Source organism: Microbacterium sp. NPDC091662 (genome assembly GCF_044756705.1).
Lineage (GTDB): Bacteria > Actinomycetota > Actinomycetes > Actinomycetales > Microbacteriaceae > Microbacterium.
The window spans coordinates 2,611,470-2,668,041 of record NZ_JBIVTM010000001.1 but is presented as its reverse complement, the minus strand read 5'-3'; the positions used below and the strand labels follow the sequence as shown (position 1 = coordinate 2,668,041).

Here is a 56,572-nt window from a genome sequence, read left to right as displayed (position 1 = left end):
GTGTGTGGGGGCGCCCCCCCGGGCGCCCCGGGGGGGGGGTTTCGGGGGGGTTTGGGGGGGGGGGGCGGGGGGGGGCCCGGGGGGGGGGGTGGGGGGGGGGGGGGGGGGGGGGGGCCCCCCCCCCCCCCCCCGCCCCCGGGGTGTTACTTCTTGACCAGTGGCGCCGCAGCCGTCGCGGCATCCTTCAGTGCGTCCTCCGGCGACTTGTCGCCGAGGAGCGCTGCCTGGATCTCCGGCGCGAGCACGCCCATCAGCGCACGGGACGAGGCGTTGAGCTCGCCGACCGTGGTGTCGGGAACGTACTTCTCGACCTCGCCGAGCAGCGGGTCGTCCGCGTACAGCGGCCCGGTGGTGCTGAGGGCCGAGAAGTAGCCGGCGGCCTTGAGGTAGGGCTCGACGACGTCGGCGCCGGTGGCGTACTCGACGAACTTCGCCGCTGCGTCCTGCGCCTTGGAACCCTTGAGCACCGAGAGCGAGCCGACCGTGCCGTAGGCCACCGACTCCTTCTCGGTCAGCGGCGCCATGACCTTGACGTTCTCCTCGCCCCAGAAGGGCGCGACCTCGTTGACCGCGTTGTTCCACGTGCACGCGACCTTGCCCTGCGCGACGGCGGTCTGCTCGAGCGGCACGTTGGTGGTGAGCGCCTCGGGGTCGAGGGCACCCGCCTCGGCCAGGTCGGTGAGGAAGGTGAGCGCCTGCACGCCTTCCTTGCTGTCGAAGCCGACGTCGCCGTCCTTCGTGTAGACCTCGCCGCCGGCCTGCCACAGCAGTGGGTAGTAGGTGAGGTTGAGGGTGTTCTCGGCGGATGCCGGGTAGTTCAGGGCGTACATGCCCTTCTCCGTGAACTTGGGCGCCATCGCGGTGATGTCATCCCAGGTCTCGGGATACTCGGTGACACCTGCAGCCTCGAACGCGGCGGCGTTGCAGATGAGCGGCTGGGCGCTGGTGAGGATCGGCGCTCCGAGGATGTCGCCGTCGAGCGTGACCGACTTCTTCACGTTCGGCAGCAGGTCGTCCTGGCGCTCGGTGCTCAGCAGGTCGTTGAGCGGGGCGATCGACTTCTGGTACGCCGCGAGCTGGTCGGGGATCAGGTAGACGACGTCGGGCCCCTTGCCGGCCGCGATCGCGGTCTGGAGAGCCTCGTCGCGGTTCGCCCACGGGAAGATCTCGTACTTCACGTTGATGTTCTCGTTCTGCTTCTCGAAGTCGGCGATCGTCGAGTCCCAGAAGTCCTTGTGCACCGCCTCGTCGGCGATGACCGGGTAGAGCCAGACAGTGATGTCCTGCTCACCCTCTGCGGTGTTGCCTCCGCCGGCCGAACATCCGGCCAACAGGGTGGCGGCCGCGATTCCCGCGACGACGCCGGTGATCTTGCTGACGCGCATGGTGCTCCTTTGCTTATACCGTGCTGAGTACGGTTCATTATGACACTGCAATGGGATAATTCGTCAAGTACAAGTTCGCAGAGCCGTGTTTCAGCCGTGTTTCCCGTTCGAGAACATCAAAGCTTGATCTGAGAATTGGGTGTGCTAATTTGATCGCACCCGACGACGGAGATGAGGAAGGGACCGCACATGGCCGTGAACAGCCCGCTCTCGATCGTCGCGCGATCCGCTCTGCAGCTGCGCGACTCGGGGCCCGCGACCGTGAACGATCTGTCCCGCTCGCTCGAGATCTCGCGCACGTCGGTCGAGAACGCGGTGACCGTGCTGGCCGACTCTGGCCTGATCGTCGACGCCCCCGCCCACAACGGCGGCGGTGCCGGTCGCCCCGCCCGCCGCTATTCGTTCCACGGCGCCGTCGGGACCGTCGTGGGCGTCGACATCGGCGTCGCGAGCGTGCGCGTCGTGCTCGCCGATCTGTCAGGGATCGTGATCGCGCAGCGCAGCTACTCCGGCGTGGCCGAGCAGCTCGACGGCGCAGCCAAGCTCGCCGCCGTGATCGACGACGTGCGCCGCACCCTCTCCGTCGTGTCGATCCCCGCCTCGAAGGTGCGAGCGGTCGGCGTCTCGCTGCCCGGTATCGTCGACGATGCGGGACGCGTGATCACCTCGGTCGTCATCCCCGAATGGTCGGGCATCGACATCGGCTCGCAGCTGCGCCAGGCGTTCGGCTGCCCCGTCGCGGTCGACAACGGGGTGCGCCTGGCCGCCGTCGCCGAGCACCACCTCGGTGTCGCGCAGCTCGTCGACGACGTGATCTACCTGTCCGTCGGCAACCGCATCGCGATGGGCCTCATCCTCGGCGGACGACCGCGGCGCGGCATCCACAACGCCGCCGGCGATATCGGGCGCCTCGCCTTCCGCGGGCTGAACACCGAGACGGGTCAGATCTCCTGGCGCACCGCCCCGACCGCCGCCGAGGTGTTCGCTCTGGCCCGTGGCGGAGACCCCGCCGCGCGCGCGGAGCTCGACGCGTTCATCGACGAGCTCGCGCACGGGATCGCCACTCTCACCATGACGGTCGACCCGGCCATGATCGTGATCGGCGGCGGGCTCTCCGCCGCGCACGAGCAGCTGCTCGATCCGCTCCGGGCGGCCTTGCCCGGCCACCTGGGCCTGCCGTTCCAGGTGCCGATCGCCGAGGCCCGGCTGGGTGCCGAAGCCGCCGCACACGGAGCCGTCGTGCACGCGTTCCAACGGCACGCCGCCGAGATCTACGGCATCGAGGACATGCCGGCGCCCCCGATCACCCCGCTGCCGCTCGAGCCGGTGGGGGCGGAAGACACCGTCATCGACAGCACCGAGGAGAAGCAGTGAGCACGTTGAAGGTCGGACTCATCGGCGCCGGTGGCATCTCCCGCGTACACGCCGACGCGTGGCGGGCGCTCGGAGCGGAGGGGTACGTCACCTCTCTCGTCGGAGCGGAGGAGATCGCCGAGGAGTACGGGTTCGAACTCGTGCCCGACGTCGACACCCTCATCGGGCTGGTCGACATCGTCGACATCGTGACCCCCAGCAGCACCCACGCCGACTTCGCGCAGCGCGCCATCGCCCGGGGACTCGACGTGATCTGCGAGAAGCCGCTCGCGGCGACCGCCGAAGCCGCGGCGACCGCCGCCCGATCCGCCGAAGAGGCGGGAGTACGGCTCTTCCCGGCCCACGTCGTGCGGTATATGGGCGAGTACGCCCAGATCAAGGCCGGCATCGAGGCCGGCCGTATCGGCACGCTCGCAGTGCAGCGGTTCAGCCGCGCCGGCTCCGCCCCGCAGACGCCGTGGTTCTTCTCCGAGAGCGCGGGCGGTGGCATCATCCGCGACCTGATGATCCACGACATCGACCAGGCGGTGTGGTTCGCCGGCCCCGTCGCAAGCGTCTACGCGGTGCAGAACCCGCCGACGATCGACGACCGCGTTCCGGCGCCGGTCACCTCGCACGTCGTGCTCACGCACCGCAACGGCGTCATTAGTCACATCCACGGCAGTTGGGTCGCTCCGGGCATGCCGTTCCGCACGAGCGTCGAGGTGTCGGGCTCCGAGGGACGCCTCCGCTACGACAGCGCCGAGGATCACGCGCTGCGCACCGACGCCGTGCTTCCCGAGGGCGACACCGACTATCTGCCCCCGATGTCGGTGCAGGAGAGTCCGTACTACGCCGAGATCGCCGACTTCGTCGCCGCGCTGCGCGAGGGCCGCGAGGCGAGGGTCAGCCCGGCGGACGGCATCGAGGCCGTCTCCGTGGCCGAGGCCGCATACGCCTCGATCGCCTCCGGCACCGCGATCGCACTCCCCGACGCCCCGGTCGAACGCTCCGCTCTCGAGGCCGAGGAGGCCGCCCGATGACTGCCCCCTCCCCGCTGCGGATCGCTGTCCTGTCGTTCGCCCACACGCATGCCCTGAGCTACGTGCACGCGCTGAAGACGATGCCGGGTGTCGAGCTGATCGCGGCCGACCCCGACGGCGATTCGGCTCCCGACGATGCCCCTCGCGGCGCAGACCTCGCGGCAGAGCTGGGCGTCGCCTACGTCGAGACCTACGACGAGGCCTTCGCCTGGAAGCCGGACGCTGTCGTGATCGCCGCCGAGAACTCCCGGCATCGTGCCCTCGTCGAGCGCGCGGCAGCCGCCGGAGTGCACGTGCTCTGCGAGAAGCCGCTGGCCACGACGGTCGACGACGCGATCGCGATGCGCGAGGCCTGTGCGCGCGCCGGGGTGATCCTGATGGTCGCCTACCCGGTGCGCTTCGCGCCGAGCGTGCGCGATGCGATCGCCGAGTTGCGCGGCGGCCGTCTCGGGAAGGTCCTCGGCGTCACCGGGATCAACAACGGCAAACTGCCGCAGGACCGGGCCTGGTTCACCGATCCGGAGCTGGCCGGAGGCGGCGCACTGGTAGACCACGTCGTGCACTGCGCCGACCTGCTCGACGAACTGCTCGGCGAGCGCGCCCAGTCGGTCCGCGCGGTATCCAACAGCATCCTGCACGCACAGCGCGAGCTCGACGTCGAGACCGGTGGCCTCGTGACCATCCGGTACCCGAGCGGGGTCATCGCCACGATCGACTGCTCCTGGAGCTGGCCGATGAGCTCGCCGACCTGGGGCGGGCTCACCCTGCAGGTGGTCGCCGAACGCGGAACCGTCACCGTCAGCCCCTTCGCCAAGGGCGTCGCCGGGCACGATGCGCACGGCGAGACATGGAGCCCGGTCGGCGCCGACCTCGATGCGCTGCTGCTCGACGAGTTCGTCCGTGCGGTGCGCGAAGGACGACAGCCGCAGCCCGACGCCGGCGTGGGCATCCGCACGGTCGAGATCGCCAAGGCCGCTCAGGCCTCTGCGGCTCGCGGTGGCGAGGTCATCACGCTCTGACGCTCCTCCGGCCTCGACCACCGAGGGCACGGCCGGTCGACGCATCGCCGACCGGCCGTGCCCTCAGCCTTCTCGCCTCAGTTCACGTCGACGCGGCCGCGGCGGCGGAACACGAGCCCTGCGCCGACGGCGATGACCAACAGGGCGCCGACGATCCCGCTCAGCAGGACCCCGCCTCCCGTGGTCGCGAGGCCAGCGGCGGGCGGCGGGACCCGGTCGTGCGTGGTCGTGCAGGCGGTGCTGCACCCCGGGCCCGTGACCGTGTTGACGAGGTCGCCGTCGCCGCGAGTGCCGACGGTCACCGAGTACGTGATCGTGACCACGTCGCCCGCCGCCAGGTCACCTCCCCACGAGAGCGTCCCCGTGGTCTCGTCGAAAGATACGGTGCCGGCAGACGCGGATGCATCGCCGTTGTAGGCGGCATCGTCGAGCACCGCGGTGAGATCGTCCTCGAGCACCGCACCCGGAACGGCGGCCAGCCCGCGCTGGGTCACCGTGAGCGTGTACGTGATGACCGAGCCGGCCGCCACCGAACTGCCCGAGGCAGGATCCGACTTCTTGATCACGGTGTAACTCCCGACCGGCGTCTCCGTCGTGTCGGGAGGAGTGATCACCGGAGGCTTGCCCGGGGGCGTGCCGGTACCCGTCGCCGTGTTGACCACCGCACCGGCGTCGAGGTCTGCCGCCGTGATCGTGTAGGGCCGGTCTGCCGTGCACACCACGGACTCCGCCGGTGCGAGCGCGTCCGGATCACAGGTGACGCCGATCCCCGCCGCAGCGAGCCGATCATCGTCGATCGTGAGCCCCGTGAGTTCCGTCTCGCCGGTGTTGGTGAGCTCGAACTCCCAGATGATCTGGTCGCCCACATCGTGATAGCCGTTCCCGTTCGCGTCGATGACATCGGTGACCCTCTTGTCGAGGGTCATCCCCGGCACCAGCGGGTCGTTGAACACGGTGCAGACGACGGCGATTCCGGCAGCCTGCGGGATCGTGATGCTCCCCGACGGCCCAGTGCCCGTGCTGATCGTGGACCCCGCGTCTCCCTGCGCATCGACGCATTCCCACCGGGAGGCGTAGTCCGCGAGATTCGCGGTTCCGGCACCCGCTTCGGCGAAGTCGTAAGCGGTGTTCGGCTGCACGATCACCGAGCCGGCGGTCTCGCTCGGCGACTGCGTCTGCAGACCGATCTCCGTGCCCTCGGTGACTCCACTGCTCCCGGGGCCTGGCACGATACCGCCGCCGGTGATCGACAGGGCGAACTGATCGGTGGGCTGCACCCTCCCGGCGACGTGCTTCTGCACCGTCAGGGTCGGGGGTGCTCCGCAGCTGGCGAAGTCGGTCATGAGCGCACCTGCGGCGCCCGTGACCGGCGCGCTGCCGATGAGAGCCCCGGTGGTGGCGTTCACGCGGAGGACCGGTCCCGCTCCTCCGCCGATGTACACCTCACCCGCCCCGCCGAAGGCGATGGCGGCATAGGACACGCCGGCAACGGGTTCGATCGCGGTGAGCAGCGACGAGGTGAGCGTGGGATTCGACCCCGTCGATGGGATCGAACCGTCGACCCGGATGAGCGCGCCCCCGGTCGGCGTACTGCCGAGGATGTACATCTGACCGAGCGTGTCGAAGGCGAAATCGCTGTTGCCGAGCGTGATGCCGTCGGGCAGACGGATCGTCGCCGCGATTCCCTGATTCGTATTCGTCGCAGAGTCGTAGACGGCGATCCGGTACTCCGTACCGCCGACCCCGAGGCCACCGTAGTAGTAGAGCCCGGTCGTCGGACTGACCGCACCGCCGACGGCGCTGTAGCCGGTGAGCGGCTGGGCCGGAGTCGAGACGAAGGAGTCGGTCGCGAGCGTGTAGTCGTACACGACTCCGGCCTTGGTGAAGAAGAAGTTCCCACCACCGGGCGCGATCCCCAGCTGATTGACGACGTCGCCCCCTGGCAGATCGATCTGCGCGGTCGCCGCCCCCGTCACCCCGTCGATCATCCAGAGATCGCCGTCGCCCGCGCTCTGGTTGGTCGCGTACACGGTCGAACCGGTGCACTGCAGAACGGGTGCCGCGTGAGCGGCGGGCGCTGTCGCGACGGAGGTCGCCACGAGCCCGGCCGACACCATCAGCGCAGCAGCGATCCCACCCCACAGGCCGCGGGAGCGCAGACGACTGAGGGCAGCGGACATGGAGTCTCCTTCGTGCGGCCGCACCACTCGATCACCGGGCAGACGCCGAAGCCGTGCCCCCAGCGGACGGATCGATGCGGAAAGGGTCGACGCCGGACTGTCCGGCATCGCTTCCGAGGATCGATGCTACTAGCAGGTAACGTGCTACATCTATCTCCTGCCGTGCAGAATACTGCGCGACCGGTGCGGCCGTCCCGGCGGTCACTCTCCTCCCAGCAGACAGGAGTAAGCTGACCCCTTGGGTCGTCCGACCCCGAAGAGTCCCGAAAGGCGGTGATGGCGATGTCCGGTGATAGTTGCGACGCCGCCTTCGCTGCGTCGAGACTCCCTGCGCTCACGCGTTGACCTTCCGGTCCGCTTTCGCACGTCCTTCCTCGCAGCCGTCGGCGGCGTCATCCGCCCCTGACGAATCCGCGCACGGTGCTCCCTGCCGCCGTGCCTCTGCGAGAACGGAGCCGCATCATGGCGCTCATCGACAACGGCGTGTACGTCCACGGACGTCGCGTGGAGACCCCCAAGAACCTGGACGAGACCTACCGGATGCTGGACGCCGCCGGAGGCATCGCCTGGATCGGCCTGTACCGCCCCAGCCCGGAGGAAGTGGCGTCCGTCGCGCGCGAGTTCGACCTGCACCCCCTCGCCGTCGAGGATGCGCTCTCGGGCCACCAGCGCTCGAAGGTGGAGCGCTACGGCGACACCCTGTTCGCCGTGCTGCGCCCCGCGCGCTACCGCGACAAGGAGGAGTCGATCGAGTTCGGTGAGCTGCACCTGTTCGTCGGCCCCGACTTCGTGGTGACGATCCGGCACGCCGAATCGCCGAACCTCGCCGCCGTGCGCGCCCGCATGGAGGCGAACCCCGAACTTCTGGCGATGGGACCCGAGGCCGTGCTCTACGCGATCCTCGATGAGGTCGTCGATGGCTACGAGCCGATCGTGGCAGGTCTGCTGAACGACATCGACGAGATCGAGGACCAGCTCTTCGGCGACGGCGACGACGACAGCGCCCTCTCCCGCCGCATCTACGAGCTGTCCCGAGAGGTCATCAACTTCCAGCGCGCCGTGCACCCGCTGAACGGGATGCTGGAGTGGCTGCGTCGGGGATCGGCGAAGTACCGCATCGACGAGGAGCTGCAGCGCTCCCTGCGCGATGTGCTCGACCACACGATCCGCGTCAACGAGAAGATCGACTCGTTCCGGGCGATCCTCGAGAACGCGCTCACCGTGCACTCCGCACTGGTCGCCCGGCGCCAGACCGAGGCCGGGCTCGCGCAGAACGACGAGATCAAGAAGATCTCCTCGTGGGCGGCGATCATCTTCGCCCCGACCCTGGTCGGCACCGTGTACGGGATGAACTTCGACGTGATGCCCGAACTGCACTGGGCCTTCGGCTACCCGATGGCCATCGGCGCGATGCTCGCGTTCGCCCTCGGCCTGTTCGGGGTGTTCAAGTACAAGAAGTGGTTGTGATCGGGTGGATGCCGCGGCGCTGAGCCGCGGCATCCGACGGCCTCATCCGAGCGGTTCACCCGTGCTGGCGAACCGGGGGTCGTTCCGCCGGGCGTAGCTCCGCGCGCTCTGTGCCGACAGCGCGAGCAGCACGAGGATGTCGAGCGCCACGCTCGCCAGCGAGGTGCGGAACGTGACGGGGATTCCCGCGTTCCACCAGTCGAGGAAGACGACGATGATGCTGAGCGATGCGAAGCTCATCGCCACGATGCGCGCCCAGTTCGACCCGGAGAACACGAGGCCGGCGAGCACGGCGTAGAACAGGTACCAGAGCCCGAGCGCGCTGAAGCCGACGATGAGGAACACGTCGGCGACATCCATCGGGACCATCGGAGTGCCGTCGGCCGAGGTGAAGATCTCCTCCCTGATCGCCGCCCAGTTGAGCAGGTAGATCAGGATCGAGACGAATCCCCAGATCACCCGGAGCGACATCAGCACGGCGCCGAGCCCCGTGGCCAGCGGACGCTTCACGACAGCCCCCGCACTTCCGTGACCGGCGCCTGATCGACCGGCGGATCCGCGACGTGACGAAGGTCGATGACGGGTAGGTCGCCGTCGGTGTGGATGCTGTCGCCCCCGCCATTCCGGGAGTGGTACCCCGTGGAGAAGTCGCGGATGATGACGATGCGCACCCCACTGTGCGCTCGACGGAGGGTGCGGACGATGTGATCGCGTTCGATGTCGATGTCCGCGTCGATCTTGTGGGTGATCTGCAGGGTGAACAGCGAGAAGCCGACCGCTCGATCGAACGTTCCTGCAGCCACCCAGTCGACTCGATGCCCACCGGGCAGCATCCATCCCTCGGGACAGCGCCAGAATCTGACGTGATGCCGCTTGGCGGGGTTTCCCTCGACCTCCTGCTGATAGGCGAGATCCTGCCGACGGCCGAACAGGAAGAGCGGACTGACGGGAGCCTCGTCATAGCTGCGTCGCAGCACGGTCGACAGCACGATGCGCCACGTCGATGCCGCGGTGATGTCATCGGCGCGCGTCCACCCGGCCTCGGTCATGCACCGGGTGAGCTGCTCCTCCGTGCCGAGGACGGCGAGGTTCACCGGGTCGCCGAGCAGGCCGTCACTCGTCCGCGCCCGCCCGATGAAGTAGCTCGGCACGTAGATGCGGGTGAGGATCGAGTGCAGTCTCGGCAGCACGAGATAGGCGAGGAGCAGCCAGAACGCGACCGCGAACCCGATGGCCCACCAGCCCCACGAGAACGCCTCCGTGATGATGAGGCACGCGAGCCAGATCGCGGCGAGGCCGGCGAAGACGAAGAAGGCGTCGTCGAGGGCCGCGTTGACGGAGAACCGTCGGCGCTGGACCAGAGGATCCCGCCTCTTGACCGGTTCCACCATGTCCACATCCTAGGAACTGCGCGCACCCGTGAGAAGGCGCTGATCACGCGCCGGTCGCTCCTCAGCGGGGCCGGGTCTCCGTCCGCGCCAGGGCGTCGGCGGCCCGCACGAGCGCGAGGTGCGAGAACGCCTGCGGTGTGTTGCCGAGCTGCCGTCCCCCCACCGGGTCGTACTCCTCCGACAGCATCCCCACGTCGTTCGCAAGGCCGCACAGCCTCTCCATCAACGCATGCGCCTGCTCGCGCCGCCCGGTCAGGGCGTACTGCTCGACCAGCCAGAACGAGCACGCGAGGAACGCTCCCTCGGAGCCGGACAGCCCGTCGACCCCGGTACCGGTGCGATACCGGCGCACCAGCCCGTCCGTTATCAGCGTCTGCTCGATGCGTTCGACCGTCGCGAGCATCCGGGGGTCGTCCGGCCGGCAGTACCCGACCTGCGGGAGGAGGAGCAGCGAGGCATCGACCTCGGTCGTCTCGTAGTGCTGCACGAAGTGGCCGTCGACGACGCCGTTGCGATCGATCTCCTCGCGCATCCGATCGCGCAGCCCGCGCCAGCGCTCGACGGGACCGTCGAGCCCGTAGCGCTCGACCGCGAGCACCGCGCGATCGAACGCGGCCCACATCATCACCCGGGAGTGCGTGAAGTGGCGGGGTTCGCCGCGGATCTCCCACAGCCCCTGATCGGGGCGCTCGATCTGCTCGGAGGCGAACCGCAGCAGCTCCCGCTCCAGCGGCCAGGAGAACCCCGACTCGTTGAGCCCCGCCGCCCGCGCGGCGGACAGTGTCACCAGCACCTCGCCGACGACATCCGCCTGATACTGATCCGCTGCGCCGTTGCCGATGCGCACCGGTGTCGATCCCTCGTATCCGGGGAGGTTCGGCAGCACCCGCTCCGGAAGATCTCGCTCTCCCGCAGGGCCGTACATGATCTGAAGGTCGGCCGGGTCTCCGGCGACGGCACGCAGCAGCCATTCCCGCCACTGCCCGGCCACACCGACGAATCCATGGGCGAGCAGCGCCTCGAGGGTGAGGGCGGCATCGCGCAGCCACACGTAGCGGTAGTCCCAGTTGCGCACGCCGCCGATCTCCTCCGGCAGCGCCATGGTGGCCGCCGCGGCGATACCGCCCGTCTCGTGGTTGGTCAGTGCACGCAGGATCAGCAGCGACCGGACCACCTCGTCCCGGTGCGGGCCGTCGTGCGCGATCCGGTCGGCCCAGTCCTGCCACCAGGCCTTTGTGGCTTCGAGCTCCTTGTCCACGTCGAGTGTCTGCGGGAGGTCGAGGTGCGAGGGGAACCATGTCAGCTGCAGGTCCCGCACCTCGCCGGCGGTCACCGTCAGCTCACCCCGGTGCTGATGATCGATCGCCGTCAGAGGCGCGCCCCGCAGCGCCACCGCATCCGGTCCGCCCATCGCGACCAGGCACGGATCCCCCGCCGATCCGAGCTGACGCACCCACGGCATCACCCTGGCGTAGTCGAAGCGGATGCTCAGCAGCTGTTCGAAGCTCATCGAGCCCCGCACCCCTACGACCCGACGGATCAGGTCGGTGCGGCGGATGGCCGCGTCGGGGTCGAGCCCGATCGGCATGAAGTCATGCACTTCGGCGACGGCGCCCCCGCTCTCCCAACGGGTCACGAGCACGAAGGTCTCCCGGTCGTAGCGACGGGTGCTCACCGCATCCGGGTCGGTCGGCCGCAGCAGCCACCGCCCGTGGGACTCATCGCCGAGGATCGCGGCGAACGTCGACGCCGAGTCGAGCCGCGGCAGGCACAGCCAGTCGATGCTGCCCCCGCACGACACCAGCGCTGCCGTGCGGCAGTTGCTCAGCAGCGCGTAGTCCTCGATGCGGGCGCTCGTCCCCGACCGCCCCGTGAGCGGATGCACGCCGGGCTCAGCTCTCGTCGGGTCCGCTGATGTGGTCGAGCAATTCGTCGAGGGTGTCGAAGTCGATCGTCTCGGAGCCGTCGAGCTCTCGCACCTCGACGCCGTCGACCTCGAGATCCTCGTCCAGCTGCACGAGGATCCGCGAATCGGGGAACTGCTTCGGCGCGAGGAAAGCGAGCAGCACGGCGTCGGCGAACACCACGACCGATGTGGCCTCGAGGTCGTCGCGCAGGTCGATCTGCTCGACCACGGGCTCGTCCTCCACGGCATCGTCGATGTCGGTGGCCACCTCATCGATCACGGCTCGCCAGCGCGACTCCCCCACGGAGAGGATGCGGGACACCGCCGCGATCAGGGCGTCGTGATCGACGTCGTCACCCTGCTCGTCATCGTCGTCGAGCTCCGGATCGACGTTGACGTTGACCACGGTGCCCGCCGCGTCGATGCTCGCTCGTCCGTAGACGAGGCCGTTCTCGGCAGTGGGATCTTCGAGCAGCCCGCTCTCGACGATGCGAGCCAGGAGAGTGTCGAGTGCAGGCGAAGTCATGCCTCCAGTCTTTCGCATCGATCACGGTCATGGGCGGTATCGTCCGCGAAGGAGGGGAGCGAGGAGCACCCCGACAGCCGCGAGACCTGCGGCCACGATCAGCACTCCGGCCGCCCCCGCCTGCGCGTACGCCATGCCCGCCGCCGCCGGACCGGCAAATGCTCCGAGGTTCAAAGCCGCGGTGGCATAGGCGCCGCCGAGCACCGGGGCCCCCGTCGCCTGCCCGACGATGCGGGCGATCAGCGCCGACCCGACGGCGAACGACAGCATGCCGCCGACCCCTGCGCCGACGAAGACCCCGGGCACCGCGTCGACGAACAGGGCGAAGACGACCCAGCACGTGGTCGTCGCCGCAGCACCGACCCCGATCCAGGCGCGCTCGACGCCGACCGCCCACCGACCGGTCGCCGACACCCCGAGGAAGGCGCCCACACCGAAGACCGCGAGGAGCAGGGGGATCCCGGCATCGTCGATACCTGCATCCGCTCCGATGACGGCGAGGAAGGTGAAGACCCCGAAGGTCGCGGCGTTCACGAGCACGGCGAGCACCACACCGACCAGCACCGGCCGCCGCCGCAGCTCGGCGAGTTCCCCGCGCCCGGCGACCCGCGGCGAGCGCGGCACGGCGACGAGAGTGCGATCGCGCAGCAGGGCCACGACGGCGGGGAGGCACAGCAGCACGACCGCCCAGAACGTCGAGCGCCAGCCGGAGGCGTTCGCCAGAGCCGCACCGGCGGGGACCCCGACGATCGTGGCCAGGGTCGTCCCCGCGAGCAGGACGGCGACGGCACTGGTCGTCTGCGCCGGTGCGAGGACGGCCCGCACGGTGGCCAACGCGATCGCGAGGAATCCCGCGTTCGCCAGTGCAGCGACCACCCGGGTGAGCAGCAGCAGCCAGAACGATGACACGAGGGCGCCGACCACGTGCGCGGCGATGAACACGACCAGCAGCAGCACCAGGGTGCGCCGCGGAGCCCAGCGACTGGCGAACACGGCCAGGGTCGGGGCGCCGATCACCATGCCGATCGCGAATGCCGAGGTCAGCAGCGCCGCCGTGGACGGATCGACGTCGAGATCGACGGAGAGGGGAAGGAGGAGACCGGCGAGCATGAACTCGCTGGTGCCCTGGGCGAAGATCGCCAGGGCCAGCACGGGGATGAGGAAGGGCATGGAGAATCCAGACACGAAGTCGCCGCTCGGATCGCTCGGTGCGATGAACGGCAGGTGAGAAGGGTCGACAGCGGATGCGGGGAATGCACGACGTGCACTCGACCCGCGATCTACGGTCTGTCGGACTCAGGACTCACGATTCCCAACCTAGCCGACGCCGGAGCGGCCGATAGGCTCGGTGCCGTGCCGAACGTCGAGCCCTCCGCCCCCGCATCCGCCGCCTCCGACCTCCGCCGCATCGCCGCGGCCCTCGCAGATCCGGAGCCGATGAACTGGGTCATCACGGGCGACTCGATCACCCACGGGCTGGTGCACACGCAGGGCGGGCGCAGCTACCCGGAGCACCTGCACGAGTTGATCCGCGGCGAGCTGGAACGTGTGCGCGACATCGTGCTCAACACCGCGATCAGCGGCAACCGCATCGTCGACATCCTCGGCGACTGGGACCGTCGCGTCGCGTCATGGCGCCCCGACGTCGTCACTCTCATGATCGGCACGAACGACGCCTCCGACGGTGGACCGCGCGAGGTCATCACGGCAGACGACTACGCCGCCTCCCTGCGGGAGTTCGTCGAGCGGGTGCGCGGTCTCGGGGCGATCCCGGTGCTGCAGACGCCGCCCGCGATCGACGTCCGCAACGCGCCGGAACGGGCGCGCATCGGAGAGTTCGCCGCGGCCGTGCGCCAGGTCGCCGCCGACGAGGACGTCATCCTCATCGACCAGTACGCCCGCTTCGCGGAGCTCGGCGCCGGCACCGTGCCGTGGGGGCTGATGAACGATCCGTTCCACCCCAACACCGAGGGCCATGCCGCTCTCGCGCTCGAACTCGCACACGGCCTCGGCATCCGCCCCGCAGGTCCCCGCGCACGCACCTTCGCCCTGCTCGAGGGACTCGTCGCAACCGCGCGCCTGAACGGATAGGGCGCTCGGGCGCGCTCACCCTTCGTGGACGAAAGACCTCTGGACGTGATGCTCGGCGCACCACTAGGTTGAGCGCATTCGCAGTCGTCGGAGAGGTGGGGGCATGTCTCACGTGGTGGCAACAGGGGCCGGGAAGGCCATGATGGAGCGTCGGAACGACCCGACGCACGATTACATCCTCGAGCTCACCGGCAAGGAGCGACCCCGCGTGCTCTTCGTCGGCACGGCCACGGGTGACGACGCCGCGTACATCGTGAGCTTCTACTCCACCTACGACTCCGACCGCTGTGCGCCCCACCACCTGCCGCTGTTCCACCGCGCGGTCGACGACCTCGCCGGATTCGTGAGGGGCTTCGACGTGATCCACGTCGGCGGTGGGAACACGGCCAACATGCTCGACGTGTGGAAGCGGCAGGGCCTCGACGAGATCATGCGCGAGATGTGGGAGGACCCCGACTCGAACGTGGTGTTCACCGGAGGAAGCGCCGGCGGCATCTGCTGGTTCGAGGGCGGCACCACCGACAGCTACGGCCCGACCCTGCAGGTCCTGCCAGAGGGTCTCGGGTTCCTGCACGGCAGCTTCTGCCCGCACTACGACGCCGAGGACCAGCGCCGCCCGCTCTTCCACGCCTCTCTGCTCAGCGGCGAGCTCTCCACCGGATACGCGGTCGGCAACCTCCAGTCGCTGCACTTCGAGAACTCCGAGTTCGTCACCGCGGTCAGCCCCGTCGAGAACGCCCTCGCCCTGCGCGTCGAGGCCATCGACGGGAAGATCGTCGAGACCGAGCTGCCCACGAAGGTACTCACCGGGAACGCCCCGATCGTGAAAGGACCATCGTCATGAACGACAACATGTGGATCCTCATCGCGCAGTTGATCATCGTCGTCGGCGCCATCTACATGGGCACCCGCACGAGCGGGATCGGCTTGGGCGTCTGGGGACTGGTCGGCGTGGCCATCCTCATCTTCTTCTTCGGCGAGGCCCCGGGCAACGCGCCGGTCGATGCGGTCTTCATCGTCATCACGGTGATCACGGCCGCCTCGACCATGCAGGCGGCGGGTGGCATCGACTGGATGGTCTCGGTCGCGGCGAAGGTCATCCGGCGCAAGCCGAAGTCGGTGGTGTTCCTCGCCCCCGCCATGTCGTTCCTCTTCACCGTCGGTGCCGGCACGGGCAACATCTTCTACCCGCTGCTGCCGGTCATCTACGACGTGTCGTACCAGCAGAAGATCCGCCCCGAGCGGGCCCTCTCGGTCTCGGCCGTCGCCTCGCAGGTCGGCATCCTCTGCTCCCCGGTCTCGGCCGCGACCGCCTCGATGGTGGTGCTGCTGGCCCCGCAGGGCGTCGACCTGGGCGGCCTGCTGCTCATCATGTGGCCGGCCTCGATCGCGGGCCTCTTCGTCGCCGCCCTCGTCATGATGCGCCACGGCAAGGACCTCGAGGACGACCCCGAGTTCCAGAAGCGCCTCGCCGACCACCAGATCAAGCCGCCGACGGTCGATGCGCACGAGAACAAGCTCGCTCCCACCGCCGTGCTCTCGGCCGCGCTGTTCCTTGCCGGCGTCGCGGTGATCGTGTTCTTCGGGCTGTTCGAGAACCTGCGCCCGATCATCGGCACGAATGACGACGGCGACCCGGTCCGCCTCAGCGTCACCGTCATCATCGAGGTCACGATGGGCATCATCGCCGCCCTGATCTTCGTCTTCTGCAAGGTGAAGGCGGCCGATGTGCCCAAGCAGCCCACGTTCCCCGCCGGCATCGTCGGAGCCATCGCCCTCTTCGGTATCGCGTGGCTCGCCAACACCTTCGTCGCGGCGAACCAGACCCTGATCGTCGATGGGCTCGGCTCGGTGGTCTCCGGATCGTCGGCCTTCCTCGGCGCGCTGCTGTTCGCGCTCGCCCTCTTCCTGGTCGCGATGCTCACCACGAGCCAGTCCAGTGCGACGAACGCGATCGTGCCGATCGGCATCACGATCGGACTCCCCGCCTCGCTGCTGGTGGGACTGTGGCCCGCGACGATGGGCATCTACACCCTGCCGGCGAACGGCAGCCAGGTCGCCACCGTGGCCTTCGACCAGACCGGGACGACGAAGATGGGCAAGTTCGTCTTCGACCACTCGTTCCAGCTGCCGAACCTCGTCTACATCGGCGTCGCGATCATCGTCGGAGTGTCGCTGTCGTTCCTGTTCGCGTGACATGACCGAGGCCGTCGACCGCTCGGCCCTGCGCCAGTTCCTGCTCGGGCTGGCGCAGGGCATGAACGCCTCGGCCGAATCGGTCGACCGCATCCGCGACACGATGACCGACGTCGCGAAGGCCTACGGCGGCGGCGACGCCGACTTCGTCGTGCTGCCGACGATCATCCTCGTCGAGACCGGGGAGTCGGAGGAAGCCCGCGTCGCGATCCGCTCCGCCACGAACGCCTCCTTCCGCTTCGATCAGATCGCCGCGCTGTATGAACTGATCGGCCAGGCGCGGACCGGGTCGATCCCGCCCCTCGACGGCATCAGACGTCTGAACGAGATCGGCGCCATGCGCCCGCGGCTCGGCTGGTTCACTCGTACCCTCGGGCACGCCATCCTCACCACCGGTCTCGCCCTGCTGCTCGCGCCGACCTGGCAGGGCGTGATCGTCGCATTCGTGCTCGGCTTCGGGATCGGACTGCTCAAGCTGGTGCGGTCGCCGACGCTCCAGCTGATCCTGCCCATCGCCGCCGCGTTCGTGTGCGCGGCGGCGGTCTTCCTCCTGGCCGAGGTGATCGAGATCGGCGATCCGATCCGACTGCTCATCGCCCCGTTGGTGACATTCCTCCCCGGCGGCGTGCTCACCACGGCGACGGTCGAGCTGGCGGCCGGTCAGATGATCTCGGGGGCCGCGCGGCTGGTCTACGGCTTCGTGCAACTCGCGCTGCTCGCGTTCGGGATCCTCGCCGCCGGCACCGTCGTGGGAGTGGAGTCGAGATCGTACGAACCGTTGGAGGCCACCTCGCCGTTGCCGTGGTGGGTGGCGATCATCGGCATCCTGGTCTTCGCGCTCGGCAACTATCTGCATTTCTCGGCACCGCCGTCGACCTTCGGTTGGGTGCTGATCGCCCTGGCTGTCGCCTATGCCGGGCAATGGGCCGGCAACGAGTTCGTCGGCCCGACGGTCGGAGGTTTCGTCGGCGCACTCGTCATGACGCCCGTCGTCTTCTGGATCGCGGGACTCCGACACGGGGCGCCGTCGCAGCTCACGTTCCTGCCCGCATTCTGGCTGCTGGTGCCCGGTGCGGCCGGCCTGGTCGGCCTCACCGAGGCGGTCGCCACCGACGGCGGACTCACCGACTTCGTCGCAGCCCTCGTCTCGGTCATGTCGATCGCCCTCGGCGTGCTCATCGGCACCGCGCTGTACCGCGTCGTGCATCACGGTGCGGAAGAGATCGTGCAGTTCGCCGTGGCTCTGCCCACGCCGGACGAGGCCTCTTCGACTCCGAGATTCTGGTCGCGGCTCACGGCGCCCTGGCGTCACCCGGTCGACCGCTGACGAGATCGGCCCGTCACAGGCCTCGGCGTTCCTCCTCCCGGTGTCGCCCGACACTCTCGCCCGTCGTCGACCCCCGAACGGGCCCCCAGCCCGGGGCGCCGCTTGCCCCCGCGGGATTTCGGAATATCGTAGGGGTGGGGACCTGGGGAGGTACGGTGTCGGCATTTGTCGCGCAAGGGGACGGACATGTACCGCGGGTGTCGGCGCACGCCATCAGTCGTCCACGATTGATCGCCGCGCTCGAGACCGAGACGCCGTTGACGCTGGTCCGCTCCGCCTCCGGCTCGGGCAAGACCACCGCTCTCGTCGATTGGGCCACCGCGACCGCCTCCCGTGTCGTGTGGCTCACCGTCACGCCCGCCCTCGCGACCAGTGATTCCCTCGCACGTGCCCTACTGAGGGTTCTGCCTCGCGCCGATCGGACGGACGACTTCGACCGAGACGACAGCTGGGGCACCGTGGCGGTGCGCCTACGCAGTGCCGGCGGCCCGCTGGTGGTGGTGCTCGATGACGCGGCGGCCGTCGACCGGGAAGGCGTCTTCGCTCTGTGCCGAGCCGTCGCGACCACTCCGCTGGCGCGCCTGATCGTCGCCACCAATCGGCCCAGCCCTTTCGACAGCGAGGGCCTGGATCTCGTGATCGACACGACGCTCCTGGCCCCCGAAGATCTCATGTTCGACACCGACGAGATCCGTCGCGCACTCGACGTCGACGACGACACCGCCATCGCCACGCGCGAGGCCACGGGAGGTTTCCCCGCTCTCATCCGCGCCCTGGCCCTCCGTGGCGCCGGAACGGACGAGGCCTCGCTGCGCGCCGCCACCACCGTGATCGAGGACTATCTGCAGGACCGGCTCGCCGAATGCGCCTTCGACCCGCAGGCCCTGCAGGGACTGCTGCGGATCAGTATCACGGACTCCGTCGACCTGCCGCTCGCGGTGGCGCTGACGGGCGATTCGGAGATCGCGAAGGCTCTGGACCAGGCGGAGAAGTTCGGCTTCGGCCGCTGGGCCGCCGACGGGCGCAGCGCGTTCGCCCTCACACCGCTCACACGAGGCATGCTGCGTCGTGAGCTCCGTCGGACCTCACCGCAGGAGATACCCCAGCTGAGACGCGTCGCGGCAGAAGGCGCGGTGCGCCGCGACATGCCGCTCGAAGGATTGCGCCTCGCTGTGGAAGGCGACGACCTGCGCCTCGCGACACACGTCACGATGTCGGGGTGGAACCGGCTGCTCCACCGCGACCGGAACGCGGTCGTCGAGCTGCTCGGTGATGTGCCAGTGGCACGGCTCAAGCAGGAGCCCCTCGTGGCCATGCTGATCGGCATGTGCCTCAAACCCAATCGACTCCGACGCCAACGCGGACTCCAACTGCTGCGGATGGCGGTGACGGCGGCGAACGCCCGCCGCACGACGCTCTCGGCCACGGAACGGATCTTCATCTGGGCGGCCGAGAGCGCCTCGCTGCGCGCCATCGGTCGGCCCGAGCGCGCCGCCCAGGTGGCTGCCCGGTCGCTCGCGCTGTTCCACGAGACCCCCGAATCGCAGTGGCAGCAGTACGCCAGGGACATGCCGCTGCTGTGCACCCATCTCGGCATCTCGCTCTACTACGGCGGACAGCAGGACGACGCCATCCACCTCTGGGAGCAGGCCACCGCCCTCGCTGCCGCACACGGGAGCACCAACGCCTTCCACGGGATCTGCCTCCTCGCCGGGGTCCACGCGCTGAACGGGGATCTGCCCGAGGTCCGGCACTATGTCGCCCTCATCCGCGACGGCGATTGGAATCCGGCACTCCTCGACAGCTATCGCGGCACCTTCTTCCACGTCGCCGAGGCGATGCTCGCGGTCGAGGACGGCGACGTCGCCGAGGCGAAGCGGCACATCCGCTTCTTCGAGCCGTACCGGGCGACGAGCGAGCACTGGACGACGATGGCTTCGGTCGAGGCATGGGTCGCCCTGCACGACGGCGACGCCGCCGCGGGGCTGGAACGCCTGGAATCGTTCGCGCGTCTCCGTGGAAAGGAGGCGGGTGCACCCCACGTACGCCAAGCACTGTCGCGTCCGCGGGTTCTGCTGCACCTCGCCCTCGGTGATGTGGCCGCGGCCAGGAGCACCGTGCAGCGGGATGCGGTCCCCGATCGTTTCGGCACGGTCCTGAAGCGGGCGCGCCTGGCTCTCATCGACGGCAGGGCCGCCGACGTGGTCCGGCTCCTGGGACAGACCCGCCTGCGCCCCTCCTCCGCCCGAGAGCGCGCGGAGGCGGCGGCCGTGCACAGCGCCGCCCTGCACCGGGTGTCGCCCGCGGCCGCTCAGCCGTCGAGCGAGGCCCTGAGCGTGCAGCTCACGGACCGCGAGCTCACCACCCCACTCGCACTCCTGGGCGCCGAGGACTTCGGCACCGTGCGCGCCGATCTCGACCCGACCGGTCGTGCGACCCTGCGCCTGCGGTCGGCGCTGCCGTCGTTCGCGACCCGCCCCCGCCTGTCCTCCCGCGAGCAGATCGTGCTGCGCGCCCTGACATCGGGGGCCACCCTGCCGGCGATCGCGGACGAGCTGCGGGTCTCGCAGAACACCCTCAAGACCCAGCTCCGCAGCATCTACCGCAAGCTCGGTGCCCACAACCGCACCGAGGCGATGGAGCAGGCGGCACGTCACGGCCTGCTCCCCGAGTGAGTCACGATCCGACCGCGACGGGCTCCCTTGAGAGAAGGAAAGGCCTCGCCCGACGCGTGCGACGGGCGAGGCCTTCCCTGTGACCGCTAGGCCTGCGAGCGGCGACGACGCACGATCAGCAGCACGGCACCGCCGAGCAGCAGAGCGATCGCCAGCGCCAGCACCCACGGGGCCAGCAGACCACCGGTGAGGGCGAGCGGCGTCAGCACCGGGTTCTCGGTCGCGCTCGTCGGCGGAGTGACCGTCTCACCTCCGGGAGGCGTGGCCGTCCCCACGGCCACATTGCGCAGGTTCGCCCCCGCGGCGCCGGCGTGCACGATCACGGAGTACGTGATCGTGACGGTCTCGCCTTCGGCGAGGCTGCCGGACCAGCGCAGTTGCGTGCCGTCCACTGTGGGAGCGGCCACCGTGCGTGCGGATGCCGTGTGGTCGCCGATGACGGCTGTCGCACCGGCCCGGAGATCGGCGTGAGGCAGCACTCCGGAGAGGTCATCCGTGATGACGACCTCATCGAGCCCCGTCTGGCCGGTGTTCGTGCCGACGAGACGGTAGGTGACGACGCTCTCCGTGGCGACGCCCTTGCCGGTTCCGGGATCGACGGTCTTGAGGAACGTGAAGCCGGGGGTGCCGACCGGGTTCTCCGTCGTCACGGGCGGGGGCGTGATCTCCCCACCACCGGGCGGGGTGGCGATGCCGGCGACCCTGTTCGCGATCGTCGTACCGCCCGCGTCGCCGTTCACGGTGACCGAATAGGTGATCGTGACGCGCTGCCCCACGGCGAGAGCCCCCGTCCAGCTGAGCTCGTCGCCCTCGACGACGGGAGCCGGAGCAGATCCACCCACCACGGTCGCCACGGCGTCGCCGTTGTAGACGGCGTGGGCGAGGACGCCCGACAGGTCGTCGCTGATGCTCACGGGCGCCAGCGCCGTCTCGCCGGTGTTCACACCGGTCACCGTGTAGGTGATGACGCTGCCGGGGTCGACCCGGGTTCCGGAGGCGGGGTCGGCCGTCTTGCGCAGCTCGAAGCCGGGCTCGTTCACCGGGTGCTCCGTGGTCGCAGGGGGCGTCTCGATCGGCGGCACGCCGCCGGGCGGGGTCGCCGTTCCCGAAGCCGAGTTCTCGATGACCGTTCCACCGGCATCCGCCTGCACGGTCACGGAGTAGGTGAGGGTGACGGTCTCGCCGACCTGGAGGACACCGGTCCACGACAGCCGGTCATCGGCCACCACGGGAGCGGTCGCCGCAGTGGTGCCGATCCTGGCGGTCGCGTCGCCGTTGTAGTCGGCATGGGCGAGGACTCCGGAGAGGTCGTCCGCGATCGAGACCGGGTCGAGGACCGTCTCACCGGTGTTCACACCGGTCACCGTGTAGGTGATGACGCTGCCGGGGTCGACTGCCGTACCCGCCACCGGGTCGGCGCTCTTCGACACTGAGAATCCGGGCACGTTCACGGGGTTCGTGGTGATGCCGGGCGGCGGAGTGATGACCGAGCCTCCCGGCGGGGTCGCGGTCGCGGTCGCGCTGTTCTCGAGCACGGATCCGACGCCGTCGGCCCCGACCGTCACGGAGTACGTGACGGTGACGGTCTGACCCACCGCGAGCGCGCCAGACCAGCTGAGCTTCGCTCCGGCCACGGACACGGCACCGGCGGGCAGCCCGCCGATCGTGGCCACGGCGTCGTCGTTGTACGACGCGTACGGCAGCACCTTCGACAGGTCATCCGCGATGTCGACCGGGTCGAGGGCGGTCTGGCCGGTGTTGACGGCGGTCAGCGTGTAGGTGAGCACGTCACCGGGATCCACGGCCGTACCCGCTGCCGGGTCGGCCGTCTTGGCGAACGTGAAACCGGGCTCGTTGACCGGGTGCTCGGTGGTCGACGGCGGCGGGGTGATGGGCGTGCCCGGCGTGGTGGGACTGCCGGGGTCGCTCGGGTCCGTCGGGATCAGCGGCGTCGCCGTGCCGGTCGCGGTGTTTGCGATCGTCTCGCCGCCCGCGGTCGGATCGACCGTGACCGAGTAGGTGATGACGACGTCCTGGCCGGGGCGCAGCACTCCGTTCCACGCGAGCGCACCGTCTGCCACGGTGACGTCGCCACGGGTGGCCGTCACGTCGTCGTTGTAGGACGCGTGGGTCAGTGCGCCACGCAGGTCGTCGGCGATCGAGGCCGGGTCGAGCACGGTGTCGCCCGTGTTCGTGCCGGTGACCGTGTAGGTGATCACACTGCCGGGGTCGACGCGCGTCCCCGTGACCGGATCGGCCGACTTCGTGACGGTGAAGCCCGGGGTGGCGACCGGGTGCTCCGTGGTCGACGGGGGCGTCGTCACCGGGGTGCCCGGGGTGGTGGGGCTGCCCGGGTCGGTCGGGTCGACGGGGATGAGGGGCGTGCCCTCGCCCGTGACGCTGTTGCGCAGCAGCACGCCGGTCGCATCCTCGTCGACCGTCACCGTGTAGGTGATGTCGACGCGCGCGCCGGGAGCGAGCGTTCCGGTCCAGGTCAGGGTGTTCCCGGCGAGAGAGACCGCACCGGTCGAAGCGGTGGCGTCGCCGCCGTAGCGGGCGTGGGCGAGCACGGCCGACAGGTCGTCGACGATGGTCGCCGGGTCGAGCGTCGTGTTGCCGGTGTTGACGCCCGAGATCGTGTAGGTGATCGTGTCACCCGCACGCACGGCGGTGCCGGAGGCGGGGTCAGCGGACTTCTCGACCGCGAAGCCGGTGTCGACGACCGGGTGGTTCGTCTCCACCGCCGGCGGCACGATCGGCTTGCCGGGGGTCGTGGGACCGTCGGGGTCGGCGGGGTCGACCGGGATGCGCGGTGTGGCCGTGCCGGTGGCGACGTTGTGCAGGAGCGCCTTCTCGACGCCGGCGTCGACCGTCACCGTGTAGCGGATGGTGACCGATGCGCCGCGGGGCACGTCGCCCGTCCAGGTCAAGGTGCTGTCCGTGACGCTGACCGAGCCTCGGTCGGCGGTCACGTCGTCGTTGTAGCCGGCGTCGTCGAGCACGCCCGACAGGTCGTCGACGATCCGGGCCGGGTCGAGGTCGGTGTCACCGGTGTTGGTGCCGGTGATCGTGTACGTGATGGTGTCGCCGGCCGAGACCGCGGTGCCCGAGGCGGGATCGGCGGACTTGCTGATCGTGAAGCCCGAACCGATGACCGGGTGCTCGGTGGTGACGGTCGGCGGGACGATCGGCTCGCCCGGCACCTCCGGTCCTTCGGGGTCACCGGGCTTCGGGGTGGTCGGGGTCGCGGTGCCGGTGACGGAGTTCTTCAGGATCTCTCCCGAGGCCTCCGCGTCCACGGTCACGGAGTACGTGATCGTCACGGCCTGTCCGGGAGCGAGCGCGCCGGTCCAGGCGAGGCGGTCGCCGGTGATGGTCGCGGCGCCCGTGGTGAGCGTCGTGCCGGCGACCGAGGTCGAGATGTCGGAGTTGTAGGCGGCGTGCGCGAGCACACCGGACAGGTCGTCGGCGATCGACGCGGGGTTCAGAGTGGTGGCGCCCGTGTTGGTGCCGGTCACCGTGTACTCGATGGTCTGTCCCGGCTCCACGACGGTTCCCGGGGCGGGGGCGGAGGTCTTGGCGACGGTGAAGCCCGCGACGGGGTGCTCGGTGGTCACGGGCGGGGTGACGGGCGGGGGGAGAGTGCCGGGCGGGGTGCCCGAGGCGGCGACGCTGTTGGCGATCCGCTCGCCCTCGACGCCCTCATCGACGATCACCGAGTAGGTCACGGTGAGCACCTGGCCGGGCTCGAGGGCGCCGGTCCAGGCGAGATCGTCGCCCGTGACGGTCGCGGCCCCGGACGCGACGGGCGTGCCGTCGATCTTCGTGGCGACATCGCCCTGGTACTCGGCGAACGCGAGCACGCCGGAGAGGTCGTCGGTCACCCGCACGGGGTCGAGGATCGTGTTGCCGGTGTTCTCGGCCTCGACCGTGTACGTGAGGCGCTGGCCGGCATGCACGGCGAGGCCGTCGGCGGGATCGGACGTCTTTCGCAGAGCGAGGCCGGGGACGAGCCGCACGTTCGTAAACGTGCAGGTGACGTCGGTGCCGCGCGAGCCCGACGGCTGCTTCACCTCGCCCGAGGCGGTCACGGCCACGGGCGTCGTTGTGCCGTTGGGGTTCACCTGCACGCAGTCCAGCGACTCGGCGTACCGGGTGCGGTCCGTCGTACCGGATGCCGCCTCGGACAGGCGGAAGGTGTCGCCCTGGTTGGTGAACACCGGGCCCGCGTAGTCGGGCTGCAGACCTGTGCGCTCCCCGCGCGTGGTGGCGTCGGTCTGCGCGACCTGGTAGCCGGCGGGCGACTGCACGCGCAGTGCGAACTGGTCGGTGGAGGAGTGACGCCCCTCGGGAAGGTCCTTCTTCAGCGTGAGCGTGTTGGGGAAGGTGCAGCTCGACATGTCGGTCGGAGCGAAGTTGCCGAGCGACGTGGTGTTGACGGTCACTCCGCGAGGCAGGTCGACCTCGATGATGCGGTTTCCGCCACCGGACGCGGAGACGAAGATGTGCCCGAGGTTTCCGAACGCGATGCCGTTACCCTGCACGCCGGCACCCATGTCGTGCACCTGCTTGGCCTCGATGGTGGCCGCGCTCGGCTCGACAGCGGCGGGCAGGTCGGCGGAGTAGATGAAGTTGTCCGCGACCAGGACGAGCTGGCCCGAGGCGCTGAAGGCCATGTCGCCGTTGGCGCCGAATGCGCTGCTGCCGGCCGTCGGGCGGAGCGTTCCGACCTGCACGTAGGTCTGCGGCGTGAGGTTCTCTTCCCAGGCGTAGATGTTGATGGCGCCGTTGACCGTGCCGCTGGCGAAGTAGTACACGCCCGTGTCGGGGTGCACGGCACCGCGCAGCACCGACGAGTTGAGGGTGAACGACGTGCGGGTGGTGACATCGGTCACACGGTCGTGCTTGGCGAGCACCTTGTTTCCGGCGGCATTGGTGACCGTATAGGCGTACCGGCCGCTGGAGGAGATGCCGAGGGCGTTGTTCGAGTGGTCGAGGCCGAGGGTGGTGGCGCCGAGCGTTCCGCCGTTGCCCGGAGTGCCGCCCTGCTCGGCCACGACGAACTCGCGCACCTCGGTCGTGCTCTGCACGTACACCGCTCCGGGGGTGCAGAGGAACGGATCGGCCGCTGCTGCCGGCGCTGCCGTCAGCGTCCCGCCGATGAAGACCATCGACGAGGCGACGAGCGCCGTGCTCACGGCGCCGCCGATCAGCTTTCTCGCGCGGCCCCGCCAGCGGCTGCGCCGCTCGGACGGAAGGCCATCGGATGTGTGGTCCTTGCGGGCAACACGAAACGCCATGACTGTCTCCCCATTCATCGCTGCACCGGCGCGCACTCGCGCACGGAAGCCCCCGCCCCCTCAGGCGACCGCCGAGCACCATTCGGGCATGGTGAACTCGGTCCGGGCCACCGCCAGCCTGCCCGTCGGCCGAGACGCGATCCCTTCGATCCCGGAGAAATCACCCCGCCTTTTCACCCCATGCGGAAGGGGCGCACCGATGACTCCGGTGCGCCCCTTCGCCGCGCGGCCTGCCGGCGACGCCGCCTACTGGCGCGACCCGATCTCATCGATCGGACGCGTGCGCATGGTCGCCGTGGTCCCGACCCACATCGCCACGAGGGCCAGGGCACCCATCGCCCCGACGATCATGAGCGACCCCAGCACCGGCAGCGCAGGGAGCGGCTGCCCCGAGATGCCCATGCTCACGCCGATGAGCGGAGGGATCGCGACGACGACACCGAACACCATCGCGATCACCGCAACGAGCACGGCCTCGATCCGCATCATCGCGCGCACCTGCCCTCGGCTCGAGCCGATCAACTGCAGCAGAGCCAGCTCGCGTGAGCGCTCGCCCGTCGCCATCACGAGCGTGTTCACCACGGCGATCGCGATGTAGCCGAGGATCACCAGCAGGGCGATGAGGTTCACCCACCCGTTCTGCGCCTGTGCTGCCGCCCCCGCGGCCTCCTGCCCCGAACCGTCGCTCACGAGCAGATCGCGCGCGCCCAGCGCCGCACGCACCTCGTCTGTCGCTCCCTCGTCGACCGTCACCAGCGCGAAGGCATCGAGACCGGTCGTGGTGTGGGCTCTGACCGCTTCGGCGGCCATGGTGAGGTCACCGAAGCCCAGGCCCCGCTCATACACCGCCACGACCGTGGCTTCGAGCGGCGAACCGTCGCCGAGGTGTCCGACGACCGTGCCGCCGATACCCAGCCCGAGAGCCTGCGCGGCATCAGTGCTCACGGCGACCGTCGTGGCGCCGTCGAGGTCGGCGAGGGATCCCTCGCGCACGCGCAGATCAAGGCTGTGCGCGATGTTCTCCGGGTCGACGCCCTGCAGCACATGCTCGGCGCGCTCCAGTTTGCCCTCCAGGTCGTGCGAATCGAGCACCGCCGTGCTCAGGGCGACCCCCGATGCCTCGCTGACACCGGCGGTCGAGCGGATCGCATCGACCGCCTCCGGCGAGAGTCCCGTCGGCGCGGCCACCCGCAGGTCGGCGATCACACCGGCACTGGCCTGCGTCGCCGCCTCCGCAGCGATGATCGACGGCGCCCCGATCTGCACGAGGCCCAATCCGATGCCGAGAGCGATCGGCAGGATGGCCGACGCGAGCCGTCTGCTGTTCGCCGTGGCGTTCGCCGACGCGAGGAAGCCCGCAGACGAGAGCCGCCCCAGCACGGTTCCGACCAACCGGACGCTCAGCGACACCAGCCACGGTCCGAGCACGGCGAGCGCGATGATCAGGAGCATGGCTGCACCGGCAGCCGCACCGGCGGCGATCTGTCCCCGTACGACGAGCGGCACGGTCGAGACCGAGATCCCGGCGGCGGCGAGCACGATTCCCGTGATGATGCGCGGCAGGCCGATCGCGGGAGCACCCGTCGCAGATTCCCGCAACGCCTCGACCGGATCGAGCTTCGCGACCCGAGCCGCGGCGATGCGCGCCGCCCCCCACGCAGAGGCGAGCACGAGAAGCACCGCTCCGACCGCGGGGAGAGGACCTGTGGCCAGGGCGAAGTCGCCAGGGATCACGCCACCGGCCACGAAAGCCGATTGCAGCACGGTCGACAACAGGTATCCCGGCGCGATGCCGAGCAGCACCGCGACGCCCGAGACCCACAGCACCTCGCGGGCGACGAGCGTGTGCACCTGGGATGGACTCGCCCCGACGGCCCGCAGCAGCGCGTAGTCACGGCGGCGCGACTGCACCGACAGCGACAGGGTGCCAGCCACGATGAACATCGCCACGAGGATGCAGGTGCCGACGAAGGCGCTGCCGATGGCCACGAGCGTCGAACGTGCGGCACCCGAATCGAGGAACTCGACGTCGCCGCGGGCGTCTCCCGTGCGGGCGATCAGGTCGGGAAAGGCCTCGCGGATCGCGCTGGCCGTCTCCTCGGGGTCGACGCCTGAGACGAACACGCCGAGTGCCTGCGCAGCCCCGTCGTGCGGGTCGAGCTGGTCGATGCGACGCTCGCTGAGGAACACGTGCGCGCTCCGCTCCGGCGTCACCGGCGCCGCGACCTCGCCGACCACGCGGTACTCCGACGGAACACCGCCGTGAGCGAGGACGACGGCGTCGCCCACGGCAAGACCGCTGCCCGCGGTGACGACGACCTCGTCGGCTGCCGCGGGCTCCTGGCCCTCACGCAAATCGAAGCCGGTCAGTGCGGTGGCCGACCAGGGGTGCGCCTCGACCACGGCGGTACTGCCGGCATCCCCACCCGCCTGCACGACGAGCGGAACCGTGACGTCGGCCACGACGCTGTCGACTCCGGGAAGGGCGGCGATGTCACGCGCCGCATCGGCAGGCAACGGTACGCGTTCCCGCAGCGGAACAGGCAGGTCCTCCGGCACATCCACCTGCTGCGGCGCACCGACCACCACGTCGACCGCGGCATAGCGCTCGGGCGCCAGGCCTCCGCGCATGCCTGATTCGACGAGCACCCCGAGGCCCGTCACCAGGGCACTCGCGACGAACACCGCGACCGCCACTCCCACGAAGCTCCCACGGTGATGGCGCAGATCGGCACCGACGAGTCGGTCCAAGCCCAGCGGCCCCGACATCACCACTCCCCCAATGCGCTCATGCGGGCGTTGATCTGCGCGGGGTCGGCACCGTCGAGGTAGCCGGCGAAGGCGCCATCGGCGAGGAAGATGGTGCGATCCGCGTGCGCGGCCACCACCGGGTCGTGCGTGACGACGACGACCGTCTGGTTCAGCTCGCGTGCCGTGTGCGCGAGAAGGTCGAGGACCTGCTTGCCGGAGCGCGAGTCGAGCGCGCCGGTCGGCTCGTCCCCGAACACCACATGCGGGCGGGTGATCAGCGCACGAGCGATGGCCACCCGCTGCTGCTGGCCACCGGAGAGCTCTGCGGGGCGACGACGACGGAACTCGGTGAGCCCCACGGCGTCGAGCAGGAAGTCGAGCCACGGCGCCTCGAGCCGACGACCGCCGAGCCGCAGCGGCAGCGTGATGTTGTCTTCGACGTTCAGCGCCGGCAGCAGGTTGTACGCCTGGAACACGAAGCCCACGTGATCGCGTCGGAAGGCGGTGAGCTGGCGCGCCTTCAGCCCCGAGATCTCGGTCCCGCCCAGGTGCACGGTGCCGCTGCTCGGCCGGTCGAGCCCTGCGGCGCTGTGCAGCAGTGTGCTCTTGCCCGACCCCGAAGGGCCCATGATCGCGGTGAAGGTGCCCTTCGCGATGGCGAGGTTCACACCCCGCAATGCGGTGACCCTGTTGGCGCCTGCGCCGTAGGTCTTGACGACGGACTGCAGCCGCAGCGCTTCTGAGGGCCGTGCGTCGACGGCAGGGGCGAGTGGTGTGAAGGTCATGATTCGACGCTAGGGACGGGCCACGCGGCATCCCATCCCGCCCGCTGCCGCTTCGATGGTGGTGCTGGCTATACCGTGCCGCTCCGGCCGCTCGGGCAGACTGTGAGAGTGAAGGACGGACGGATGCGGCGGTGGCTGCGCGCGTGGGGATACCTGGCCGTCGAGGCCGGAGTCTCGATCGCCTCCGTCGTCTTCCTCTGCCTGGGCATCGTGCTGCTCCCCTTCATGATCCTCACCGGCGGCGTGCTGCTGATGCCTGAGACCGTCCAGGGCCTGCACCGGTGGACCGATCTGAACCGCCGCCGTGTCGGCGCCTATCGGGGCGAGGAGCTGGCACCGATCGGCCATCTGCTCCCGCCCGCCTCCACGATCGACGACCGGCTGCGCTTCGCGTTCTCGCGCGCCACCGGCCGCGATGTGCTGTGGCTCGCGGTGCAGGGGCTCCCCGTGCTGTTCGTGTCGCTGCTGACGATCTCGCTGCCCGTCGCCGCGGTCAATACGCTCGCGATCACCTACTACTGGCAGTTCGCCCCGGTCGACGACCCGGTGGGCTCGGTCTATCCCGTCACGTCGTGGGAGCTCGCGGCCACGATGCCGCTGCTCGCCGCGGCATATGCGATCCTGTCGATCTTCCTGATCCCCGCGGTCGCGCGGCTGGTGTCATTCGTGTCGGCGACCCTGCTCGCGACGCCGGAGAAGTCGCGCCTCGCCGCCCGCGTCGACGCCCTGACTCTCAGCCGTGCCGCCGCGCTCGACGCCCATGCGGCCGAGCTGCGCCGCATCGAACGCGACCTGCACGACGGTGCGCAGAACCGCCTGGTCAACGTGGTGATGATGCTCGGCATCGCCGAACGCGCGCAGGAGACCGGGGGCGACGTGCTCGAACCGCTGCGGCGAGCGCAGGATGCCGCCACCGATGCGCTCGCCGGACTCCGCCGCACCGTGCACGACATCTACCCGCCGATCCTCGACGAGCTCGGGCTGGAGGGGGCGCTGGCGTCGCTGGCCGGGCGCAGCGTCGTGCCCTGCACGATCGAGGCGTCGCAGGTCGGACGCGTGCCGGCCGCCGTCGAGTCGGCCAGCTACTTCGTGGTGGCCGAGGCTCTGACCAACGTCAGCAAGTACAGCGATGCCACGCGGGCCGCGGTGCGGGTCGAACGGGAGGGGGAGGTGCTGCTGATCACGGTCGAGGACGACGGGGTGGGCGGCGCGGTCGAGCGCCCAGGCGGCGGAGTGGCCGGCATCCGTCGTCGCCTCGAGGCCTTCGAGGGAACGCTGGAGCTGTCGAGCCCGGCCGGCGGGCCCACCACTCTGAGAGCGGAGCTGCCATGCGGATCGTGATCGCCGAAGACGACACCCTGCTTCGCGAGGGGATGGCCCTGCTGCTGCGAAGCGAGGGGTTCGAGGTCGTGGCGGCCGTCGACAACGCCGAGGCTTTCCTCGACCGGCTCGACGAGGCGGACGCCGCCGTGGTCGATGTGCGGATGCCACCCACCTTCACGAGCGAAGGGCTGAAAGCCGCCGCCGAGGCCCGCGCTCGTCGACCCGGCTTCCCCGTGCTGGTGTTGTCGGCGTACGTCGAGGATCGGTACGCCGGTGAGCTGTTGGCGGCAGGAGCCGACGGCCTCGGGTACCTGCTCAAGGAGCGTGTCGGCAAGGTCGCCTCGTTCGTCGACGCCCTGCATCGCGTGGCCGCCGGCGGCACGGTGATGGACCCCGAGGTCATATCGCAGCTCATGAGCCGCCGCCGCGCCGACGACCCGGTGCAGACCCTCACGCCCCGCGAACGCGAGGTGCTGGGCCTCATGGCCGAGGGGCTCGACAACGGCACCATCGCCGAGCGGCTCTTCGTGACCGAGACAGCGGTGAGCAAGCACATCGGCAACATCTTCGCCAAGCTCGGCCTCGCCGCAAGCGACAGCGGCCACCGGCGCGTGCTCGCCGTGCTCGCCTACCTGCGCAGCTGACCCGGCACCCGCTCTAGCGCCGCGGTGCCGAGCGATGCCATGCTGTCGGGGATGAAGCGCAACACCAGGATCACCACTGCCGTCGTCGTCGTGGCCGTCGCCGGGCTGGTCGCCGTTGCTGCTCCCGCCGTGATCAGCGCCGCGCCCGCCGTCGTCGATGCGGCCTCCTGGGCGTCGGAACGCTTCGGCGCCGAGCCATCCACGGCGCCCACGAGTCGGGCCGACGCGTCTGGTCCGGTCGGATACGTCGATCTGGGCGACGGCATCAGCGTTCCCGCCGGCGGACCGGGTGATTGCACCACCAACGCGTTCATCAACATCGGGAGCGACGACGGTTCCCCGGCTCACGGGAAGCTCCTGGGCGAGCTCGTCGACATGGGCGCGTCCGAGCTGGCACGCGGGCCGGTCACTCTGGATGCCGACGGCCAGATCTTCTCGTACGAGGTGCAGGCCGGAGACAGCCTCATCGCGATCGGCGAGCGCTTCTGCGTCGACTACGTCACCGTCGGCAGCTACAACCACGTGCGCGGCAATGAGCCGATCGCGCCCGGCGACGTGCTCTACCTGCGCCCGGACCCGACGCTTCCGTTCGTCGACATCTACTCGCCGTACAACGCCGAACCCGGGTCTTCGACCATCCCGTACTACGACGCAGTGGCGGCGTTCTCGACCGCCGTCGCCACCGCAGACCTGGGTGCCGCGAGGTGGCTGTGGCAGCGTCTGGAGAAGGACATGCCCCCGGAGACGGCGGCCGTGATCTCACAGGCCCTGAGCAACGACGACCTGGCGCTGCTCCGCCGCATGTTCCCGTAACAGCACCCCCGCTCCGCCCCTCGCCGTCGGCGGTCGTTCTCGCGCGCCCGGAACCGCTTCGGGATCCCTCCGAAAAAAGTTTGGTATTCGGTGTTGCTAAGTACCGGTACTCGGTGTTACTTTGTACCGGTACCCAGCAACACTGAGTACCAACCGAAACGAAAGGAGGACCTGATGGGCAAGCAGATGACCGAGATGCTCAAGGGCACTCTGGAGGGCATCGTTCTGGCCCTCCTCGCCGAGCAGCCGGCATACGGGTACGAGATCACCACACGCATCCGCGACCACGGGTTCACCGACATCGCCGAGGGCACGATCTACGCACTCCTCGTGCGCATCGAGCAGAAGAACCTCGTCGACGTCGAGAAGGTCCCGAGCGAGAAGGGTCCGCCCCGCAAGGTGTACACCCTGAACGCACAGGGCCGGCAGGAGCTCGAGGAGTTCTGGAAGACCTGGGACTTCCTCGCGCAGCACATCGCACAGCTGAAGCAGACCAACACCGACAACAAGAGCAACACCCAGAACAAGGAGAACTGATCATGGCCGCAAAGTGGATCGAAGCCCTCACCGGATCGCTCGAGCAGAAGAAGCAGTACAAGCAGGCCCAGGCCCGCATCGACGCCCTCCCCTCGCCGTACCGCGAGGTGGCCAACGCCCAGTACCGGTACTACCTCTACTACGGCGGCATCACCGACGGCGACACCATCGTCAAGATGTTCCTCGACCTCGCCGACCTGTGGGAGCGCGCCGCGCTCGACGGCACCCCGGTCAGCGCGATCGTGGGCGACGACCCCGTCGAGTACGCCGAGGACTACGCCCGCGCTTACGGGGGCACGCAGTGGATCGACAAGGAGCGCGCTCGCCTCATCAAGGCGTTCGACGACGCGAAGAAGAAGGAGAACGAATCATGACGAACGCCGCCATCTCGGTGCGGGGCATCGAGAAGTCCTACAAGGATCTGCACGTGCTGCGCGGCGTCGACTTCGAGGTCGAGAAGGGCAGCATCTTCGCCCTTCTCGGCTCGAACGGCGCCGGCAAGACCACCATGGTGCGCATCCTCTCCACCCTGCTGAAGGCAGACGCCGGCACGGCGACCGTGCAGGGCGTGGATGTCGCCACCGACCCGGTCGGCGTCCGTGAGCGCATCAGCCTCACCGGACAGTTCGCCGCGGTCGACGAGATCCTCACCGGACGCGAGAACCTGGTGCTGGTCGCGAAGCTGCGGCACCTGCCCGACGCCGGGAAGGTCGCCGACGACCTGCTGGCGAAGTTCCGTCTGACCGATGCCGGCAACCGCAAGGTCGGCACCTACTCCGGCGGCATGCGTCGTCGGCTCGACATCGCGATGAGCCTGGTCGGACACCCCGAGGTCATCTACCTCGACGAGCCGACCACGGGCCTGGACCCCGAAGCCCGCATCGAGGTGTGGGACGTGGTCAAGGAACTCGCGAACACCGGCACCACGGTGCTGCTGACCACGCAGTATCTCGACGAGGCGGAGCAGCTGGCCGACCGCATCGCGATCCTGCACGAAGGCCGCATCATCGCCAACGACACCCTCGCCGGGCTCAAGCGGCTGCTCCCGGCCGCCAAGGTCGAGTACGTCGAGAAGCAGCCCACCCTCGAGGAGATCTTCCTCACCCTCATCGGCCCCAAGGCCTCGGAAAAGAAGGAGGACGCAGCATGACCACGCACTTCGCCGCCGACACGGCGACACTCACCGGCCGCTCCATGCAGCACATCTTCCGCAGCCCCGACACGATCATCACCACGGCGGTCACCCCGATCGCCCTGATGCTCCTGTTCGTGTATGTCTTCGGCGGCGCCCTGCAGCAGAGCACCGGCACCGACAACTACGTGAACTACCTGCTCCCCGGCATCCTGCTCATCGCGATCGCATCCGGCATCGCCTACACGGCGTTCCGACTGTTCACCGACATGCAGAGCGGCATCTTCGAGCGGTTCCACTCCATGCCGATCGCCCGATCGAGCGTGCTGTGGGCGCACGTGCTCACCTCTCTCACCGCGAACGCCATCACCCTGGCGATCATCTTCGGCGTCGGGTTCCTGATGGGCTTCCGCACGGGGGCGAGCTTCTGGGCCTGGCTCGGAGTCATCGGCATCCTGATGCTGTTCACGCTGGCGCTCACCTGGCTGGCGATCATCGCGGGCCTGAACGCCAAGACGGTCGACGGCGCGAGCGCGTTCTCGTACCCGCTGATCTTCCTGCCGTTCATCAGCTCGGCGTTCGTGCCGACCGACACCATGCCGGCACCGGTGCAGTGGTTCGCCGACAACCAGCCGGTCACCTCGATCGTCAACACCATCCAGGCGCTCTTCGCCGAGAAGCCCGTCGGCAACGACATCTGGGTCGCCCTGGCCTGGTGCGTCGGCATCCTCGTGGTCGCCTATGTGTTCGCCATCATCTCGTACCGGAAGAAGGTCAGCTGATCTTCGCCCAGCGAGACGGGACGCTCCGACCGGGTCACTCGACCCGGCCGGGGCGTTTCGCCGCGCTCGGCGAGGTGTGGGACCTCTGCGTAGGGAGGACCTCGGCGTAGGGAGGAGTTCCCCCTCTCGGGAGGAGCATCCCACCTGGATGCTCCTCCCGACGCGGAGGACTCCGCCCGGACGCGTTCGCTCAGACCGTGCGCAAGGCCGACGTGGGCGAGAGGCGGGCGGCGCTGATCGCCGGATACAGCCCCGCGATCACACCGACCACCAGCGCCACCAGCGGGCCCCCGACGAGCACCACGAGGGGTATCGTCGCCGCCTGCCCCTGGATCGAGGCGTAAGCGAAGACCCCCGCGGCCCCGAGCAGCAGACCGGCGATGCCCCCCAGGCCGCCGAGCACGATCGCCTCCGCCACGAACTGACCCGCGATCTGACCCGACCGCGCGCCGAGCGCCCGCCGGAGTCCGATCTCGCCGCGCCGCTCCAGCACCGCCACCACCATGGTGTTCGCGATGCCGATCCCTCCGACCAGCAGAGCGATCGCCGCGAGACCGACCGCGAGGCCGGACAGCGAGTCATCCGCAGTGTCCCGTGCCCCGGCGAGGTCGCCGAGTCCGGTCACCTGCACATACGGGGAGGACGGATTCGCCGCACGGGCGATCGCGTCTCGCACCTTCTCGCCCGTACCGCCGTCGGCCATGCGCACGTAGATCGAGGCGATCGTGTCATCGCCCTTCGCCGACACGTGCTCGGCCGCCCAATGATCGCCGAGGAACGCACTCGCGTCGATGTCCTCCGCGAGCCCCGCCGAGTCGAGGATCCCGATCACGGTGTACCACTGCTCACCGATCCACACCCGCACCCCCGGTTCTGTGATGCCCATGCGCGCGGCTGCCGCCGACCCGAGCACGGTCACCGGCAGCGAACGGTCGGTCTCGTCGAACCACGACCCCTTCGCGACCGACCCCTCCACCGACGACAGGAAGTCAGGACTCGCCGCATACGCGGTCAGCCCGTTGCCCTGACTCTTCGGCATCAGGTCGTTGCGGTACACGCCGGTGCCGTCCGGCACCTTCTCGAGCACCCCGACCTGCTCGACCCCCGCCACGCGCTCGATCATCCCGGCAGCCGTCTCGGGCAGGGCGACCGGTTTGTTGTCCGGCCCGTACCCCGGCTGCACCACGATCATGTTGGCCCCCAGCGCGTCGAGCTTGGCCAGCAGCTCGGCCTGGTTGGAGGCGGCGATGCCGGTGATGGCGGTGAGTGCCGCGATGCCCACGGCGACCCCCAGCGCCGACAGGGCCGTGCGCATCTTGCGGCTGCGGGGCCCGATGAGCGCCGTGCGGATGCTGTCCGCAGCGCTCAGCCGCGGCATCCGTTCTCCCCTCCGTCTCATGCCGCGACCCCTTCCCTCGTCGGCGAACCCGTATCGCTCACGATGCGCCCGTCGTGGATGCCGACCTGCCGCTGAGTGCGCTCCGCGATGTGTGCATCGTGGGTGATGATCACGACCGCGGTGCCGGAATCGGCGATCGAGGTGAGGAGCTCGAGGATGCGCTCGCCGGTGGTGGAGTCGAGCGCCCCCGTGGGCTCGTCGGCGAAGAGCACCGAGGGATTCCCGACGATCGCGCGGGCGATGGCCACCCGCTGCTGCTCCCCACCGGAGAGCTGCCCGGGGCGGTGCTTCATGCGGGCTCCGAGACCGACCCGTTCCAGGGCGGCCGCGGCACGCACCGCGCGCTCGCCCGCCGGCACTCCCGAGTAGAGGAGCCCGAGTGCGACGTTGTCGACTGCGGTGAGCGCCGGCAGCAGGAAGAACTGCTGGAACACGAATCCGATGCGGCGAGCGCGCAGAACCGCGCGCTCGCGTTCGGCGAGGGCTGCGGCATCCGTCCCATCGATCAGCACGGTGCCGCTCGTGGGGTCGTCGAGGGTACCCATGATCGAGAGCATCGTGCTCTTGCCCGATCCGGATGCTCCGACCACCGCCACCAGCTCGCCACTCTCGATCGCGAGACTCATGCCGTGCAGCACGCGCAGCGGTGGGCTGCCCGGGTACTCCTTGATCACGTCGACGAGTTCGACGACAGTTTCGGGCGTCATTGCGCCACCACCACCGCGTCGCCCGCCGCGAGGTCGCCGCCGACGACCTGCACCTTGGTGTCGGCGATCAGTCCGACTTCCACCGAGACTCGCTCGACCTTGCCGCCCTTGCGGAGCACATCGACCGCATAGCCGCCGTCGGTCGTCGCCACCAGGGCGGTGACCGGCACGACCAGCGCGTCCTTCACCTCCGAGGTCGCGAACACCACCTTGACCGCACGCAGTCCGATGCCCTCGGCGACGGCCGGATCGTCGAACTCCACGTTCGCGGTTGCCGGCGTGGACTCGCCCTCCTTCTCGGTCGGCTGACCGCCGGGGTCGACGGCGGTCACCGTCGCGGGCACCTCCGTCCCGTCCGGAAGGACCACGGTCACACGCGTGGCGGGCAGGATCTCTCGGGCCTGCGCGTCGGTGAGCTTGGCGACCACGCGCAGGGTGGTGCTGGTGTAGTTCAGCGGACTCGTTCCCGCCGGGTCTCCCAGCTTTCCCTTGACCGACTCGACACGCACCGAAGCGGCGGTGATCGCGACGACATCACCCAGCTTCACGATGCCGTCCTGCGGCACCCCGAGCGACTTCTGCCACGCCTTCACGTTGGTCTCTGTGACCGCAGTGAACTCGTCGTCCACCGTCATGTTCCTGCCGAAACCGAGATCGGCGAGAGCCTGCTCCAGCTGACGGACGTCCGGGCCCTTCTCGACGCCGACGCCGAGGTCGCGCCAGAACGGACGGTCGCCGCGCATCGCGATCACCGGCTTCCCGTCGACCTCGTAGATCGCCTGGCCGACGCCGATCACGTCACCAGCGGTCGGCAGGCGCGTGATGGTGCCGCCGCGACCCGGCAGCGTGATGGATGCCCCATAGCTGAGGGTGCCGTTCAACCGCAGGTCGGAGGTGAGCGTGGTGAGCTCCGCCTTGGCGGTGACCGGCTTCTTGCTGTCGTCCGGAGACTCGGCCACCGAACTCCAGGGCTGCAGCACCGCGAGCGCGACCGCCGCGGCTACGAGCAGCACCCCGACCGGCAGCAGCACCTTCGTCAGACGGCGGCTCATTCGTCGCCCCCGGAGGGCATGACGGTCGCCGCGGTGAAGGCGCCTTCGAAGTACTCGCTCATCAGGGCGAACCAGTCGAAGTCGACGGCTTCGATGCTCTCCTGCGTGAACATGGGCGGCATATCGCCCGCCTCCTCCGCGCACGCTTCGAGGAGGGTGCGCGCCTCATCTTCGGTGATGCCCTTGGGCAGTGTCAGCATGCCGTCGGAGTCGGGATCGGCGAAGTCCGTGAAGCCGTTGTCCCGTGCGCACGAGGCGAAGGCGAGCCCGGCCTCCGTGATCTCCTCGGGGGAGATCATCTGCGTCTCGGCGCCCTCCTTCATCGAGATGTCCGGCTCCGGTTGCGTGAATTCGGGGACCTTCTCCTCGCACGCCTCCCACGCGGCACGCTGACCGCCGTCCTCGGGAAAGCCGGAAGCGGCCGTCGACGCCATCCACGTGCCGTCGTCGTCCGTGAAGATCATCGTCATCGCCATCTCCTCGCCGTCGCCGGCGCTGACAGAAGCGGTGCTGTCGCTCAGCGTGCCCATCGCCCCGTCACCGGGAGCATCCGGCATCAACAAGCCGACCTGCCCGCCCTCGAGGATCTTCGCCGTCTGCCCCTCGTCGGTCAGGCAGCTCACGAACCGGGCGGCGGCCGCATCGTTGGCGCCGTCCTTCGCCTTGTCGTCGCCGGACGGGGCTGTGCAGGCGGAGAGCGCGAAGAGCGCCACGACAGCGGGCATCACCACCATGGAACGGCGTGCTTTCGAGTCGAACATGACTTTCCCTTTCTCGCGGTCGCAGCTCATCCGCGACGTGCAGTCAGTTCTACGGATGCGGTGGTTTGCTGTGGGTATGACGGCGCCTAACCGGAAACTAACCGCGGAACGCGCACCCTCGGAGACGGGAGGTGCCATGCGACTGCTGCTGGTGGAAGACGAGATCGACCTGGCCGACACGCTCGCCGACGGTCTGCGCCGCGAGGGATACCTGGTGGACGTCGCACGTGACGGTGCGAGCGCCTTGACCGCCGCCGCCTCGAACGACGTCGACGTGATCGTGCTCGACCGCGACCTGCCGGTGCTCAGCGGCGACGCCGTGTGCCGCACCCTCGTGGCGCAGGAGTACCCGGCGCGCATCCTCATGCTCACCGCGGCCGGCACCCTCAACGACCGCGTCGAAGGCCTCGATCTCGGCGCCGACGACTACCTCGCCAAGCCGTTCGCATATGTCGAGCTGCTCGCGCGCCTGCGCGCCCTCGGCCGCCGCGGACAATCGACGCGGGCGAGTGCGGTGCTCGAGTTCGCCGGGGTGCGCCTCGACGTCGTGCGGCGCATCGTCGAGCGCGACGGCACGCCGATCCGCCTCACGCTCAAGGAGTTCGGGGTGCTCGAGACGTTGCTCGCGGCGGAGGGCGGCTACGTCAGCGCCGACGATCTGCTCGACGAGGTGTGGGACGAGCCTCTCGAGCGCACCCGAGGCGTGGTCAAGATCGCGGTGCACACACTGCGCCGCAAGCTCGGGACTCCCGAGGTCATCCAGTCCGCTGCAGGACACGGGTATCGAGTGGGGACGACATGAGACGCATGAGCTTCCGCACCCGGCTGGTCATCATCATCGCCGGCGTGTTCATCGCCGCGGGGGCCGCGCTGCTCACGGTGCAGTACCTGGTGGTGCAGTCGCTGTTCGCCTCGGCCATCGACACGACGGCGGCGACCTGCGTGCCCGCGCTCTCGGTCACGCAGGTCACACCGGGGACGCCGGCCACCGACGGCACCGACGTCAACGGCGTCTCGCCGCTCACCGACAGCAGCGGCCTGCTCTACGGCACGACCAGTACCGGATGCAGCTATTTCGCCGAGACCACCGACGTCGCCGACTTCCAGGTGGCCACGCCGATGCAGACCGTGGCTCTCGATGCCGTCGAAGGAGCGGTACTGCAGCAGTCGACGTTCCTCGCGGACGAGGTCGGCAGCGGACTGCTGCTGTGGTCGATCGTGGTGCTCGTGGCCTTCACCGGGGTCGCCGCCGCGATCGCGTTCTGGCTCGCGCGGCGCTCGCTCGATCGCATCGGTGAGGTGACTGCCGCGGCGCGCGACATCTCGGAGCGCGACCTCGGGCGTCGCCTCGACCTCCCGGGCCCTGACGATGAGATCAAGGAGCTGGGCGACACGATCGACGGGATGCTCGACCGGCTGCAGTCGGCGTTCACCGCACAGGATCGCTTCGTCGCCAACGCTTCGCACGAGCTGCGCACCCCGCTGACCACGACCAGGACCGCCCTGGAGATCCCGCTCGAACAGGGGGCGGTGCCGGAGGAGCTGCAGGCCAACATGCAGCGCGCTCTGCGGGCCACTGAGCAGAGCGAGCGTCTCATCACGGCCCTGCTCGCCCTTGCCCGTGCCCGCACCGGGCTCGACGAGGTCGAACCGGTGGAGCTGAGCACGCTCATCGAGGATCAGGTCGACGACCTCGACACCCAGGAGATCGAGGTGCACGCGAACCTGCGCGACCTCACGGTCGAGGGCGATGCGATTCTGCTGGCCAGGGCCGTGCGCAACCTGCTCGAGAACGGCGTCCGCCACAACGTGCCGGGCGGCGAGCTGTGGGTGCGCTGCCGACGCGAACGCGGACGAGCCGTCATCGAGGTCGAGAACACCGGGGCGCCGATCACCCCTGCCACCGTGCAGCTGCTCACCGAGCCGTTCTACCGCGGCGATGCGAGTCGCACCTCGGCCGGCCCGGACGGCACCGGGCTGGGACTCGCGATCGTGCAGAGCATCGCCAAGACCCATGGCGGCGAGGTGCGCCTGCGGGCCCGCAAGGCCGGCGGTCTGATCGCCGCGATCGTCCTCCCGCTCTGAGAGGCGCCCTCCGCACCGCAGCCCCCACGCAGAAGCTCCGGTCGCACTTCCTGTCGCCCGGCGGACCGGGAAGCGGCAGGAAGTGCGACCGGAGCACACCTCTGAGACGGGTTCGCGTCAGCTGGTGACGGCCCAGTCGAACTGGTCGCCGTACTCCTTCAGCCACGCGTCGACCGCGTCGGCTTCCTTGCCCTCGCCGTACTCGTTCACCACGAGGTCTTCGAGTGCGCCGTACTGCGCGTCGTCGAGCTTGATCTTCTCGATCAGCTCAGCGGCCTCGGGGAACTCCTCCGCGAAGCCCTTGGTGCCCAGGAAGTGCAGGCCCTCGGCCTTGCCCATGGCGCCCTTCGGGTCTTCGAGGTCCTTCACGGGGAAGGCATCGTTGGCCCAGAACGGACGCCACAGCGTCACGACGATGTCCTCCTGCTTGTCGGTCGCGGTCTTCAGCTCGGTGAGCATGGCCGCGGTCGACGAGGTCACGAGTTCGTACTCGCTGTCGAGTCCGTACTCGGGCATCATCTTCTGGGTCTGGGCGGTGAGACCCGCGCCCGGCTCGATGCCGTAGATCTTGCCGTCGAACTCGGCGCCCTTGCCCACGAGGTCCTCGATCGAGGTGAGCTCGGAGTACTCGGGCACGGCGAGCGTGAGCTTGGCGTTCTCGTAGTACTTGCCCAGATCCTCGATGTCGTCGCCGTACTTCTCCATGTACGAGGCGTGGGTGAGCTCGGGCCAGGCCGACGGGTACATGTCGACGTCACCCTGCGCGAGCCCGGTGTAGAGCGGCCCTGCCTCGGTGAGCGTCTTCATCTCGACCGTGTAGCCGATCTTCTCGAGCTGGTCCTGCAGCAGGTAGGCGGTGCTGAGGCCGTCGGTCCACGAGGGCAGGAAGCCCAGCGTGATCGTGCCCTTGTCGTCGGACGAGCCGTCGCCGCCGCCCGTACCGCCGGCGCCGTCGCCGCTGCATCCGGCGAGGGTGAGCGCCGCTGCGGCACCGAGCGCTGTGATTGCGAGGATCTTCTTCTTCATGTGATTTCTCTCTCTTGCGTTCCGTATGGGTGTTGTTTCGTAGGGGTGTGAGTCAGTGCACTCCGCCGCCGACGGCGTTGCGGCGCGGTGCGACCGCGGCCTGCTCCGCCGCGTCCGCGGCATCCTTCTGCTCGATGACCTCGGGAGCGGGAGCGGATGCTGTTCCGCCACCGTTCGGAGTGCGTCGGCGCTCGATCATGCCGAGCAGCGACGACCGGTTCTCGCCCGGCGCGCCCAGCGCCGCGGTGACGCGGTCGAGGAAGACCGCGATCAGCACGACGCCGAGGCCGGCCTCCACGCCCTTGGGGATGTTGATCGTCGAGATCGCCTCGACGACCATCTTCCCGAGACCGTCCGCGCCGGCCATACCGGCGATGACCGCCATCGACAGGGCGAGCATGATGACCTGGTTGACGCCGGCCATGATGGTCGGCATCGCGAGTGGCAGCTGGATGCCGCGCAGGATCTGACCGGGCTTCGCGCCGAAGGCCTGTCCGGCCTCGACGGTCTCGGAGTCGACGCCGCGGATGCCGAGCTCGGTCAGGCGCACGCCGGGAGGCAGCGCGAAGATCACGGTGGCCACCAGACCCGGCACCACGCCGATGCCGAAGAAGACGATCGCGGGGATCAGGTACACGAACGCCGGCATGGTCTGCATGAAGTCGAGCACGGGCTTGAGCACCGCGCGCACCGTGGCGTTGCGTGCCGACCAGATGCCGAGCGGCACCGCGATCAGTACCGCGATCACGGCGGCGACGAGCACCAAGGCGAGAGTCTGCATCGCGGGGACCCAGAGGTCCATCCCCACGATCAGCGCGAACGACACGATCGTGCCGATCGCGAGCTGCCAGGAGCGCACGACCCAGGCGATGAGTGCGGCGATCACGATGATGACCACGAAATTCGGGGCGAGGAGCGCTCGCGTGAGACCGTCGACGAGGAAGCTCATCACGAACGAGATCACATCGAGCAGGCCGTCGAGGTTGTCCTTGATCCAGTCGACAGCGGACTCGATCCAGATTCCGATGGGAATGCGGAAGCCGTCCATCAGCGCACCTCCTCGGTGGTCGGGGCATCGACCGGGTCGGCGGTCCACCCGTCATCGAGCACGGCATCGATCTCGGCCTGGGGCATCGGCATCATCGGCAGGGTGATCTCCTCGGTCGCGCCGGGGCCGGGGCCGAGGGCGGCGAGCAGCGTCACACGCGGAATCACGCCGACGAGTCGACCGTCGGCGTCGATCACGGCGAGCGGCAGCGGAGACTCGACGGCGGGGACGAAGAGGTTCATCAGCACGTCGTCCTCGCGCACGCTCTGCAGCACGGGCTTGATGATCGAATCGAGGGTGGTCGCGCCGTTGCGCACGAGCTTGACCGCATCCCGGTCGGTCACGACGCCCACGAGCTGCCGGTCGCGGCCGACGACGTAGGTGGCCGACATGTACGCGTCGCGCATCTGCCGCAGCGCCGTGCGGGGGCCGGCGGTGTGCGGCACGACGGGGCGCGGGCGCTCCATCACGTTCGCGGCGGTGAGCACGCGAGCGCGGTCGACGTCTTGCACGAACTGCTCGACGTAGTCGTTGGCCGGGTCCATCAGGATGTCCTCCGGCGTGCCGATCTGCACGATACGGCCGTCACGCATGACGGCGATGCGGTCGCCCAGGAACATGGCCTCGTTCAGGTCGTGGGTGATGAACACGATCGTCTTCTGCAGCTTCTGCTGCAGTTCGAGCAGTTGCTCCTGCATCTCGCGGCGGATCAGCGGGTCGAGGGCACTGAACGCCTCATCCATCAACAGGATGTCGCTGTCGGCGGCGAGCGCACGAGCGATGCCCACGCGCTGCTGCATTCCCCCGGAGAGTTCGGAGGGGAGCTTCTCACCCTGGCCTTCGAGTCCGACCAGGGAGAGGATCTCTTCCGCCTTGGCCAGGCGCTCGGCCTTGGGCGTGCCCTTGAGTTCGAGCGGGTAGGCGACGTTCGCGGCGACCGAGCGGTGCGGCAGCAGGGCGAAGTGCTGGAACACCATCGAGATGCGGTCGCGACGGATCTCGCGGAGCTTCGACGACGGGATTCCCGTGATGGGCTCGCCGTTCACCGTGACGGTTCCGTCGGTGACGTCGTGCAGCCCGTTGAGCATGCGGATGATGGTGGACTTGCCCGATCCGGACAGGCCCATGATGACGAAGATCTCACCGCGGTTGACGGTGAAGCTGGCGTCGATGACTGCCGCGGTACCGGAATCCGCGACGGCGGCTCGGCTCTCACCGGCTTTCAATCGACGGACGGCGGTGTTCGGATTCTTCCCGAAAACCTTGTACAGATGGCGCGCTTCTAGAGCGATTTCGGACACGTTTCCCCCGCGGCTCGCCTTCGGGTGGCTGAGCCTGCTTCGGTTACGCCCGGGTGAGGCTCTCGGGGCCGTTCGACGTGTTCGCTGTGGCGGCACAGACGGCGGATTTCGGATCCGCCGCGATAGAGCATCGACCGTACGTCCACGCCTCTTCGCAGCACAGCTCATCGAAAGAAGGACGTGGTCGCGGACTGGTCTTCGGGCCGTCAGGCCCACGTTCCAACGTAACGAAATGGCCGATCAGGGGCAAATCCTGAGTCGACGGCACGCTCGGGATTCCGTAGCTGACCGGGGGATTGCACGGGTATTCAACAATCCCTGCTCCGGTGGTTCGCCGTCAGGATTCAGCCGTTTCGGCACGTCGGATGCTGCGCGTCACGGTGAACTTCGGGGTGCGCTCCACCTGCGCGGTGGCACCGATCAGACGGGTGAGCTCGGGGCGATACGCGAGTGACGAGTTGTAGACGGTGAAGAGCACGCCACCCGGTCGGAGCACGCGTGCCGCGGCCTCGAACAGGCGCGTCGCCGCCCCCGTGTGGATGCTCGCGCCGAGGTGGAACGGCGGGTTCAGCAGCACCACATCGACGGACGCGTCCGGCAGCGCGGAGGCCGCGTCGTCATGGGTGACCGTGACCCGGTCGGCGACGCCGTTCGCGGCGACCGTCGCCCGCGCAGAGGCGACCGCGGCGGCGGATCGGTCGGTTGCCGTCACGCGTGCATCGGGGTGAGCGAGCGCGTACGAGACGGCGAGAGCGCCGGTGCCACAGCCGAGATCGAGCACGTGTGGCGCCGCCGCACCGTCTGCGACTGCGCCGCCCTCGTGCTGTACGGGCTGAAGCGCGAGCGCGTCGAGCAGCACCCGGGTTCCGATGTCGAGGCGCGCGCCCGCGAACGCACCGCCGTGGGCGACCAGCGTCAGCCCGTCGTGCTGCGCGGTCACCGGGAATGGCGGCTCGGCGGAGACCGGCAGTGCGTCCGACGCCACGATCAGACGCGACTTCCGCTCGGCGCGTTGGGCCTGAACCTGTGCGAAACTGCGTCCCAACACCTCGTTCTGGCTGAGGGTCATGTGCTTCACGCGACCCCCCGCGACGAGCACCACGTCGGGGGCCGCCCAGCGGGCGACGGCATCAGCGATCTCCTCGAGCTCGGCGAGCGACTTCGGCAGCTGCAGCAGCACCAGTTTCGCGCCGGTGAGCAGTTCGGCATCGAGTTCGCCCGGGCGGAACGATCCGCCGAAACCCAGACCATCCGACTCTCCTGCGGCGTGTTGCGGGGTGACGCGCCGTACCGGGGTGCCCTGGTCTCCGTTTCGGCCGTCCGCGACGGCGAGTCCGAGCTCCTCGGCGTTGCGCATCAGAGCCCGGCGACCGGTCGCGAGGTCCTGATGCACGCGGATGCCGTGCCTCCCGGCCTCGACGAGCGCAAGCGTGATCGCGCCGTACTCATCACCGATCACGACGGTGTCAGAGCCGGGGATGTCGAGGGAGAGCGCCCGCTCGACGAGCAGCAGATCGGTCGCGTCATACGCCTGGAGGTTGTCCGCCTCGACGTCGGGCCAGCGGCGCAGGCGACTGTAGGGGAACTCCGGCACCTGCCCACTGTACGCGGGCGCCGTAAGGATTTCGCATGGGTTGTTTTCGCCCGATTCACAAGTTTGTGAATCGGGCGTACGCTCCCGCGCATGACCACCGTCATCGCCACCCGCAACCTCACCAAGCACTACGGCCACGTGCACGCGCTCGACAGCCTCGACCTCACCGTCGAGCACGGCCAGGTGCACGGCTTCCTCGGCCCGAACGGCGCGGGCAAGTCGACCACGATCCGCATCCTCCTCGGCCTCGCACGGCGCACCGGCGGCGAGGCGACCGTGTTCGACGAGGATCCCTGGAACCATGCCGTCGAACTGCACCGACGCATCGCGTACGTGCCCGGCGACGTCAGCGTCTGGCCCAACCTGTCGGGAGGGGAGGCCGTCGATCTGCTCGCACGGCTGCGGGGAGCTCGCACGAAGGACGCCGCCTACCAGCACGAGAAGAAGCGGCTGATGGACGCGTTCCAGTTCGATCCGCGCAAGAAGGGCCGCGCCTACTCGAAGGGAAACCGGCAGAAGGTCGCCCTCATCGCGGCGTTCGCGGTGCCCGCCGACCTCTACATCCTCGACGAGCCCACCAGCGGCCTCGATCCCCTGATGGCGGTCATCTTCCAGCGCGAGGTCGCCCGTGCGCATGCGAACGGTGCGACCGTGCTGCTGTCGAGCCACATCATGAGCGAGGTCGAGCAGCTGTGCGACCGGGTGTCGATCATCCGTGCCGGGCGCATCGTCGAGACCGGCACGCTCACGGAGCTTCGGCATCTCACGCGCAGCGACGTGTCGTTCACCCCCTCGGGAGCCACTCTCGACCAGGTCGCCCGCATCCCCGACGTGCACGACCCCGAGCAGCAGGGCGACCGCATCCGCCTCGCCGTCGACAGCGACCACACGGCCACCGTGCTCCCCGCGCTCGCGGCTCTCGGCATCAGCGACCTGCGCGTGGCGCCCCCCTCGCTCGAAGAGCTGTTCCTGCGCCACTACGGCGATGATCTCGCCACACTCGAAGCCGCGGAAGACGGTGGGACAAGCGACGCCGCACCCACCACTCGCCGGGAACGCCGCGCATCGAAGGGTCGTGCGTGATGAGCGCCTTCGGCGTGCTGCTCCAGCAGCGGCTGCGGCGCGACTGGCTGCAGTTGACACTGTGGATCGTGGGCACCGCACTGATGGCCTTCGCGGGATACGCCGGTGTCAGCCAGTCGTACGCGACCCTCGCCGACCGGCAGAACATCCTGGCCGCCGCGCTCGCGAACCCGGTGATCCTGATGTTCCGCGGCCTCCCCTCCGGCACGTCCGAGGGCGCCTTCCTCGCCTTCGAGGTGCTGCCGTGGCTGGCGCTGCTGGCCGCTCTCATGAGCACCTTCCTCGCGGTTCGGCACACCCGCGGCGATGAGGAGGCCGGGCGCGCCGAGCTCGTCTGGGCGACTCCGGCCGGTCGCCGCCTGCCGACGATCGCCACCATCGTGCACGGCATCCTGGCCAACATCGTGCTGGCCGTGCTCACGGCTCTCGCGCTCGTCGCTGCCGGGCTTCCGGTTGCGGGGTCGCTCCTCGCGGGGGCGGCAGCGGCGTCCTGCGGCATCGCGTTCCTCGGCATCGCCCTGCTCGCGGCGCAGCTCATGCGCACCTCGCGCGGCGCGAACTCGCTCACGGTCTGGGTGCTCGTCGCGACGTTCCTCATCCGTGGAATCGGCAACGCGGCGGGAACTCCGAGCGACGACCTCACGAGCATGACCAGCGCCTGGCCCGCTTGGCTCTCCCCGTTCGGCTGGGCGGAGCAGACCCGCCCGTACGACACCGATCTCGTCTGGCCGATGCTGCTCGGCCTCGGTTTCGGGTTGGTGCTCGCCGGGGCATCCGTCGCTCTGCAGTCCCTGCGCGACATCGACGCCAGCTTCGTCGCGGAGCGCCGCGGCCGGCTGTCGGCACGGCCCGCCCTCGCCTCGCCGCACGCCCTGGTCTGGCGGCTCACCTCCGGCTCGATCGTGGGCTGGGCGATCGGAGGCGCCATCACGGGTATCCTCGCCACCACGCTGAGCGGACTGGTCGATCAGATCTCGGGAGAGAACCCGGCCGTCGCCGACATCCTGAAGAAGATCGGCGGCGCGACCGGTGGGCTCGAAGAGGTCGTGGTGACGGTGTTCTTCACCCTCCTCGGCATCCTCGCCGCGTGCTGCGCCGTGCAGACCGTGGTGCGCGCACGACAGGAAGAGGCGCATGGCACCGCCGAAGCCGTGCTCGCCACCCCGGTCGGACGCGTGCGCTGGCTCGCCGACTTCGTGATCGTCGGCGTCGTGGCCGTGCTGATCGTGGTCGCCGCCGCGGTGCTCGCGGGCTGGGTCGGCATCCTGTCCAACGGAGGCGATGATTCGCTGTACCGCATCGTCGCGGTGGCAGGACTCGGCCAGGCGGTCGCGGCCTCGATCTTCGCCGTGCTCGCCGCCCTCGTCTTCGTGCTCCTCCCGCGAGCGACGACCGCCGTGGCATGGAGCCTCGTGCTGCTCGCGGCTCTGCTCGGCATGTTCGGACCGCTGTTCGGACTTCCCGAGTGGAGCGCGAACCTCTCGCCGTTCGCGGTCACCCCGGTGGTCGATGGCAACGGTGTGGACATGCGCGGCTTGTGGTGGCTCGTGCTCGCGCTGGCCGCAGGATGCGCGGGAGCCCTGACCCTGATGCGACGCCGCGAGCTCGCCCCCGGCGCCTAGGAGGCAGCATGCGCGACGACAGCGACGGGGCCGCACCGAAGACGGATGCCGCGAGCTCGGGCGACGCCGTCGGCGAAGCATCCGCCGCCGACTCCCACCGCGGGATGGAACCCGCCGAGCAGGCCGCCGCGATGATGACCGCCGCCGGGATGCCACGCATGCCCGCCCGCGTGATGATGGCGCTGATCGCCGCCCCCGAGGATGGATACACGGCCGCTCAACTGGGTGAACGCCTCGGCGTCTCAGCGGCCGCCGTCTCGGGTGCGGTGCGATATCTGCAGCAGCTGCACTTCATCCAGCGCCGCTCGCGTCCCGGCGACCGGCGCGACCGCTACGAGTTCGTGCACGACCCGTTCTACAGCTCGATCGTCGGGAACATGCCCGTGTACTCGCGCCTCTCCGAGTACATCGACGACATCGCCGCCGCGCACGACGACGACCAGGGCGCCCATGACCGGGCCGTCGAGCTCGCCGAGTTCTTCCGCTTCCTCTCCACACGCATGCTGCAGATCGTCGACGACTGGCGCGAGCACCGCCGCGGCTGACCCCCGCCCCCGTCCGTCCGTCCGTCCGTCCGTCCGAAACGGAGACCATCCGCGTGCGCTCGGGCGTGCCGCGCGTCGACGCGCCGCGCCCGGGTCGAATGCTCTGGGTTTTCGCACACAAGACGACGAGGGGTTGACACCCGCGCGGGTTGTATGGTTACTTAGTCGAGTAAGTAACCCACTAACCCAGCGGAGGAATCGTGATCGAAGAAGGCAAGCCGCTCTTCCTCCAGATCGCCGAGCAGATCGAGGACTCGATCGTCGACGGCTCACTCGCCGAGGAGGCGCAGGCTCCTTCCACGAACGAGTTGGCCGCGTTCTATCGCATCAACCCCGCCACCGCAGCGAAGGGAGTCGCCGTGCTCACCGATAAGGGAGTGCTCTACAAGCGCCGAGGGATCGGCATGTTCGTCGCCGACGGTGCCAGGGAAGTCCTCCTCGGCGAGCGCCGCGCGCTGTTCGCCGACCGCTACATCGATCCGCTCCTCGCCGAGGCCCGCACGCTCGGGCTCGGCGCCGAAGACCTCGCGGCGCTGCTCCGACAGCGAGCCGCACTGACCACCGACGCAGAAGGGAAGACCCCCGCATGACCGCCGTCATCGAGGTGCAGAACCTCAGCAAGCGCTACAAGGAGAAGCGAGCACTCGACAACGTGTCGCTCGCCATCGAGGGGGGCGCCATCTACGGCCTCCTCGGTCGCAACGGTGCAGGGAAGACGACGCTCATGTCGATCCTCACGGCCCAGAACTTCGAATCGTCCGGCACCGTGAAGGTGTTCGGTGAGCACCCGTACGAGAACGCGCACGTGCTCAGCCGGATCTGCTTCGTCCGCGAGAGCCAGAAGTATCCGGACGACGCGTACCCCAAGCACGCCTTCAAGGCCGCGAGCCTGTTCTTCCCGAACTGGTCTCAGACCCTCGCCGACGAGCTCATCGCCGAGTTCCAGCTGCCGATGAAGCAGACGATCAAGAAGCTCTCCCGCGGCCAGCTCTCGGCGGTCGGGGTGATCATCGGCCTCGCCTCGCGCGCCGAGATCACCTTCTTCGACGAGCCCTACCTCGGCCTCGACGCCGTCGCCCGGCAGATCTTCTACGACCGGCTGGTCGAGGACTATGCGGAGCACCCCCGCACCGTCATCCTCTCGTCGCACCTGATCGACGAGGTCTCCAACCTCATCGAGAAGGTCATCGTGATCGACAACGGCCAGATCCTCCTGAACGAGGACACGGATGCCGTGCGCGACCGGGCCGTGACCGTGGTGGGCGACGCCGCCAAGGTCGACGCCTGGGTCGGCGACCGCGAGGTGCTGCACCGTGAGGCACTCGGACGGGTGGCATCCGTCACGGTCCTGGGTGCCGTCTCGCCGCAGGAGCGCGCCGACATCGCGGCCTCCGGGCTCGACCTCGCCCCGGTCTCGCTGCAGCAGTTGATCGTGCGCCTCACGCAGAAGGCCGACTCCACGAGATCGTCCGCCGCGAAAGAGGAGGTGCGCTGATGCGACGCACATTCAACGTCATCCGCCTGCAGCTGATCAACAAGGGCACCTTCCTCTGGTACCCCCTGATGATCCTCGCCGCGGCCACCGTGATCTCGATCCTGATCTATGCGCTGATCCCCGTCGACACCCCCAAGTACGGCGGAGGAGGTCAGGCACCGCTCTGGTACTTCTTCGCGGTCGGGATGTCGGCGATGACCCTGACGTTCCCGTTCTCCCAGGCCATGAGCATCACGCGCCGCGAGTTCTTCTTCGGCACCATGCTGACCGCGACGCTCGCCAGCACGCTCATGGGCGTCCTCTTCCTGATCGGCGGTGGCATCGAGGTCGCCACGAACGGCTACGGGGTGAACGGCTACCTGTTCTACCTGCCGTGGCTGTGGGAGGCAGGACCACTCGGGGCCTTCGTCGTCTTCTTCACCCTCGCCCTGTTCTTCTTCGTGATCGGCTTCACCGGCGCGACGATCTACAAGAGCTGGGGTCAGCTGGTGCTGCTGATCGTCAGCATCGGACTCGGGCTCCTGCTGGTCGGGCTGGTGTTCCTGTGGACCCGGCTCGAGCTGTGGGGAGACGTCGGGGCGACCATCATGAATCTCGGCGCCCTCGGCCTCGCGCTCTGGGGCCTCCTCATCACCCTCGCCCTGATGGGCGTCTCGTTCCTCGCGTTCCGCAGGACGATCCCCTAGCATGCCCCTCTCACCGACGCCGGTCACCCTCGGGTGGCCGGCGTCGTCGCGTGCGGGCGGTGCCACATGCCGGCGATGTGCGCCCGTCGCGTGCGCGCTACCGGTACCCCGCCCGGGACGCAACCCACTCGCCTCCCCCGCGGCGGCCGCCTAGGCTCACGGAACCACACGCCCCGACTGCGCCCACCCCCGACCGAAGCGCCCCACCCCCGACCGAGAGGACGCCGTGGCCCAGACCCGCACCCGGCTCCGTGTACGACGAGCAGGAGTCCAGCGCGCGCTCCACGACGCCGTGCGCCCCGCCCGCCTGCTGCTCGTCGCCAAGACGACCCTCGCGGTCGGACTGGCGTGGATGATCGCTCCACACATGCCCGGGGTCACCGACGAGTACCCGTACTACGCACCGCTCGGGGCCCTGTTGAGCATGTATCCGACGCTGATGGGCTCGGCGAGGTCGAGTCTGCAGACCCTGCTCGGTCTCGCCACGGGCATCGGGCTCGCCACGATCGTGGTGCTGACGATCGGCCCGACCTGGTGGAGCATCCCGCTCGTCGTCGGCGTCGGAGTGCTGCTCTCGGGCACGGGGTGGTTCGGCGTCGGTCGCGAGTATGTGCCGATGGCCGCACTGTTCGTGCTGATCATCGGCGGGCAGGACGCCGACGACTACTCGCTCGGCTACCTGACCCAGACGGCAGTCGGGGTGGTCGTCGGTCTGCTGGTGAACCTCGTGATCGCCCCGGCACCCCTGACCGTCGCGGCAGCCGGGCGGGTGGCGGCCTTCCGGGACCAGCTGGCCGCGCACCTGCACGACATCGGCTCCGCGGTCTCGGAGTCGTGGCCACCCGAGCACGAGCAATGGGCCGACGATGCGGCCTCTCTCGCCGACACGTCCTCCGAGCTGCGGTCGGCTCTGACCGAGGCGGACGAGAGCAGACGCGGCAACCCTCGCGCCAAGGGCCATCGCTCGCGGATCCAGCAGAGCCACGATGAACTGGCCGCGCTCGATCGCATCGCGCACCTGATCCGCGACATCTCCGACGAGATCGCCGACACCATCTGGGATCGGCCGGCCGGCCTGGCGCTCGACCCCGCCCTGCCGGATCCCCTGTCCGCGGCCTGTCATGCAGTCGCCGATGTGATCGCACGCGGTGATGCCTCATCCAGCGAGGATCACCGTGCCCGCGGCGAGGCGGCCCGCGCGATCCGGCTGCTTCTCGAGACCATCGACGACCGCACCATCGACGTCCGACGGTCGATGGGCCCCGGCGTGCTGACCGCCATGCACCTGCGGCGCATCCTGATCCTGAGCGGGACGCCCGCTCCGACGGAAGGGTAGTCGGCCGCAGCCGCGTCAGATGGTGTCGTCGGCAGCGATCAGATCCATCTGCCAGTAGCGACCTTCCGGGTCTGCATCGTCGTGCGCATCGTCGGCGGCGCTCAGGATGTCGTTGATCTTCACCATCACGTCGTCGAACTCCGACTCGGTGAGCCGGATGGTGCGCTGGGTGAACGCGGCGTGCACCTCGGCCGTGCGCCCGGCGACGTATTCCGGGGTCCAGGCGATCACTCGACGGATCAGATCCTGATGGTCCTCGACGAGGGCGGCGATCACCGCAGAGCCGAGGGCTTCATCGGCGACCGGACTCTCCGGCCCTCCGACGTTGAGTGCGCCCTTGTGACCGGTCCAGACGCGATCGCGCCGGTCGCGAGCCCTGTCGGGCGCCTCCTGGATGAGACCGGCGTCGGCGAGCGCGCGCAGATGGAAGCTGGCGCTGTTCGCCGGCACGCCGAGCTCCGTCGCGATATCGGCGGCGCGGAGGAACTCCCGCCGCGAGAACAGCCGGATCATCTGGCGCCGCAGCGGGTGCGAGTAGGCCTTGAGCATGGCCGAGGTCATCCAGACGGGATCGTCGCTCGTGCTCTTCGCGGTGTCCTCCGTCATGTGCCGATCCTACCCGCACCCAGAATTGCGCAATAAGACTTGCGCAATTGTTCTTGCGCATCTACTCTCGACCCATGACCACCGTCACCGAGCCCCACCGCCTGTGGCGCAACACCCGATACCTCACCTGGCTGGTGAGCGACACGAGCAAGGGCCTCGCGGCCTCCCTGTTCGGCTTCGCCATCCCGCTGCTCGCCCTGATCGTGACGAACGACCCCGCGCAGGCCGGCATCATCGGCGGTGCGGGGATGGTCGCCCGACTCCTCATGACGCTGGCCGGCGGCGTGTTGGCCGACCGCCACCGCCGCATCGCGTTGATGCTCCTCGGCTCGCTCATCGGCATCGTGCTCGCGGGCGGCTTCACCCTGCTCGCCCTCGGCGATGCGATGACGTTCGGGTCGCTGCTGGTGATCGATGTGCTGCTCGCCGCGCGCAGTGGGCTCTTCGACGTCGCGGGCGAGAGCGCGATCAAGGAGATCGTGCCCGACGACGCGATGGGCCGCGCCCAAGCCGCGAACCAGGGACGCGATGCCGCCCTCCAGCTCGCCGGCGGTCCGCTCGGCGGCCTGCTGCTGGGCGTGGGCGGATGGCTCGTCGGCGTGGTCATGACGTTGTGTCACGCGATCGCGGCCCTGACCGCGTGGATGCTGGGGCGTCAGGTGCGTCGTGCCGGAGTGGTCGATGCGGGCGAAAACCCAGACGATCTGCGTGCTGTGCGGCGCGTCGAGCCCGAACACGCGGCGGGCACAGCGGATGGTCTGGGTCGCGGCACCTCGACAACCCCGCCCGCGGCAAGACCCAACGCGTGGAAAGAGCTCCGCGAGGGATTCGGGTGGCTGCTCTCCCGCCCCGACCTCGGCGGGGTGCTGCTCATCACGACGGTCATCAACCTCGGCTTCAACGCCACGATCACCACCATCATCTACGCCCTCCAGCAGGACGGGTACTCCGAGCTGCTGATCGGCGCCCTGAGCGCGTCGATCGGAGCCGTGATGCTCGTCGGCGCCGTCTGTGCGCCGCTGCTCGTACCGCGGATCAAGGCCGGCGTCCTGACCATCGCCGGGCTCACCGTCGTCTCGATCGGCGCGATCGCCCTCTCGATGGTGACCGACCCCTGGGCCATCGCGGTGGTGCTCGGCGCCTCGGTCCTCCTGATCCCCGCACTCAACGCCGGGATGATGGGCTACTTCATGGTCGCCACCCCGAGCCACCTGCTCGGGCGCGCGAACAGTGCTGCCGGCGTTCTCGGCATGGGCGCGATGCCGCTCGCACCGCTCATCGCGGGCTTCGGGCTCGCGTGGATCGGGAGGGAGTGGACCATCCTGATCTGCGCCGCGCTCTGCCTGATCTCGGTCGTGCTCGCCGTGAGCAACAGGGCGCTGCGGGCGCTGCCGGTCGAATCGGGCTGGGCCGAGCACGCGAAACAGTACGAGACGACCTGACCCCGCCCGGCGGCGAGGCCCGACCCTTCGGCCTAGAGTGCGCCGGTCAGTGCCGCGATGCCGGCGAGCAGGGAGACCAGGGCGAGTACCAGCGCGATACCGATGAGCACGGCGTGCACTTTGAGGAACGCGGTGGCCTTGCCGTTCGCATCGCGCGCCCGCGGATCCTTGGCGACGCGCTTGTAGAACTGCGGCCAGACGAGGGCATTGAAGGCGGCGTTGAGGAACAGCACGACAGCAAGGGGGATCACCCCTCCACGCTATCGAGTTCGCCTATGTGCGCCGACAGCCGACCGGCCGCCGGATTCTTGGATGCAGACATGTATCAGAAAGCCCTTGCCGCGCTCCTGGTAGGTGTGATCACAATGGGCTTCATGATCGACGGTGCACCCGGCACCGCTCACGATCCTGCCTCGGACGACGGGCGCGCACGCTGGGAGCGCGCCGCGGATCTGTTCGGTGCATGGCGCGAGAGCGACGGCCGCGCGATGGACGAGCTCGTACGGCTGATGACGCCCGTGCTCTGGCACGTCGTGCGCGCCTACGGGCTCGAACGCACCCTCGCCGAAGACGTCGTGCAGACCACATGGCTGCAGCTCGTGCGCGGACACGGATCCATCAGCGACCCCCGGGCCGTGTCGGCCTGGCTCACGACCACCGCGCGACGCGAGGCCTGGAAGGTCGCGAAGGCGCACGGCAAGGTCGACACGGCCGAGGCTGACGACCTCGACACGCTTCTTCCCGAGCAGGCTTCGGCCGAGGAGCACGCCACGATCGGCGACGAGAACCGTCGTCTGTGGTCGGCCGTGCGCCGCCTCAACGAACGCTGCCAGAAGCTGCTGCGCGTGATCGCCTTCGAGGATCGCCCGGACTACGCGCGCATCGCCAGCGACCTCGCCATGCCCATCGGCAGCATCGGTCCCACGCGGAACCGATGCCTCGCCAAGCTGCGCGCTCTGCTGGACGCGCCGCCGACAGCGCAGGCAGGGGGACTCGCATGACCGAGCACGAGGACGCCCAGATGCTCTCCCGGCTCCGCTCACTCTGGGAAGAGGTCGACCCGGTGCCTGCGGGCCTGATCGATCGCATGGTCGCCGCGGTCGCCGCCGATGGCTTGAACCGCGAGTACGCGCTGCTCACCCTGGTCGAAGGGCAGCTCGGCGCGGTGCGAGGCGAGGCGGATGCGCTCACCCTGCAGTTCAGCGATGGCGCCACGAGCATCCTGCTGCACGTGACGACGACCGCTTCCGGTCGCCGTCGCGTCGACGGCTGGGTCGACACCGCGGCGGCGGAGATCGTGCTGACCCAGGGCGAGAAGACCAGGGCGGTCTCGCCGGAGGAGACCGGACGCTTCGTCTTCGACGACGTGTCGCCGGGGCTCACCCGCGTGCGCCTGACGACCGTGGTCGGGGACGAGACGCGCACGCTCGCGACCCCGCAGTTCGAGCTGTGACCGCGGGCGCCGCCCGTCGATGAGGACGCGGGGTGACCCGCAGGGAGAGGATGACGCATGGATCAGCCCAAGGGATGGACCTGGCAGGACCGCGCGGAGGGATCGATCCGCCGGGGCACGGCACTCGATCCGAGCACGGAACCCGTTGACGGCGTCCGCGCGTTTCCCACGGCGTATCTGCCGGAGCGGCTGTTGATCACGCGAGCGCTCGGCGACGAAGAGGCCTACGACCGCGAGGTGCGGACGCTCCGTGATGCGGCCGACACCTTCGGATGGCAGCTCGAGGTCGAGGACGACACCCGCGCCGCGGCTGACGGCGAGCTGGTTCCGGGCGTTCCCGGCTTCCTCCGCGCACGACTGCGCACCCCCGATGAACCGGTCCGCGGCGAATCGCCGGTCGCACCCGACGCCTGGCGCGTCCTCCAGCGCGCCCGCCGCATGTCGCGCTCCACGATGCCGCGGACGAGCCTCGACCACGTGCTGTCGATCGATCCGGTCGGGCTCAATCCGTTCACCAGGACGAACCCCTTCACCCGCACCAACCCGTTCACGCGCACCAACCCGGTGCGCGGCGCCGGAGGGGGCGCTGGCGGCAGCGACGACTACCTCGAGCCCGGACGCGGCGCGCGACAGCCCGTGACCTGGCTGGGCCCCGCTCCGGTGCGCGGGCCTGCTCCGAAGCGCGGACGGCGGCCCGTCGTGGCG

At 69.4% G+C, this 56,572-nt stretch carries 49 protein-coding genes (1 of these 49 running past the window's edge); 29 read left to right on the top strand and 20 right to left on the bottom strand.

What is annotated here, in order from left to right; all coding sequences use genetic code 11:
* Window positions 1-143 precede the first annotated feature (143 nt).
* Window positions 144-1,385, bottom strand: a complete 1,242-nt coding sequence (locus ACIQLD_RS13005; RefSeq protein WP_402608398.1) for an ABC transporter substrate-binding protein — start codon at window positions 1,383-1,385, stop codon at window positions 144-146.
* A gap of 189 nt (window positions 1,386-1,574) precedes the next feature.
* Here ACIQLD_RS13005 and ACIQLD_RS13000 point away from each other — a divergent pair, with 189 nt between their 5' ends.
* Genes ACIQLD_RS13000 through ACIQLD_RS12990 form a run of 3 tightly spaced genes read left to right on the top strand, consistent with a single transcriptional unit; the run spans window position 1,575 to window position 4,800 of the window.
* A complete protein-coding gene (locus ACIQLD_RS13000) occupies window positions 1,575-2,759 on the top strand; it encodes an ROK family protein (protein ID WP_402608397.1) in 1,185 nt (394 codons plus the stop codon).
* Window positions 2,756-3,781, top strand: coding sequence for a Gfo/Idh/MocA family protein (locus tag ACIQLD_RS12995; protein WP_402608396.1), 1,026 nt, complete (start codon window positions 2,756-2,758; stop codon window positions 3,779-3,781). Before ACIQLD_RS13000 ends, ACIQLD_RS12995 begins: the two co-directional genes overlap by 4 nt.
* The gene (locus tag ACIQLD_RS12990; protein ID WP_402608395.1) at window positions 3,778-4,800 is read left to right on the top strand and encodes a Gfo/Idh/MocA family protein; all 1,023 of its coding nucleotides are present in this window, start codon (window positions 3,778-3,780) and stop codon (window positions 4,798-4,800) included. The genes ACIQLD_RS12995 and ACIQLD_RS12990 overlap by 4 nt, the downstream gene beginning before the upstream one ends.
* A gap of 77 nt (window positions 4,801-4,877) precedes the next feature.
* Here the strand turns inward: ACIQLD_RS12990 and ACIQLD_RS12985 are convergent, their stop codons facing one another.
* Complete coding sequence (locus ACIQLD_RS12985) at window positions 4,878-6,980, bottom strand: hypothetical protein (protein WP_402608394.1); 2,103 nt, start codon at window positions 6,978-6,980, stop codon at window positions 4,878-4,880.
* 462 nt (window positions 6,981-7,442) lie between these two features.
* Between ACIQLD_RS12985 and ACIQLD_RS12980 the strand changes: the two genes are divergently transcribed.
* Complete coding sequence (locus tag ACIQLD_RS12980) at window positions 7,443-8,447, top strand: magnesium and cobalt transport protein CorA (protein ID WP_349885284.1); 1,005 nt, start codon at window positions 7,443-7,445, stop codon at window positions 8,445-8,447.
* A gap of 42 nt (window positions 8,448-8,489) precedes the next feature.
* Here ACIQLD_RS12980 and ACIQLD_RS12975 read toward each other — a convergent pair whose 3' ends face one another.
* From ACIQLD_RS12975 to ACIQLD_RS12955, 5 genes are all read right to left on the bottom strand, one after another.
* The gene (locus ACIQLD_RS12975) at window positions 8,490-8,957 is read right to left on the bottom strand and encodes a hypothetical protein (protein ID WP_402608393.1); all 468 of its coding nucleotides are present in this window, start codon (window positions 8,955-8,957) and stop codon (window positions 8,490-8,492) included.
* On the bottom strand, window positions 8,954-9,838 hold the full coding sequence (locus tag ACIQLD_RS12970; RefSeq protein ID WP_402608392.1) for an LssY C-terminal domain-containing protein: 885 nt from the start codon (window positions 9,836-9,838) through the stop codon (window positions 8,954-8,956). The genes ACIQLD_RS12975 and ACIQLD_RS12970 overlap by 4 nt, the downstream gene beginning before the upstream one ends.
* 61 nt (window positions 9,839-9,899) lie before the next feature.
* Window positions 9,900-11,723 carry a glycoside hydrolase family 15 protein gene (locus tag ACIQLD_RS12965; protein WP_402608391.1) on the bottom strand — a complete coding sequence of 608 codons (1,824 nt, stop codon included), beginning with the start codon at window positions 11,721-11,723 and terminating at the stop codon, window positions 9,900-9,902.
* A gap of 7 nt (window positions 11,724-11,730) precedes the next feature.
* Window positions 11,731-12,270, bottom strand: a complete 540-nt coding sequence (locus ACIQLD_RS12960; RefSeq protein WP_402608390.1) for a cytochrome C5 — start codon at window positions 12,268-12,270, stop codon at window positions 11,731-11,733.
* Window positions 12,271-12,297: 27 nt separating this feature from the next.
* On the bottom strand, window positions 12,298-13,440 hold the full coding sequence (locus ACIQLD_RS12955; RefSeq protein ID WP_402608389.1) for an MFS transporter: 1,143 nt from the start codon (window positions 13,438-13,440) through the stop codon (window positions 12,298-12,300).
* 183 nt (window positions 13,441-13,623) lie between these two features.
* Between ACIQLD_RS12955 and ACIQLD_RS12950 the strand changes: the two genes are divergently transcribed.
* The 5 genes from ACIQLD_RS12950 to ACIQLD_RS12930 all read left to right on the top strand — a co-directional run bounded on the left by ACIQLD_RS12950 (window position 13,624) and on the right by ACIQLD_RS12930 (window position 20,559).
* A complete protein-coding gene (locus ACIQLD_RS12950; RefSeq protein ID WP_402608388.1) occupies window positions 13,624-14,361 on the top strand; it encodes an SGNH/GDSL hydrolase family protein in 738 nt (245 codons plus the stop codon).
* Between the two features lie 103 nt (window positions 14,362-14,464).
* Window positions 14,465-15,205 carry a Type 1 glutamine amidotransferase-like domain-containing protein gene (locus tag ACIQLD_RS12945; RefSeq protein ID WP_402608387.1) on the top strand — a complete coding sequence of 247 codons (741 nt, stop codon included), beginning with the start codon at window positions 14,465-14,467 and terminating at the stop codon, window positions 15,203-15,205.
* Window positions 15,202-16,557 (top strand): anaerobic C4-dicarboxylate transporter family protein, encoded by a 1,356-nt coding sequence (locus tag ACIQLD_RS12940; protein ID WP_402608386.1) that lies wholly within the window; start codon window positions 15,202-15,204, stop codon window positions 16,555-16,557. The genes ACIQLD_RS12945 and ACIQLD_RS12940 overlap by 4 nt, the downstream gene beginning before the upstream one ends.
* 1 nt (window position 16,558) lies before the next feature.
* Window positions 16,559-17,884: a threonine/serine exporter ThrE family protein gene (locus ACIQLD_RS12935; RefSeq protein WP_402608385.1), complete on the top strand. Its 1,326-nt coding sequence runs from the start codon at window positions 16,559-16,561 to the stop codon at window positions 17,882-17,884.
* A gap of 197 nt (window positions 17,885-18,081) precedes the next feature.
* A complete protein-coding gene (locus tag ACIQLD_RS12930; protein ID WP_402608384.1) occupies window positions 18,082-20,559 on the top strand; it encodes a LuxR C-terminal-related transcriptional regulator in 2,478 nt (825 codons plus the stop codon).
* A gap of 86 nt (window positions 20,560-20,645) precedes the next feature.
* Here the strand turns inward: ACIQLD_RS12930 and ACIQLD_RS12925 are convergent, their stop codons facing one another.
* The 3 genes from ACIQLD_RS12925 to ACIQLD_RS12915 form a co-directional block, all read right to left on the bottom strand.
* A complete protein-coding gene (locus tag ACIQLD_RS12925) occupies window positions 20,646-25,859 on the bottom strand; it encodes a beta strand repeat-containing protein (protein ID WP_402608383.1) in 5,214 nt (1,737 codons plus the stop codon).
* Between the two features lie 246 nt (window positions 25,860-26,105).
* The gene (locus ACIQLD_RS12920) at window positions 26,106-28,628 is read right to left on the bottom strand and encodes an FtsX-like permease family protein (RefSeq protein WP_402608382.1); all 2,523 of its coding nucleotides are present in this window, start codon (window positions 28,626-28,628) and stop codon (window positions 26,106-26,108) included.
* Window positions 28,628-29,395: an ABC transporter ATP-binding protein gene (locus ACIQLD_RS12915; RefSeq protein WP_402608381.1), complete on the bottom strand. Its 768-nt coding sequence runs from the start codon at window positions 29,393-29,395 to the stop codon at window positions 28,628-28,630. The genes ACIQLD_RS12920 and ACIQLD_RS12915 overlap by 1 nt, the downstream gene beginning before the upstream one ends.
* 108 nt (window positions 29,396-29,503) lie before the next feature.
* Between ACIQLD_RS12915 and ACIQLD_RS12910 the strand changes: the two genes are divergently transcribed.
* From ACIQLD_RS12910 to ACIQLD_RS12880, 7 genes are all read left to right on the top strand, one after another.
* Window positions 29,504-30,736, top strand: a complete 1,233-nt coding sequence (locus tag ACIQLD_RS12910; RefSeq protein WP_402608380.1) for a sensor histidine kinase — start codon at window positions 29,504-29,506, stop codon at window positions 30,734-30,736.
* Window positions 30,724-31,362 (top strand): response regulator transcription factor, encoded by a 639-nt coding sequence (locus ACIQLD_RS12905; RefSeq protein ID WP_402608379.1) that lies wholly within the window; start codon window positions 30,724-30,726, stop codon window positions 31,360-31,362. Before ACIQLD_RS12910 ends, ACIQLD_RS12905 begins: the two co-directional genes overlap by 13 nt.
* Window positions 31,363-31,413: 51 nt before the next feature.
* Window positions 31,414-32,175, top strand: a complete 762-nt coding sequence (locus ACIQLD_RS12900) for a LysM peptidoglycan-binding domain-containing protein (RefSeq protein WP_402608378.1) — start codon at window positions 31,414-31,416, stop codon at window positions 32,173-32,175.
* A 174-nt stretch (window positions 32,176-32,349) separates the two neighbouring features.
* On the top strand, window positions 32,350-32,712 hold the full coding sequence (locus ACIQLD_RS12895) for a PadR family transcriptional regulator (protein WP_402608377.1): 363 nt from the start codon (window positions 32,350-32,352) through the stop codon (window positions 32,710-32,712).
* A gap of 2 nt (window positions 32,713-32,714) precedes the next feature.
* A complete protein-coding gene (locus tag ACIQLD_RS12890; RefSeq protein ID WP_402608376.1) occupies window positions 32,715-33,086 on the top strand; it encodes a DUF1048 domain-containing protein in 372 nt (123 codons plus the stop codon).
* Window positions 33,083-33,862: an ABC transporter ATP-binding protein gene (locus ACIQLD_RS12885; protein ID WP_402608375.1), complete on the top strand. Its 780-nt coding sequence runs from the start codon at window positions 33,083-33,085 to the stop codon at window positions 33,860-33,862. The genes ACIQLD_RS12890 and ACIQLD_RS12885 overlap by 4 nt, the downstream gene beginning before the upstream one ends.
* Window positions 33,859-34,626, top strand: a complete 768-nt coding sequence (locus ACIQLD_RS12880; protein WP_402608374.1) for an ABC transporter permease — start codon at window positions 33,859-33,861, stop codon at window positions 34,624-34,626. The genes ACIQLD_RS12885 and ACIQLD_RS12880 overlap by 4 nt, the downstream gene beginning before the upstream one ends.
* A 190-nt stretch (window positions 34,627-34,816) precedes the next feature.
* Here the strand turns inward: ACIQLD_RS12880 and ACIQLD_RS12875 are convergent, their stop codons facing one another.
* From ACIQLD_RS12875 to ACIQLD_RS12860, 4 genes are read right to left on the bottom strand one after another with little or no spacing between them, the layout of a single operon-like run.
* Window positions 34,817-36,004: an ABC transporter permease gene (locus ACIQLD_RS12875; RefSeq protein WP_402608373.1), complete on the bottom strand. Its 1,188-nt coding sequence runs from the start codon at window positions 36,002-36,004 to the stop codon at window positions 34,817-34,819.
* Window positions 36,005-36,021: 17 nt separating this feature from the next.
* Complete coding sequence (locus ACIQLD_RS12870; RefSeq protein ID WP_402608372.1) at window positions 36,022-36,732, bottom strand: ABC transporter ATP-binding protein; 711 nt, start codon at window positions 36,730-36,732, stop codon at window positions 36,022-36,024.
* The gene (locus ACIQLD_RS12865; RefSeq protein WP_402608371.1) at window positions 36,729-37,784 is read right to left on the bottom strand and encodes a peptidoglycan-binding protein; all 1,056 of its coding nucleotides are present in this window, start codon (window positions 37,782-37,784) and stop codon (window positions 36,729-36,731) included. The genes ACIQLD_RS12870 and ACIQLD_RS12865 overlap by 4 nt, the downstream gene beginning before the upstream one ends.
* Complete coding sequence (locus tag ACIQLD_RS12860) at window positions 37,781-38,545, bottom strand: hypothetical protein (protein WP_402608370.1); 765 nt, start codon at window positions 38,543-38,545, stop codon at window positions 37,781-37,783. Before ACIQLD_RS12860 ends, ACIQLD_RS12865 begins: the two co-directional genes overlap by 4 nt.
* 136 nt (window positions 38,546-38,681) lie before the next feature.
* Here ACIQLD_RS12860 and ACIQLD_RS12855 point away from each other — a divergent pair, with 136 nt between their 5' ends.
* Both ACIQLD_RS12855 and ACIQLD_RS12850 read left to right on the top strand, forming a co-directional pair.
* Entirely contained in the window at window positions 38,682-39,347 is a 666-nt protein-coding gene (locus ACIQLD_RS12855; RefSeq protein WP_402608369.1) for a response regulator transcription factor, read from the top strand.
* A 5-nt stretch (window positions 39,348-39,352) separates the two neighbouring features.
* Entirely contained in the window at window positions 39,353-40,630 is a 1,278-nt protein-coding gene (locus ACIQLD_RS12850) for a sensor histidine kinase (protein WP_402608368.1), read from the top strand.
* Window positions 40,631-40,747: 117 nt separating this feature from the next.
* Here ACIQLD_RS12850 and ACIQLD_RS12845 read toward each other — a convergent pair whose 3' ends face one another.
* The 4 genes from ACIQLD_RS12845 to ACIQLD_RS12830 all read right to left on the bottom strand — a co-directional run bounded on the left by ACIQLD_RS12845 (window position 40,748) and on the right by ACIQLD_RS12830 (window position 45,599).
* Window positions 40,748-41,656, bottom strand: coding sequence for a glycine betaine ABC transporter substrate-binding protein (locus ACIQLD_RS12845; protein ID WP_402608367.1), 909 nt, complete (start codon window positions 41,654-41,656; stop codon window positions 40,748-40,750).
* 52 nt (window positions 41,657-41,708) lie between these two features.
* Window positions 41,709-42,704 (bottom strand): ABC transporter permease, encoded by a 996-nt coding sequence (locus ACIQLD_RS12840; protein WP_402608366.1) that lies wholly within the window; start codon window positions 42,702-42,704, stop codon window positions 41,709-41,711.
* Entirely contained in the window at window positions 42,704-44,005 is a 1,302-nt protein-coding gene (locus tag ACIQLD_RS12835) for a glycine betaine/L-proline ABC transporter ATP-binding protein (RefSeq protein WP_402608365.1), read from the bottom strand. Before ACIQLD_RS12835 ends, ACIQLD_RS12840 begins: the two co-directional genes overlap by 1 nt.
* Before the next feature lie 337 nt (window positions 44,006-44,342).
* Window positions 44,343-45,599 (bottom strand): class I SAM-dependent methyltransferase, encoded by a 1,257-nt coding sequence (locus tag ACIQLD_RS12830; protein WP_402608364.1) that lies wholly within the window; start codon window positions 45,597-45,599, stop codon window positions 44,343-44,345.
* Window positions 45,600-45,689: 90 nt separating this feature from the next.
* On the opposite strand from ACIQLD_RS12830, the gene ACIQLD_RS12825 reads away from it, so the two are divergent.
* The 7 genes from ACIQLD_RS12825 (at window position 45,690) to ACIQLD_RS12795 (ending at window position 52,366) form a co-directional block, all read left to right on the top strand.
* The gene (locus ACIQLD_RS12825; protein ID WP_402608363.1) at window positions 45,690-46,682 is read left to right on the top strand and encodes an ATP-binding cassette domain-containing protein; all 993 of its coding nucleotides are present in this window, start codon (window positions 45,690-45,692) and stop codon (window positions 46,680-46,682) included.
* On the top strand, window positions 46,682-48,304 hold the full coding sequence (locus tag ACIQLD_RS12820) for an ABC transporter permease (RefSeq protein WP_402608362.1): 1,623 nt from the start codon (window positions 46,682-46,684) through the stop codon (window positions 48,302-48,304). Before ACIQLD_RS12825 ends, ACIQLD_RS12820 begins: the two co-directional genes overlap by 1 nt.
* Before the next feature lie 8 nt (window positions 48,305-48,312).
* On the top strand, window positions 48,313-48,849 hold the full coding sequence (locus ACIQLD_RS12815) for a GbsR/MarR family transcriptional regulator (protein WP_402608361.1): 537 nt from the start codon (window positions 48,313-48,315) through the stop codon (window positions 48,847-48,849).
* A gap of 200 nt (window positions 48,850-49,049) precedes the next feature.
* On the top strand, window positions 49,050-49,439 hold the full coding sequence (locus ACIQLD_RS12810) for a GntR family transcriptional regulator (protein WP_402608360.1): 390 nt from the start codon (window positions 49,050-49,052) through the stop codon (window positions 49,437-49,439).
* Window positions 49,436-50,344 carry an ABC transporter ATP-binding protein gene (locus ACIQLD_RS12805; protein WP_402608359.1) on the top strand — a complete coding sequence of 303 codons (909 nt, stop codon included), beginning with the start codon at window positions 49,436-49,438 and terminating at the stop codon, window positions 50,342-50,344. Before ACIQLD_RS12810 ends, ACIQLD_RS12805 begins: the two co-directional genes overlap by 4 nt.
* Window positions 50,344-51,030, top strand: coding sequence for a hypothetical protein (locus tag ACIQLD_RS12800; RefSeq protein WP_402608358.1), 687 nt, complete (start codon window positions 50,344-50,346; stop codon window positions 51,028-51,030). Before ACIQLD_RS12805 ends, ACIQLD_RS12800 begins: the two co-directional genes overlap by 1 nt.
* A 226-nt stretch (window positions 51,031-51,256) precedes the next feature.
* Window positions 51,257-52,366, top strand: coding sequence for an aromatic acid exporter family protein (locus ACIQLD_RS12795; protein WP_402608357.1), 1,110 nt, complete (start codon window positions 51,257-51,259; stop codon window positions 52,364-52,366).
* Window positions 52,367-52,381: 15 nt separating this feature from the next.
* Here the strand turns inward: ACIQLD_RS12795 and ACIQLD_RS12790 are convergent, their stop codons facing one another.
* Window positions 52,382-52,972 (bottom strand): ArsR/SmtB family transcription factor, encoded by a 591-nt coding sequence (locus ACIQLD_RS12790; protein WP_402608356.1) that lies wholly within the window; start codon window positions 52,970-52,972, stop codon window positions 52,382-52,384.
* Between the two features lie 74 nt (window positions 52,973-53,046).
* Between ACIQLD_RS12790 and ACIQLD_RS12785 the strand changes: the two genes are divergently transcribed.
* A complete protein-coding gene (locus ACIQLD_RS12785) occupies window positions 53,047-54,414 on the top strand; it encodes an MFS transporter (protein ID WP_402608355.1) in 1,368 nt (455 codons plus the stop codon).
* Between the two features lie 32 nt (window positions 54,415-54,446).
* Here ACIQLD_RS12785 and ACIQLD_RS12780 read toward each other — a convergent pair whose 3' ends face one another.
* On the bottom strand, window positions 54,447-54,665 hold the full coding sequence (locus tag ACIQLD_RS12780; RefSeq protein WP_402608354.1) for an SCO4848 family membrane protein: 219 nt from the start codon (window positions 54,663-54,665) through the stop codon (window positions 54,447-54,449).
* Window positions 54,666-54,734: 69 nt separating this feature from the next.
* Here ACIQLD_RS12780 and ACIQLD_RS12775 point away from each other — a divergent pair, with 69 nt between their 5' ends.
* The 3 genes in view from ACIQLD_RS12775 to ACIQLD_RS12765 are tightly spaced (at most 57 nt apart) and all read left to right on the top strand, a layout consistent with a single transcriptional unit that may run on beyond the window.
* On the top strand, window positions 54,735-55,415 hold the full coding sequence (locus ACIQLD_RS12775) for an RNA polymerase sigma factor (protein WP_402608353.1): 681 nt from the start codon (window positions 54,735-54,737) through the stop codon (window positions 55,413-55,415).
* Window positions 55,412-55,867, top strand: coding sequence for a hypothetical protein (locus ACIQLD_RS12770; RefSeq protein ID WP_402608352.1), 456 nt, complete (start codon window positions 55,412-55,414; stop codon window positions 55,865-55,867). The genes ACIQLD_RS12775 and ACIQLD_RS12770 overlap by 4 nt, the downstream gene beginning before the upstream one ends.
* A 57-nt stretch (window positions 55,868-55,924) precedes the next feature.
* A protein-coding gene (locus ACIQLD_RS12765) for a S8 family peptidase (RefSeq protein WP_402608351.1) crosses the window boundary here: on the top strand, window positions 55,925-56,572 show its 5' portion. The gene runs 924 nt beyond the window's last position; 648 of the gene's 1,572 nt are visible here — the first part of the coding sequence; the start codon lies at window positions 55,925-55,927; its stop codon lies off the right edge, out of view.

Excerpts from the sequence above, each read along its gene's own strand:
- ACIQLD_RS13005 (WP_402608398.1), bottom strand. The coding sequence starts at position 1,385 with ATGCGCGTCAGCAAGATCACCGGCGTCGTCGCGGGAATCGCGGCCGCC.
- ACIQLD_RS13000 (WP_402608397.1), top strand. The coding sequence starts at position 1,575 with ATGGCCGTGAACAGCCCGCTCTCGATCGTCGCGCGATCCGCTCTGCAG.
- ACIQLD_RS12990 (WP_402608395.1), top strand. The coding sequence starts at position 3,778 with ATGACTGCCCCCTCCCCGCTGCGGATCGCTGTCCTGTCGTTCGCCCAC.
- ACIQLD_RS12985 (WP_402608394.1), bottom strand. The coding sequence starts at position 6,980 with ATGTCCGCTGCCCTCAGTCGTCTGCGCTCCCGCGGCCTGTGGGGTGGG.
- ACIQLD_RS12980 (WP_349885284.1), top strand. The coding sequence starts at position 7,443 with ATGGCGCTCATCGACAACGGCGTGTACGTCCACGGACGTCGCGTGGAG.
- ACIQLD_RS12970 (WP_402608392.1), bottom strand. The coding sequence starts at position 9,838 with ATGGTGGAACCGGTCAAGAGGCGGGATCCTCTGGTCCAGCGCCGACGG.
- ACIQLD_RS12960 (WP_402608390.1), bottom strand. The coding sequence starts at position 12,270 with ATGACTTCGCCTGCACTCGACACTCTCCTGGCTCGCATCGTCGAGAGC.
- ACIQLD_RS12955 (WP_402608389.1), bottom strand. The coding sequence starts at position 13,440 with ATGCCCTTCCTCATCCCCGTGCTGGCCCTGGCGATCTTCGCCCAGGGC.
- ACIQLD_RS12945 (WP_402608387.1), top strand. The coding sequence starts at position 14,465 with ATGTCTCACGTGGTGGCAACAGGGGCCGGGAAGGCCATGATGGAGCGT.
- ACIQLD_RS12940 (WP_402608386.1), top strand. The coding sequence starts at position 15,202 with ATGAACGACAACATGTGGATCCTCATCGCGCAGTTGATCATCGTCGTC.
- ACIQLD_RS12935 (WP_402608385.1), top strand. The coding sequence starts at position 16,559 with ATGACCGAGGCCGTCGACCGCTCGGCCCTGCGCCAGTTCCTGCTCGGG.
- ACIQLD_RS12925 (WP_402608383.1), bottom strand. The coding sequence starts at position 25,859 with ATGGCGTTTCGTGTTGCCCGCAAGGACCACACATCCGATGGCCTTCCG.
- ACIQLD_RS12920 (WP_402608382.1), bottom strand. The coding sequence starts at position 28,628 with ATGTCGGGGCCGCTGGGCTTGGACCGACTCGTCGGTGCCGATCTGCGC.
- ACIQLD_RS12915 (WP_402608381.1), bottom strand. The coding sequence starts at position 29,395 with ATGACCTTCACACCACTCGCCCCTGCCGTCGACGCACGGCCCTCAGAA.
- ACIQLD_RS12905 (WP_402608379.1), top strand. The coding sequence starts at position 30,724 with ATGCGGATCGTGATCGCCGAAGACGACACCCTGCTTCGCGAGGGGATG.
- ACIQLD_RS12900 (WP_402608378.1), top strand. The coding sequence starts at position 31,414 with ATGAAGCGCAACACCAGGATCACCACTGCCGTCGTCGTCGTGGCCGTC.
- ACIQLD_RS12895 (WP_402608377.1), top strand. The coding sequence starts at position 32,350 with ATGGGCAAGCAGATGACCGAGATGCTCAAGGGCACTCTGGAGGGCATC.
- ACIQLD_RS12890 (WP_402608376.1), top strand. The coding sequence starts at position 32,715 with ATGGCCGCAAAGTGGATCGAAGCCCTCACCGGATCGCTCGAGCAGAAG.
- ACIQLD_RS12885 (WP_402608375.1), top strand. The coding sequence starts at position 33,083 with ATGACGAACGCCGCCATCTCGGTGCGGGGCATCGAGAAGTCCTACAAG.
- ACIQLD_RS12880 (WP_402608374.1), top strand. The coding sequence starts at position 33,859 with ATGACCACGCACTTCGCCGCCGACACGGCGACACTCACCGGCCGCTCC.
- ACIQLD_RS12875 (WP_402608373.1), bottom strand. The coding sequence starts at position 36,004 with ATGCCGCGGCTGAGCGCTGCGGACAGCATCCGCACGGCGCTCATCGGG.
- ACIQLD_RS12870 (WP_402608372.1), bottom strand. The coding sequence starts at position 36,732 with ATGACGCCCGAAACTGTCGTCGAACTCGTCGACGTGATCAAGGAGTAC.
- ACIQLD_RS12865 (WP_402608371.1), bottom strand. The coding sequence starts at position 37,784 with ATGAGCCGCCGTCTGACGAAGGTGCTGCTGCCGGTCGGGGTGCTGCTC.
- ACIQLD_RS12860 (WP_402608370.1), bottom strand. The coding sequence starts at position 38,545 with ATGTTCGACTCGAAAGCACGCCGTTCCATGGTGGTGATGCCCGCTGTC.
- ACIQLD_RS12855 (WP_402608369.1), top strand. The coding sequence starts at position 38,682 with ATGCGACTGCTGCTGGTGGAAGACGAGATCGACCTGGCCGACACGCTC.
- ACIQLD_RS12850 (WP_402608368.1), top strand. The coding sequence starts at position 39,353 with ATGAGCTTCCGCACCCGGCTGGTCATCATCATCGCCGGCGTGTTCATC.
- ACIQLD_RS12845 (WP_402608367.1), bottom strand. The coding sequence starts at position 41,656 with ATGAAGAAGAAGATCCTCGCAATCACAGCGCTCGGTGCCGCAGCGGCG.
- ACIQLD_RS12840 (WP_402608366.1), bottom strand. The coding sequence starts at position 42,704 with ATGGACGGCTTCCGCATTCCCATCGGAATCTGGATCGAGTCCGCTGTC.
- ACIQLD_RS12825 (WP_402608363.1), top strand. The coding sequence starts at position 45,690 with ATGACCACCGTCATCGCCACCCGCAACCTCACCAAGCACTACGGCCAC.
- ACIQLD_RS12820 (WP_402608362.1), top strand. The coding sequence starts at position 46,682 with ATGAGCGCCTTCGGCGTGCTGCTCCAGCAGCGGCTGCGGCGCGACTGG.
- ACIQLD_RS12815 (WP_402608361.1), top strand. The coding sequence starts at position 48,313 with ATGCGCGACGACAGCGACGGGGCCGCACCGAAGACGGATGCCGCGAGC.
- ACIQLD_RS12805 (WP_402608359.1), top strand. The coding sequence starts at position 49,436 with ATGACCGCCGTCATCGAGGTGCAGAACCTCAGCAAGCGCTACAAGGAG.
- ACIQLD_RS12800 (WP_402608358.1), top strand. The coding sequence starts at position 50,344 with ATGCGACGCACATTCAACGTCATCCGCCTGCAGCTGATCAACAAGGGC.
- ACIQLD_RS12790 (WP_402608356.1), bottom strand. The coding sequence starts at position 52,972 with ATGACGGAGGACACCGCGAAGAGCACGAGCGACGATCCCGTCTGGATG.
- ACIQLD_RS12785 (WP_402608355.1), top strand. The coding sequence starts at position 53,047 with ATGACCACCGTCACCGAGCCCCACCGCCTGTGGCGCAACACCCGATAC.
- ACIQLD_RS12775 (WP_402608353.1), top strand. The coding sequence starts at position 54,735 with ATGTATCAGAAAGCCCTTGCCGCGCTCCTGGTAGGTGTGATCACAATG.
- ACIQLD_RS12770 (WP_402608352.1), top strand. The coding sequence starts at position 55,412 with ATGACCGAGCACGAGGACGCCCAGATGCTCTCCCGGCTCCGCTCACTC.